The following is a 57671-nucleotide window of genomic DNA, read 5'->3' on the forward strand; positions in this document are numbered from 1 at the left end:
AAACTGAAAGCCGATTGGCTTTCTCGAATCGAGAAAGCCGCTACGATGAAAAAGCATATTCTCTTGGCTCCCCGTGCCGCTTACCCTCCCAAATCGAGGAAACGCATCGCTGATGCGAGGTTGGCCGTCGCCTGTCGACGCGCCGCTCGGGAGTGAGGTTCAGGTCCGCCGCGAAACGAGCGGCCGGACCGACAGACAAGGGAGGTTTTAAGCGGTGGATACTGCTGTGACCCAGCAGCGCCCTGTGCTTTCGCAATTGGGCGCGATCGATTGTGACGTTCATCCGGACGCGCCGGGGCGAGAGGATCTTCTTCCCTATTTCGACGATTACTGGCGCGAGATCGTCACGACGCGCGATGTCGACCGTCTCGAGCTCACCAATTTCCCGACCCGCACCAAGCCGTTCTTCCGGGAGGACTGGAAGGCGACGGAGGGTAAGGGCGTCGAAAAGCTGCGGAAAAACCTGCTCGATCCCTACGGTCTCAAATACGCGATCCTCAACTGCATCACCGCCGTGCATGCGATCTACGATCCCTATCTCGCCACCGCCGTCTGCCGCGCCACCAACGACTGGCTGAAGACGGAATGGCTGGATCGCGACCCGCGCCTGCGCGCCTCGCTCGTCCTGCCGATGCAGAACCCGGAAGCCGCCGTCGAGGAGATCGAGCGCTTCGCCGATGACAAGCGTTTCGTGCAGGTGCTGACGCTCTGCATGGGCGAGATGCCGCTCGGCCGCCGCATCTACTGGCCGGTCTACGAGGCCGCCCAGCGCCATGGTTTTGCGCTCGGCGTGCATGCCGGCAGCGCCTACCGCCACGCACCGAGCCAGAGCGGTTTCCTCTCCTATCTAGCCGAGGATTACGCCCATCAGGTCCAGGGTTTTGCAGCCCAGGTCGGCAGTTTCGTTTCCGAAGGCGTGCTCGGCAAGTTCCCCGACATGAAGATCGTGCTGATCGAATCCGGCGTCTCCTGGCTGCCCGGCCAGATGTGGCGGATGAGCAAGGACTGGCGCGGCGCCCGCATCGAGATCCCCTGGGTCAAGGAACCGCCGTCGGCGCTCGTTCGACGCCAGATCCGCATGACGACCCAGCCCTTCGATGCGCCGCACGACCCGGCCGAACTGGAACGCATCATCGAACATCTCGATTGCGACGACATGCTGTTGTTCTCGACCGACTACCCGCATGCGCAATTCGAAGGCGACGCCGCGATTCCCGCCGGTTTCCCGGAACGGCTGATCGACCGGCTGGTTCGGCAGAACGCGCTCGCCACCTATTCGCGACTGGAGGACTAAGCCATGAACCAGGCCGTTCTGGACAAGGAGGCCAAAACCGAAACCAGGCTCGGGATCGTCGATTGCGACATCCATCCCGCCTTCGGTTCGCCCGCCGAACTTGCGAAATTCCTGCCCGTCCGCTGGCGCGACCATCTGGCCGATTACGGCCAGCGCAGTGCCAATCCGGTGGTCGGCACCCTGCCCTATCCGCGCATGACGCCCGGCAACGGCATGCGCCGCGACGCCTGGCCGCCGAACGGCGGACCGCCGGCCTCCGACCTTGCCTATCTGCAGGAGCAGCTGCTCGACCCGCTCGGCATCGAATACGGCATCCTGCAGCCGCTCGCCGCGGGATCCTCAACGCTGAACCAGGAGCTCGGCGCTGCCATGTGCGCCGCCGTCAACGACTGGCAACTCGACAAATGGACAGGCCCGGACCCGCGCCTGAAAGCCTCGATCTCCGTCACCCAGGAAGACGTGCCGGCGGCGCTTGCCGAAATCGAGGCGCGCATCGGTGATCGGAGTTTTGCCCAGATCGCCATTCCGCCGCGCACAATCGAGCCGGCGGGACGTCGCCGCTACTGGCCGATCTACGAGGCCGCAGAGCATTACGACATGCCGATCGGCATGCATTCGGCCGCCTATGGCCAGCATGCGAATAGCGGCGCCGGCTGGCTGAACTTCTATATCGAAGAGCACTACGCCTTCTCGCACAGCCTGCAGAGCGTGGTCACCAGCATGGTCTTCGAGGGCGTCTTCGAACGCTTCCCCAAGCTGAAGCTGATCGTCGTCGAAGGCGGCTTCGCCTGGGCGGCCCCGCTGATGTGGCGGCTCGACAAGCAGTGGGAGCGGATGCGCTCCGAGGTGCCGCATGTGAAGCGGCGGCCGTCCGAATATATCCGCGAGAACGTCTGGTTCACCACCCAGCCGATCGAGGAGCCGGAAAACAACCGCCACCTGCTCGACACACTGCGCTGGGTCGGCACCGACCGGCTGATGTTCTCGACCGATTATCCGCACTGGGATTTCGACGATCCGCGCTACGCCTTCAAGGTGCCGCTGTCGCCGACGGAGCGCGCGCAGATCTTTCGCGATAACGCAAAGCGCGTCTACCGCCTGCCCTGAACATGGGAGTGCTCACATGAATGAAATGGTGAGATCGCTGGGCAACGAGCCTGGACTGTCGACCATCGGCGGCATCGACTGCGACCTGCATCCGGCCTCGCCGGCGACCGCGACGCTGCTGCCCTATCTCGACGACTACTGGCGCGAGACTTTTGTCATGCGCGGCGTCGACCGGATGAGTCTCGCGATGACAGCATCGCCGCCGCGCGCGCCAATCAATGTCCGTCCTGACTGGAAGGCCGCAAGCGGCTTTGCCGGCGATACGCTGGAGGCCGTCCGAGCCCAGGCGCTCGACCCGTTCGGAACGCGGCTGGCGATCTGCAACGTGCTGCACGGCTCGATGGTCATGCATTCCGACGACATGGCCGCAGCACTCTGTGGCGCCGTCAACGAATGGCTGACACGGGAATGGCTCGACAAGGAGCCCCGCCTGCGCGGTTCGATCATCGTCTCGGCCCAGAACGCGGAACTCGCGGTCGCTGAGATCGAGCAACGCGCGGCGGACCCGCGTTTCGTGCAGGTGATGATCCTTGCCCAGAACGACGAGCCGCTCGGGCGCCGCCGTTACTGGCCGATCTACGAGGCCGCCGCCCGCAACAGGCTGCCGCTCTGTATCCATGCCGGCGGCAGCAACCGTCACGCGCCGACCGCCACCGGCTGGCCGAGTTTCTTCGTCGAGGCCTATGTGGCTCAGGGCTCGATTTTCGAAAGCCAGCTCCTCAGCCTCGTCGCCGAGGGTGTCTTCCACAAGGTGCCGGACCTCAAGGTCGTGTTTGCCGAAAGCGGCTTCACCTGGCTGCCTTCGTTCTTCTGGCGGGCCGACAAGACCTGGCGCGGCGTGCGCGCCGAGACGCCCTGGGTCACCGAACAGCCGAGCGACATCGTCAAGCGGCATGTCCGCTTCACGCTGCAGCCGGTCGAAGCGCCGCTGGAAACGGATGCGCTGGCCCGTACGCTCGAACACATCGACTGCGACGATCTTCTGCTGTTTTCGACCGACTATCCGCATGCGCAGTTCGAAGGCGTCAATGCGCTCTCGGCCAGGTTCGGCGAAACGCTGGCGAAAAAAATCCTGATCGACAACCCGCTCGCCACCTATCCGCGGATCGCTGCGGATTTTGAGAAGGAGGCCGCACGATGACCGAAACCCAAACGCTCGAACGCCCGGTCGAGGCGAAGACCAAGTACAATCTGATCGACTGCGACATCCATCCGTCGATGAAGACGCCGGCGGAGATGCATCCCTATCTGTCGCAGCGCTGGCGGGATCACCTCGCGACCTATGGCGGCCATACCCGCCAGGGACTGTCCGAAACCCTGTCCCATCCGCGCATGGTGCCGGAGGTCTCGCGCGTAGACAGCTGGCCGCCGGCAGGTGGGCCTCCGGGTTCCGACCTCCCCTTTCTGCGCGAGCAGCATCTCGACGGGCTGGGCATCGATATCGGCGTGCTCGTGCCGCTGCGCTTCAACGCCAGCGGCCAGCGCCATCCGGATTTCGCCACCGCCATCGCCACAGCCATCAACGACTGGCAGGTCGGCAAATTCCTGGAGCCGGAACCGCGCCTGCGCGGCTCGATCATCGCCACCCAGGAAGACCCGCAAAGCGCCGTCGCCGAGATCAACCGCCGCGCCTCCGATCGGCGTTTCGTGCAGATCCTGCTGCCGCCGCGTTCGATCGAGCCGCTCGGAAAACGCCGCCACTGGCCGATCTTCGAAGCGGCCGTCAGCCATGGCCTGCCGATCTCCCTGCATGTCGGCGGCGTCGGCGGGCATCAGGCGACCGGCGCCGGCTGGCCGTCCTATTACATCGAGGAGCACCACAGCCAGGTCCAGACCATGCAGTCGGTGATCGCAAGCCTGATCTTCGAGGGCGTCTTCGAGCATTTTCCGGACCTGAAGATTTCCTTCGTCGAAGGCGGCTTCTCCTGGGTGCCTGCCTTCGGCTGGCGCATGGACAAGGCTTGGGGTGCGATGCGCGACGAGGTCCCGCATGTGAAGCGGCCGCCCTCGGAATACCTCAAGGCCAACATCTGGTTCACCACCCAGCCGATGGAAGAGCCGAACCCGGCCAAGAACCTCACGGACACGCTGAACTGGATCGGCACCGACCGGCTGATGTTCTCGACCGACTATCCGCATTGGGATTTCGACGATCCCCGCTACGCCTTCAAGGTGCCGCTGTCGGCGGCCGAAAAAGCGGCGATCTTCGCCGGAAACGCTATCAACTTCTATGGATTGAATTGAGCATGGCCCGTCACGTAATCGCCAAGGTCGATGAACTCGATATCGGCAAGTCCAAGCTGGTGAAGGTCGCCGGCCGCGACATCGCCCTTTTCAACGTCAAGGGCGAGTTTTTCGCCATTGCCAATCGTTGCCCGCACGAGGGCGCCGATCTCTGCCGCGGCCAGGTCGTCGGCCTCGCCGAATCCGACGAGCCGGGCAAATACCGCATGACGCGCCATGGCGAACTGGTCCGGTGCCCCTGGCACGGCTGGGAATTCGACATCCGCACCGGCAAGTCCTGGTGCGATCCGGCCCGCACCCGCGTCAAGAGCTTCGACGTGTCCGTCGCCAAGGGCGGGGCGCTTAGCGAAGGTCCCTACCAGGCCGAAACTTTTCCGGTCTCCATCGACGAGGACTACGTGATCGTCGAGATCTGAAACCTTTTCACAAGCGAATATCTCGGGAGGAAAAATGTCGCTCATCACCAAACTGGCCGCGCTCGTGCTCGGCGCGATGCTCTGTAGCCCGGCGCTTGCGCAGGATGCCGACTGGAACAAGGTGGTGGAAGCCGCCAAGAAGGAAGGCACCGTCACCGTCTACAATTCGCAGCTCGGCGCCCCGAACTTTCTCGCCGTCGTCGAAAGCTTTCAGAAGAAATACGGCATCAAGGTCGAGTCCCTCGACCTGCGCGCCAGCGAACTGACCGAGCGCCTGCGCGCCGAACAGGCCGCCGGCCGTTTCATCGCCGATATCCAGATGCATTCGGCGAACTCGATCGAGACCGGCGTCACCCAGGGCACCCTCGTACAGCCGCTCGGCACCATCCCGAACGTCGCCAATATCCGCGAGGACATGAGAAAGGAGATCACCGACACCCACGTGCCGGGTTTCCTGCAGGCCTACGGCATCCTGGTCAACACCAGCCTGGTCAAGCCGGAAGACGAACCGAAAAGCTGGAAGGACCTTGCCGACCCGAAATGGAAGGGCAAGATCCTCTCCGACGACATGCGCCCGCTCGGTTCCGGCGGCACGATGTTCGTGGTCTTCCACAAGGCCCTCGGCCAGTCATTCAACGAGAAGCTCGCCGAGAACAAGCCGGTCTTCAGCCGCGACCTGCGCAATGACGCAAAGCGTGTCGCCCGAGGCGAATATCCCGTCTACATTCCGCAGATGTTCGCATTCGCCAATGACCTGAAGGGCCTGCCGATCAAGGTGATCGTGCCGCCGGAAGGGGTGCCCTACGTCTCGATCCATTTCGCGATGATGAAGAACGCGCCGCATCCGAACGCGTCAAAACTGTTCATCAACCACTTCCTCGACATGGAATCGCAGGTCACCTACGCCAAGGCCTGGATGCTGCCGGTTGCCAAGGGCGTCGAAGACCAGCTCGACCCGGAATCCAAGCGCTTCGCCGGCGCCAAGCTGCTCGGCACCCGCGAGATGAACGAATACGGCCCGATGATGGATCTGGCCAAGAAAATCTATCCGTAAGGGTCTCCAAGACCCTAATGTCCTCTCTGCCTGGATAGACGGAAAGCGCGGCAATCCCTCTTGCCGCGCTTTTTGCTGCTCCTATCAAATCATTTCCAGCGCCAGCGCGATGCCCTGGCCGCCGCCGATGCAGAGCGTGACGACACCGCGCTTCAGGCCGTCGCGCTGCATCGAATGGAGAAGCCGCGTCGTCAGGATCGCGCCGGTCGCGCCGATCGGGTGACCGTGCGCCACCGCCCCGCCTTCGACATTGGCGATATCCTCCGGCAGGCCGAGGCCTTTCAGGACCGCGAGCGGCACCGCCGCATAGGCCTCGTTGATCTCGATCCGCTCGATATCGCCGATCGTCCAGCCGGCACGCTCCAGCGCCTGATTGACGGCCGGGATCGGCGCGAGCGCGAACATGCCGGGTTCGACGGCGGCAACGCCATAGGACACCAGCCGCGCCATCGGGCGCAGGCCCTTGGCTTCGGCAAACGCCCGGTCGGCGACGATCATCGCCGCCGCGCCGCTGTTGAGGCCCGGCGCATTGCCTGCGGTGATCGTGCCACCGTCGCGGAAGGCAGGCTTGAGCTTGGCAAGCGCCTCTATCGTGGTATCCGGCCTCGGCGTTTCGTCGGCGGCAAAACTTTTCACGCCACCCTTCACCGGAAGGTCGATGCCGACGATCTCGGCAGCAAACTTGCCTTCCGCCTGCGCGGCGCTGAAACGCTGCTGCGAACGCGCCGCCCAGCGATCCTGGTCCGCACGGCTGATCTGCTGCGATGTGATCATGTCTTCGGTATGCCAGCCGGAATGGCGGTCCGAAAACGCATCGTGCAGGCCGTCGAGCAGCATGCTGTCGAAAATTTCCGCATGGCCCATGCGATAACCCCAGCGGCCGCCGCTCATCAGGTAGGGCGCGCGGTCCATGTTCTCCATGCCGCCGGCAATGGCGGCCCTGGCATGGCCGAGCCAGATGTCCTTGGCCGCGCCGGCGATCGCTTCGGCGCCCGAGCCGCAGACGCGGTTGACTGTGACTGCCGGCACCGAGACCGGCAGGCCGCCATGGATCGCCGCCTGCCGCGCCGGGTTCATCCTGTTGCCGGCCTGGACGACGTTACCCATGGTGACCGAGGCCACCTCGGAAGCGGCAAGGCCGGAACGCGCGATCGTCTCGCGGATCACCGCAGCACCGAGATCGACCGCCGGTATGCCGGCGAGCGAGCCGTTATATTTGCCGATCGCGGTGCGCACCGGCTGGACGATGACGACTTCGGACATGGCGGTTCTCCCTAGATTGCGTTTTTGTCGAAGCGGCGCAGGATGACGCTGGCATTGACGCCGCCGAAACCGAAACCGTTGGACAGCGCGTATTCAACCTCTGCGTGACGGGCCTGCGGACCGATGAGGTCGAGCCCTTCGGCGAGCGGATCGGGATCTTCGAGATTGAGGGTCGGCGGCAGGATACCGTCGCGCAAGGCAAGCGCGGTGATGATCGCTTCGAGCCCGCCGGCCGCACCGAGCAGATGGCCGGTCGCCGATTTGGTCGAGGAGATCGCCGGACCGTTATTGGTGCCGAAAATCGCCTTGATGGCAGCCAGTTCACCTGCATCCCCGACCGGTGTCGATGTGGCATGTGCATTGAGATAACCGATCGCTTCCGGCGGAAGGCCCGCCATCTGCAGCGCCTGCCGGATCGCTCTCTGGGCTCCCGAACCGTCGGCCGGTCCGGCCGTCAGGTGATAGGCGTCGGCGCTGGTGCCGTAGCCAACCACTTCGACCAGCGGTGCCGCGCCGCGCGCCAGCGCGTGTTCGAGCGTTTCGACGACGACGATGCCGGCGCCCTCGCCCATGACGAAACCGTCACGCGCGGCATCGAACGGTCGCGACGCCTTTTCAGGCGTATCGTTGAAGGCGGTGGAGAGACCACGTGCCGCCGCAAATCCGCCAAGCGCCACGCGGTTGATGCAGGCTTCGGTGCCGCCGCAGAGCGCGACATCGACTTCGCCGCTCCTGATCATCCGCACGCCGTCACCGATCGCCTGGACGCTTGCCGCGCAGGCCGTCACCGGCGCGCCGATCGGCCCCTTGAAACCGTAACGGATGGAGACATGGCCGGCCGCAAGATTGACGAGGAAGGATGGGACAGTGAAGGGCGAAAGCCGGCCGGCGCCGCGGGCGTCCACCGTGCGCACAGCTTCGGCGATCGAATGGAACCCGCCGATGCCGGAGGCGATAATCGTCGCGGTGCGGTCCTGCTTTTCGTCGGTGTCGGCGACCCAGCCGGACTGCTCCAACGCCTGCCGCGAGGCTTCGAGCGCAAATGCGATGAAGCGGTCCATCTTCTTGCGCTCCTTGTGCGGCACCGCAAGGTCGATATTGAAACCGAACTCGTCCTCGTCGATGCCGGGCACCACGCCGCCGACCTTGGCGTCGATATCCGGCACCATTTCGTCGGACAGCCGGCGCAGGCCGGAACGGCCCTCGATGAGGCGTTTCCAGGTGGCTTCCACACCGCTGGCGAGAGGCGATACCATGCCCATGCCGGTGATCACTATTCTGTCGCTCGGTCTTGCCGGCATGTTTCACCTCGATTTAAATTTTGATCATCATTTATCTCCTTTAAATGACGATCCAAATATAAGAGTCAAGGTATTCGAAGGAGAAGACGATGAAGGTGAGCCGCCAGGAAGCCGAGGAGAACCGCGCCCGCGTGGTGTTGAAAGCGGGCGAACTGTTCCGCGAATACGGCTTTGACGGCATCGGCATCGCCGACCTGATGAAGGCGGCGGGCCTGACGCATGGGGGATTTTACGGCCAGTTCAAATCCAAGGTGGATCTGGCAGCCGAGGCGACGCGCCAGGCGCTTGCGCTCAACGCAGCCGCCTGGCGGCAGACGATCGGCCATACCCGCGAAAAGGCCCTCAAGGCGATCGCAAGCATGTATCTGTCCCGGCCGAACCTGATCTTCAAGGCCAAGGGCTGTACCCTCGCCTCTCTCTGCGCCGATGCCTCCCGGCAGGGCGAAGCGGTGCAATCCGTGTTCGCCGAAGGCATCGAAAACCACCTCCAACTGCTGCAGGAGATCGTCGACGGCGACGGCGACGAGGGCCGACGCCGCAAGTCGATCGTCGTCCTGTCCCAGATGGTTGGAGGGATGACGCTTGCCCGCGCCGTCGGCGATGCGCCGCTCGCGGAAGAGATCCTCGCCACCCTTCGCGACAAGCTGGAGACCCGGCACTAAGCCTTTATGGCGCAATGGAAAATTCACCTTCCACCCCTCCGCGCCCAAGAATTTGTTCCCGAATGCCCGAGAGAGGAATTTCCTGCCTGTGCGACAGTTCATTTCGCTGGCAATATGCTGAAAAATGGCTGGATGCAGGAGAGAGCAATGACGATCGCCACCCTATCCCGACGGACCCTTTTGCAGGCGGGCGGCACACTGCTCGCCTCGACAGCTTTGCCGACTTTCGCCCTTGCGCAAGGCGCCGGCGGCCGGCTGATCGTCGCGGCAGATTCCGAACCTAAAAACCTCAACCCGGCGATCGTCGCGTCCAACGGCGTGTTCTTCATCGCGAGCAAGGTGGTCGAGCCGCTCGCCGAAGCCTCCTTCGACGGCAAGGACGGCTTGGCGCCGCGCCTCGCAATCTCCTGGGAGGGCTCGGCCGATGGCAAATCGGTAACCTTCAAGCTGCGCGAGGGCGTGAAATGGCACGACGGCAAGCCGTTCACCTCGGCCGACGTCGCCTATTCGGCGCTCAACATCTGGAAGCCGCTGCAGAACCTCGGCCGCCTCGTCTTCGCCAATCTCGAAGCCGTCGACACGCCGGATGCGACGACCGCCATCTTCAAGTTCTCGAAGCCGACACCGCTGCAGCTCATTCGCAACGCCCTGCCGGTGGTCAGCAGCGTCGTGCCGAAACATCTCTATGAAGGCACCGACATCGCCACCAACCCGGCCAATGTGAAGCTGGTCGGCACCGGTCCGTTCAAGTTCACCGAATACAAGCCGGGCGAATATTACCGCCTGACCAAGAACGCCGACTACTGGGGCAAGGGCGAACCGAAGCTCGACGAGATCATTTTCCGCGTCCTGCCGGATCGCGCCGGCGCAGGTGCTGCACTGGAAGCGGAAGAGATCCAGCTCGCCGCCTTCTCGGCCGTGCCGCTTACCGATCTCGCCCGTATCTCCAAGGTGCCGGGCATCAAGGTGATCTCCAAGGGCTATGAGGCGCTGACCTATCAGCTCGTGGTCGAGATCAATCACCGCCGCAAGGAGCTTGCCGACGTCAAGGTCCGACAGGCGATCGCCCATGCGATCGACAAGAAGTTCGTCGTCGATACGATCTTCCTGGGTTACGCAGCCGCCTCGACCGGCCCGGTGCCGAAGAACGCCCCGGAATTCTACGACGCCAACGTGCCGACCTACGCTTTCGACACCGCCAAGGCGAATGCGCTGCTCGACGAGGCCGGCTACAAGAAGGGCGCCAATGGCACCCGTTTCTCGCTGAAACTGCGCCCGGCGCCCTATTTCAACGAGACCAAGCAGTTCGGCGACTACCTGCGCCAGGCGCTTGCGGCAGTCGGCATCGATGCACAACTCATCAATGCGGATTCGGCGGCCCACCAGAAGGCGGTCTACACGGATCACGATTTCGATCTCGCCATCGGCCCGCCGGTCTTCCGCGGCGACCCGGCGATCTCGACGACCATCCTCGTCCGGTCCGGCATCCCGGCCGGCGTGCCCTTCTCCAACCAGGGCGGCTACGAGAACAAGGAGCTCGACGGCATCATCGCCAAGGCGGCGGAAACGGTCGATACCGCAGCCCGCACGGAACTCTACAAGCAGTTCCAGAAGATCGTCGCCACCGACCTGCCGCTGATCAACGTCGCCGAATGGGGCTTCATCACCGTGGCGCGGGATACGGTTTCGAACGTCTCCAACAATCCGCGCTGGGCGGTGTCGAACTGGTCGGATACCGCGCTGAAATCGTGATAGGCTTGATGGACTATTCGATTCAGAGGCGCTTTTTGGCGTGAACCGAGCCATTCGATTGATCCGACGTCGCGCGATCAGCAGCATTCCGGTGCTGCTGATCGTCGTCGTCCTGACCTTCCTCCTGCTCGAATCCGCCTCCGGCGATGCGGTGGATGCCTATCTCCTGTCGATCGGCGGCGGCGACGCGACCGTCGCCCAGTCGTTACGGCAGGCCTACGGCCTCGACCAGTCGATGCTCGCCCGGCTGTGGCTGTATTTTTCGTCGCTTGCAAGGCTCGATCTCGGCTGGTCGGTCGCCTTCGGACGACCGGTTCTCGACCTCATTCTTGAGCGCCTGCCAAACACGCTGCTGCTGATGGGCAGCGCCACGGCACTGTCTTTCGGGCTCGGTTCGGCGCTCGGGATCTTCGCTGGCGCAAAACCAGAAAGCATAATGGACAGAGCACTTTCCACCTGTTCCCTCATTCTTTACGCGATCCCGAGCTTCTGGCTGGGCCTGGTTCTCAGCATCGTCTTTGCGGTGCAACTGCGCTGGCTGCCGACCTCGGGCATCGAGACGATCGCCTCCGGCAAGGCAGGCCTTGCCCGCGCCATCGATATCACCCGGCACCTCATCCTGCCGGTGGGCGCGCTGGCGCTGATCTACATGGCGCTGTTCCTGCGGGTGATGCGCTCCGGCATGGCGGAGGCATGGACGCTGGATTTCGTGCTTTTCGCCCGCTCCAAGGGGCTGTCCCGCAGCCGCATCGTTCTGCGCCATGTAGCGCGCAATGCGATGCTGCCGCTCGTCACCATGCTCGGCCTGCAATCGGCCGCCATGCTCGGCGGCAGCGTCGTTATCGAGAGCATCTTTGCCATTCCCGGTTTCGGCCGGCTGGCGCAGGAGGCGGTCAGCGGCCGCGATGCGCCTCTGCTGATGGGCATCATCGTCGTCAGCGCCGTGTTGGTGATCTGCGTCAATCTCCTCGTCGATCTCGTTTATGCGGCACTCGACCCCCGGGTCGGTGCCTCGGAGCCCAATTCATGAGAGGGCGTGCATGAGGCTCCTACGCGATCTCGTCCGGACGCCGGAAGGCGTGATCGGGCTCGGCATCCTGGCGGCTCTGGTGCTCGTGGCATTGTTTGCGCCGATGCTGTCCGCCGGCGATCCGCTGCGCATCGCCGGCCGGGCGCTGCTGCCGCCCTTCACCGACCCCGCTTTTCCGCTCGGCACAGACCGGCTTGGTCGCGATGTGCTGGCCGGCATAATCCACGGAACCCGCACCTCGCTGGCGGTCGGCCTTGCGGCGGCGCTGGCGGCGATTGCCATCGGCCTATGCGTCGGGCTGACGGCCGGCTTTGCCGGCGGCGTGGTCGACGAAGGGCTGATGCGCGTCGTCGATGCCTTCCAGATCGTCCCGAGCTTCCTGCTGGCGCTCGCCTTCGTCAGCGTCATCGGCGCTTCGGTGCCGGTGGTGGTGCTGGCGATCGCGCTCGGGGCCTGGGCCGATCCAGCGCGGCTGACACGAGCGCAGGTGCTTTCGATACGCGAGCGGGATTACGTGGCTTCCGCCCGGGTGATCGGCATGCATCCCGCAGAAATCGCCCTCCGGGAGATATTGCCGAACGCCCTGCCGCCGGTGCTGGCGCTGTCCGCCATCATCGTCGCGGCGGCGATCCTCACCGAAGCCGCCCTTTCCTTCCTCGGCCTCGGCGACCCGAACGTCGTCACCTGGGGCTCGATGATCGCAGAGGGCCGCAACATCCTGCGCTCCTCGCCGTCGCTGTCGATCTTCCCGGGCATCGCGCTGGTGGTGACCGTCGTCGGCGTCTACCTCTTCAGCGAAGGCCTGACCAAGGCGCTTGGCGGCCGGAGGCTGGGGCCATGAGCACGCTTTGCGAGATCAGAAACCTCTCGGTCACCTATCGTGGCCAGACGCTGCCGGCGCTGGACCATCTCGACCTCGACATCGTCGCCGGCGAGCGGCTGGCGATCATCGGCGAAAGCGGATCCGGCAAAAGCACGCTTGCGCGCGCGATGGCCGGCCTCTTGCCGCCGGGTGCGAAACTGGCGGGCGAGATGCGCTGGTCCGCGGGCGAGCCGCCTTTGCCCGGCCGTGATCTCGGCTTCGTTTTCCAGGACCCGTCCTCCAGCCTGAACCCGGTTCTGACGATCGGCGAACAGGTGGCCGAAGGCGCCCGGCGGCATCTCCGGTTGTCTTGGAGAGAGGCTTATATCCATGCGCTAAAAATGCTGGAGCGAGTCCGCATTCCGGAGCCGGAGAAGGCGATGAAAGCCTTTCCGCACCAGCTTTCCGGTGGCCAGCGCCAGCGCGTCGCGATTGCCGCCGCCCTTGCCGCCAAGCCCGGCATCCTGATCGCCGACGAGGCGACCAGTGCGCTCGACATGGTCGTGCAGGCCGAGATCGTCTCGCTGCTCGACGAACTGGTTCGCGAGGCCGGCATGACGCTGATCTTCATCACCCATGACATCGCGCTGGCTTCTGGTTTCGCCGATCGCGTGGCAATCTTCAAAGATGGCAGGCTCGTTGAAACTGGCCCGACCGAACTTGTTCTCTCGTCCCCCAGAGAGGCCTACACAAGGACGCTGATCGCCAGCCATCGCGATCTCGCGACGCCTCCGCTCATTCGGGAGGCAACGCCGTGACGCTGCTCGCGATCGAAAATCTCTCGAAGCGTTTTTCGTCCGGCGGCCGTGAAGTTGTGGCGGTCAGCGATGTTTCGTTGACGCTAGGACCCGGCGAGACGCTCGGCCTCGTCGGCGCCTCGGGCAGCGGGAAATCGACCCTCGCCCGAATCCTGATGCGGCTGCTGCCTGCCGATGGCGGCGCCATCCGGTTCGAGGGCGAGGATTGGCTTTCGCTGTCCGGCGCCAATCTCCGCCATCGTCGCGCCAGGATGCAGATGGTGTTTCAGGACGTGCTGGGCGCCTTCAACCCGCGCGCCACCGTTGCCTCGGTCTTGAATGACCCACTGCGTATCCACAACATCGTGCCGAAAGCCGGGCGAGCGACGGAGATCGCAATGCTGCTCGATCGCGTCGGCCTGCCCGCGAACTATGCCGAACGCTCGATCCGCGAGGTTTCCGGCGGCCAGCGGCAGCGTATCGCCATTGCCCGTGCCGTCGCCACAAAGCCGTCGCTGATCGTGCTCGATGAGGCGGTATCGGCGCTGGACGTCTCGATCCGAGGCAAGATTCTCGAACTGCTGGTCGAGCTACAAGAAGAGCGCGGCATCAGCTATCTTTTCGTCTCGCACGATCTCGCCGTCCTGCGCGCCGTCTCGCACCGGATCGCCGTCATGGATGCCGGGCGGCTGGTCGAGACCGGGCCGATGCGGCAGGTGATCGAAAATCCGCAATCGCCTGCAGCCCGGGCCCTGGTCCATGCCGTACCGCGCCTTTTGACAGAACCAACGGAAGGACCCTCCCATGACGTTTGACCGCTGGAACCCGCTGAACGACGCGCCGTCCTTTCCCACTGCGCGTTATTCCACGATCGCCGACCGGATCGCCAAAATCCTGAAGACCCGCAACGACGTCCTGCTGATCCAGGCAGAAGCCGTCGTCGCGCTGGAAGCGGCCGCCCTCAGCCTCGCCCGCCCCGGCCTCAAGGCGATCAACATCGTCACCAGCATGTATGGCGGCTGGTTCGGCACCTGGCTCAGGCGTGGCGGCGCCGAGGTCGTCGATCTCGCCGCAGAGCCCGCCCGTCCGATCAGGCTGGAAGCGGTCGAGGCGGCGCTGAATGCACATCCGGACATCAAGGTCCTGGCCCTAGTCCATGCGGAATCGGCAAGCGGCATCCGCAACCCGTTGGAGGAGATCATAGCGCTCGCCCGCTCGCGCGGCATCGTCACGGTGGTGGATGCGGTCGCTTCGATCGGCGGCCATGCACTGAGCATCGACGAACTCGGCATCGACATCGCCGTTATCGGCCCGCAGAAGGCGCTGGCGGGACCGGCCGGGGTTTCGGCGCTCTCCGTCAGCCCGGCCGCCTGGAAACTGATTTCTGAACAAGGGGCGCCAAGGGATTCCATTCTCTCGCTTATCGACCAGAAAGCCTGGCTCGAAACCGGCCGCGGCGCGTTATCCGGCACCACCGCCCCGCTGGAATTTTTCGCGCTCGAAGCCGCCCTCGATCGCGTCGAGGCGGAAGGTATCGACGCGATCGTTGCCCGGCATGTCCGCGCCGCCCGGGCGACCCGCGCGGCACTCGCTGCCATGGGCGGCGAACTCTGGGTCGATGCCTTGCATGGTTCGAACCTGGTGACGGCGGCCAGGCTTCCGGCCGCAGCCGATCCAACCGCCGTGCTCTCCGTCGCCCCGCGCGGCATCGAGCTTTCGGCCGGCGTCGGTCCCGGCGCCGAACGGCTGATCCGGCTCAACCATACCGGCCAGCGCGCCCGTTTCGATATCGTGCTCGGCAACCTGACGGCCTATGGCATGGCGCTTCGCCGGCGGGGGTTCAAGGCAGACATATCCGCCGCCGTCGATGCCATCGCCCTGCATTACGGCGATTGATCAGAAGCCTTTTTCCACCAGCCAGTCGTGGGCGATCACCTCGTCCTCGGTGCCGATCCCGTGGTTGGCATCGAGCGTCCTGGCGGTAAGTTCCGCTCCGTCAGCGAGAAGTCGCTCTTCGAGTTCCCGGGCCAGCGAACCGTAAAAATCGTCGGTCGCGCTGAGCGACAGGACATGCGTGCCGGAAAGATCGACTGCCGGCCGATCTTCCAGGCAGTTCATCGACCGCAGCAGGATCGCTCTGCGGATCAGCTCCGGATGAAGCTGCATCACCGCGCCGATCATGTTGCCGCCGTTGGACCAGCCGGCAAAACTCGTCCGCGCCGGATCGACGCCGTAGGCTGGGCCGAGTTCCTCCACGAAGGCGACGAAGGCCTCCGCTTCCGAGACGATCTCCTTCTGATCGAACGTCGTCTCCGTGAAACGACGAAAATATCGCGGATGCCCCTCGTCCGTCGATCGTCCGCGCACCCCGATCAGCATGGCGTTCGGAGCGGCCTTGCGTCCGAAAGGCAGCATGGTCGTTTCATTGCCACCGCTGCCGTGCAGCAGCACCAGCGTCGAACCGTCCCAGCTCTCCGGCATGTGGATGCGGTGCACGAAAGGCAGGTCGCGATAAATGATGCGCTCCTCCCCCGGCAGGCCGAACTGCGGCAGCATCACACGCAGGACATCGTGATCTTCCTTGAAATGCGCTGGGATGAACAGCTCGGACCCGAGCGTTTCAACCGGCTCGTCGGCCGTGAAACCCGGCCCGTCCGTCGCAAGTTCGATCAGCGTACCGGACGGCTCGCGGACATAAAGCGAATGGAAATAATGCCGGTCATGCATGTTCATCTCGCCGGCATCCTCCGCCAGCAATCCCGCATGCACCGCCTCGACCTCGGGCCGATTGACGGCGCGAAACGCGATATGGTCGATCGTGCCGGCGCCGGGTGCCGCAGTCCAGAAACCGCCCGCACCGCGGACATCGACGATATCTCGCGCATCCGACACCAGCCGCTGGATATTGCCCTCCTTCGGCCCGAGCCTGAGGCCCATGTGCCGTGTTAGAAATTCCGCCGTCTGCTCCGGCTTTTCGGAAAGGATCGTCGCACCATGGATTTTTCGGATCGCATCCGCTTCGGTTATGCCGCCGCCGCTCCACCAGACCCAGGGCGTCGTGTCCTCGACGCCGACGAGCTTGACGATGATGCCGTCGGGGTCGGCCAGTCGCAACACCGGTTCGCCGAACTCCTGGGCGGGGCCGGAAAACTTGACGTTGAACTGCAGCGCCCGCGTCAGCCAGAAACCGACCGCGTCGGGCGCAATCGCAAAACTGATCTCGCTCGGCGCCCCATGCCCGACGCGCCCAAGCGAGCCATCTTCCCAGGCGAGGAAGGTCACCAGCGAGCCGGGTGTCGCAGCGCCATCACCGTAGAAGAGATGAAGCTGGCGGGCATCCTCGAAGCCCGCCGTCCTCTTGACGAGCCGCAGGCCGAGAAAGCCCGTGTAGAAATCGACATTCGCCTGGATCTTGCGGGTGATGGCGGTGATGTGATGCAGGCCGCTGGTCATGCGAAAGCCGAACCTTTTCCAGTGAGTTACGGCGCGACGATATCAGCCCGGAACCGAGCTTGCGATATGCACGGAGACAAAAGAAACCGCGGTCAACATCCGGATCCACATTTTCCTCCCTCATCCGCATGCTCAGGCATTGGAATACCGGCAGGCTCGTTGCTGAAAATTCAGGCGCCACACAGGTCAAAAATTCACCACTGCGGGCTCGGTTTTTGGTCCAAATCGGTTGACTGATTCAGCACCATTATGCAGGCTAGATCGAGGTCTCGAATCTTCATCTCATAATGGCCGTCTTTCCGGATATTTTTCCGGCTCTGTAATTCATTTTGGAATAAACCCGTGAGCAGCGATGCAACAGTTCGCGTCGCGAAGCCGTCGGCTTCGTTGGCGCTGGTGAATGCGGCAGGTTGGGGCAAAGGCTTCTCGATACTGACCCGCATTACCGTCATGGCCTTCCGTCATCCGTGGCAATCGAGCTTCGCGATCGGCGCGACCCTGATCGCCTGCGCCTTCCAGCTGATGATCCCGCGGCTGCTTGGCGAGGCGGTGGATCACACGCAGGTGGCGCTGACCGGGGGCGATGCCGGCCAGGCGGCTCAGGATGCGCTTCTGACGACTGCCCTGCTGCTCCTCGGCGCCAGCGTGCTCCGCGGCGTTTTCACCCTGTTCCAGAACTACTACAGCGAGGCGGTCGGCCACCATATGGGCTATCGCCTCCGGCTTGCCTGTTACGAAAAGATCCAGCGGCTCTCCTTCAGCTTCCATGACAGCATGCATTCGGGCGACCTGATCACCGTCGGCCTTCTCGACCTTGAAGGCGTGCGCATGTATTTCTCGACCGCGCTGGTGCGCATGGTCCTGTTGACCGTGCTGATCGGCATCGGCGCCTACCTTCTGCTGTCGACCGACGTGGTGCTCGGCCTGCTGGCCCTGAGCTTCGTGCCGTTCGTCGGTTGGCGGTCGTCGGTGACGCAGCTCCGGCTGCGCGCCACCTGGCTCGACCTCCAGGAACGGCTTTCGGTTCTGACCCGCGTGATGGAGGAAAATCTCGGCGGCATCCGCGTCGTGCGTGCCTTCGCCGCACAGGACCACGAGCTCGAGAAATTCGACACGGCATCGAAGAGCGCGGTGTCGCTGGCGCATCAGCGCGTCGGCATCCGGGTCGCCAATACCAGCGCCATGACGCTCTCCTTCTTCGCCTCCATGGGCCTGGTGCTCTGGGTCGGCGGCACCAAGGTAATGGCCGGCGAGATGACCGTCGGCACGCTCACCTCCTTCCTCACCTTCATGACCATCCTGCAGATGCCGGTTCGCCAGCTCGGCCTGATGGTCAACGCCTTTGCTCGCGCCTCTACCTGCGGTGCACGCCTGTTCGAACTGCTCGACCTCGATATCGCCATCAAGGACGAGAAAGGCGCCAAGGAGCTGAAGGTCACCGACGGCACGCTGCGGTTCGAGAATGTCGATTTCGCCTATCCGGGCGCCGAACAGCATCAGGTCCTGACCGGCGTGTCCTTCGAGGCCAAGCGCGGCGAGACGATCGGCATCGTCGGCCCGCCCGGCAGCGGCAAATCGACCATGGCCCACCTGATCCCGCGTTTCTACGATGTGACGGGCGGCAAGATCACCATCGACGGCCAGGACATCCACAGCGCTACGCTGCAATCGCTGCGCCGGTCGGTGGCCGTGGTCCAACAGGACAGTTTTCTGTTCACCACGACGATCGAAAACAACATCGCCTATGGCGACCCGTGGGCGAAGGAAGGACGCATCGAGCGTGCCAGCGAAAGTGCGCAGCTCCACAATTACGTGCTCGGCCTGCCGACCGGTTACGGCACGGTCGTCGGCGAACGCGGCGTTTCGCTATCCGGCGGGCAGCGGCAGCGCCTGTCGATCGCCCGTGCGCTGATGCTGCGCCCGGCCGTAATGGTGTTCGACGATTCGACCGCCGCGATCGATGCCGGCACCGAGCAGCGCATCCGTACCGCGATGCGCAGATATGCAGCCGACCGGGTGACGATCATCGTCGCCCATCGCCTGAGCTCGCTGATGCATGCCGACCGGATCCTGTTCATGGAAGAAGGCCGCATTGTCGAAAGCGGAACGCATGACGAGCTGCTGGCGCTCGGCGGCCGCTATAAGGCGCTTTACGATCTGCAGGTACGTCCGGGCGACGACGCGCTCAGCGCCTGAGGGAGGATACATGGCCGAGGAACTGGAAACCGAACGCTCCGACGTTCGCGACGACGGCAGGCGCCCGCCGCGCGCGGTGGTCGGGTCTCACCGCATCGAAGAGGAAATCTTCGGCAAGATCTTCGACAGCAACATCGTCAGGCGCATCTGGAGTTTCGTGCGGCCCTACCGCACCAAGATCTATTGGGCCGTGCTAGCGGTGCTGACCTTCACGGCCATGCAGCTCCTGATCCCGCTGATCATCCGTTACGCGATCGACCACGGCATGCAGGCCGGCGCAGACAGCCAGTCGATATTGATCTGGTCGATCGTTGCCTTTCTCGTGGCGATCGTCATCAATTTCGGCGCCAGCTATGCCCAGGAAACGCTGGTCGGCGGCGTCGCCGAAGACGTGCTCTTCGATATCCGCAAGGCGATGTTCACGCATCTGCAGCGCGTCTCGCTCTCCTGGATGGACAAGACGGAGGTTGGCCGCCTGATGTCGCGCCTGCAGGGCGACGTCAATTCCATGCAGGAATTCCTCGAAACCTCGGTTCTCTCGGTCGGCGATATCACTCTGCTGTTCGGCATTGTCTTCGTGATGCTGACGCTCGATTTCAAGCTCGGCCTCCTGACCCTCTGCGCGCTGCCCGTACTCTTCGTCGTGCGCCTCTTCTGGCTGCCGCGTGCGAGAAAATCGTTCATGGCGGCGCATGAAACCAATTCGATCGCCAACGGCGCGCTTGCCGAAGCCATCCACGGCGTGCGCGCCGTCCAGAGCATGGACCGCCAGAGCGTCAACTTCATGCTCTATGACGACAAGGCGCGCGCCAACCTCAACACGCATCTGAACGCGGCGAAATACGCCCAGGTGATGGTGCCGATCGTCGACTCTTTGACCGGCCTTGCGATGGCTCTCGTCGTCGTGGTCGGCGGTGCCCGCGTGCTCAACCAGGCGCTCGACGTCGGCGTCATGGTCGCCTTCCTGTTCTACATTCAGCGCTTCTTCGACCCGATCCGGTCGCTGACGCTGCAATATTCGGTGATGCAGCGCGCCATGGCGTCCGGCCAGCGCCTGACCGAAGTGCTGGACGTGCCGGTCGACGTCCGGGATGCACCGAACGCCAAGGTCCTAACATCGGACATGGACGGCTCGGTCGAATTCAAGGACGTGGTCTTCGGCTACAATCCCAAGCACCCGGTCCTGAAACATGTGAGCTTCAAGGTGAATCCGGGCGAAACGGTCGCGCTGGTCGGCCCGACGGGCTCGGGCAAGTCGAGCTGCATGTCGCTGATCCATCGTTTCTACGACGTGCAGCAGGGCCAGGTTCTGGTCGGCGGTCACGACGTGCGCGACCTGACGCAGGAATCGCTCGGCCGGCAGATCGCCATGGTGCTGCAGGAACCGTTCCTGTTCACCGGAACAGTGTTCGAGAACATCCGCTACCACAAGGCGGACGCGACACGGGAACAGGTGATCGAGGCCGCCAAGGCGGTCGGTGCCCACGACTTCATCATGCGCATGCCGGAGGGTTACGAAAGCATCCTTGGCCAGCGCGGCGGCAATCTCTCGCTCGGCCAGCGCCAGCTTCTGAGTTTTGCCCGCGCGCTTGTGGCGGACGCGAAAATCCTGGTGCTCGACGAGGCGACCGCCAATATCGACAGCTATACCGAAATGCTGATCCAGAAGGCGCTCGTAAAGCTGCTCGAAGGCCGCACCGGGCTCGTCATCGCCCATCGCCTTGCCACCATCCGCGAGGCCGACCGTATCATCGTGCTGCAGAACGGCGAGCTGATCGAGAGCGGCAATCACCGCGAGCTGATGAAGAACAAGAAGCTCTATTCGAAGCTCTACAACCTCAACTACTCGTCCTTCGACGATATCCCGGAGGATGTCATCGAAGAGGCCGTGACCGAGCAGGCGACCTGAAGCCGGTCTGGACCGCTCCACTCATCGCCCCTGGAAGCCGACGCGGTTGACAGGGCCAATCGCAAAAAAGCCCGGAGGCGTCTGACGCATCCGGGCTTTCGAGTTTCATCTGGCAATCTTGAAGGAAGGCCTCGCCTCAGCGGCGCTGGTTGTAGACGTCGACGCAGACGGCGCCGAGCAGAACCAGGCCCTTGATCACCTGCTGATAGTCGATGCCGATGCCGAGGATCGACATGCCGTTGTTCATCACGCCCATCAGGAAGGCGCCGATGACCGCACCCGTCACCTTGCCGACGCCGCCATAGGCGGATGCGCCACCAATGAAGCAGGCCGCGATGACGTCCAGTTCGAAGCCGGTACCGGCCTTCGGCGTAGCGCTGTTCAGTCGTGCGGCGACGACGAGCCCGCCGAGAGCCGCAAGCACGCCCATGTTCACGAAGGTGAGGAACACCAGCCGCGTGGTCTTGATGCCGGAAAGCTCGGCTGCGCGGGCGTTGCCGCCGACCGCATAGATCTGCCTGCCGATCACCGTGCGGGTGGTGAGGAAGCTATAGGCGGCAATCAGCACCGCCATGATGATCAGCACGTTCGGCATGCCGCGATGCGACGAGATCAGGAAGGCGATGTAACCGACGCCCGCCAGGATCAGCAGGTTCTTGGCCACGAAGAAGCCGAACGGCTCCGTCTCGACGCCATGCGAAACGCGCCGCTTGCGGCTTGCGAAATTCTGCACGATGAGGATGACCGCAAGCACCAGCCCGAGCAGGAACGAGGTGATGTAGAGGCCGCCGGTCGACGAGATCAGCTCGACGACGTAACCGGACGAAAGCTTCTGGAAAATCGGCGGGAAAGGACCGATTGCCTGGCTCCCGAGGATGGCGATCATCAGTCCGCGGAAGACCAGCATGCCCGCCAGTGTCACGATGAAGGACGGTATCTTGAAATAGGCGACGAAATAACCCTGGGTCGCCCCGATCAAGCCACCGACAGCAAGGCTGATGACGATGACGACGGCGAAGTTGAGGCCCCACTGAACCATTAGCAACCCGGCAAAACCGCCGATGAAGCCCGCGACCGAACCGACAGACAGGTCGATATGGCCGGTGACGATCACCATCAGCATGCCAAGTGCCATGATGACGATATAGGAGTTCTGCAACACGATGTTGGTGACGTTGAGCGGCCTCAGGAGCACGCCGTCCGTGGCGATCTGGAAGAAGATGACGATCACGACCAGCGAGATCAGCATGCCGAAATCGCGCAGATTGTCCTTCAGAAAACCGCCCACGCTCTGAGGCGCCGATATCGTTTCCTGCGGAGTACTCATTATTCTCTCCCTTTGCGCCGCATGATGGCGCGCATGATATTTTCCTGCGTGGCTTCCTCGCCGGCTACTTCGCCGACAAACGCACCTTCGTGCATCACTACGATACGGTCGCAGATGCCGATCAGCTCGGGCATTTCCGACGAGATGACGATCACCGCCTTGCCCGCATCGGCGAGTTCGTTGATGATTGTGTAGATTTCATATTTCGCGCCGACATCGATGCCGCGCGTCGGCTCATCGAGAATGAGCACGTCGGGACCGGTGAACAGCCATTTCGACAATACCACTTTCTGCTGGTTGCCGCCGGACAGCTTGCCGGTCTCCTGGTAAACGTTGTGGCTGCGGATGCGCATCCGGCCACGGAATTCCTGCGCCACTTTCATCTCTGCGATGTCGTCGATGACGCCGCGGGAAGAAACGCCGCCGAGATGGGCGAGCGAGACGTTCTTGCGGATATCCTCCGAGAGAACCAGCCCGAGCTGCTTGCGGTCCTCGGTCACGTAGGCAAGGCCGGCCTTGATCGCCTTGTGGACGTCGGAAAGGTCGAGTTCCTTGCCGTGCAGCTTGGCGGTGCCGGTAACGTGGCGCCCCCAGGACCGGCCGAACAGGCTCATGGCGAATTCGGTACGCCCGGCGCCCATCAGGCCGGAAATGCCCACGACCTCGCCTGACCGCACCTTCAGAGAGACGTTCTTCACCACCTGCCGGTCCGAGTGCATCGGATGATAGGCGGACCAGTTCTCGACTTCGAAGATGACGTCGCCGATCTTTGGTTCACGCTTCGGATAGCGGCTTTCCAGATCGCGGTCGACCATGCGTCGCACGATCTCGTCTTCGTCGACGGGACCGGCATGGCAGTCCAGCGTGCCGACGGTGCGGCCGTCGCGCAGCACCGTGATGCGATCGGCGACCTCGGAAATCTCGTTGAGCTTGTGCGAGATCATGATCGAGGTAATGCCGTTGCGGCGGAATTCCTTGAGCAGTTCCAAAAGCGCGGCACTGTCGGTCTCGTTGAGCGACGCGGTCGGCTCGTCGAGGATCAGCAGCCGCACGTCCTTGGACAGCGCTTTGGCGATTTCGACCAGCTGCTGCTTGCCGACGCCGATATTGGTGATCAGCGTATCCGGCTGTTCTGTAAGCCCCACCTTCGCAAGCAATGCCTGGGTGCGCTTGTGCCGTTCGCTTCGGTCGATCACCCCGCGGCTCGCCGGGGGATTGGTCAGGAAGATGTTTTCCGCGATCGACATCAACGGAATGAGTGCCAGTTCCTGATGGATGATGATGATGCCGAGCTTTTCGGAATCGTTGATGTCGCGGAAATGCCGCTCCTCACCCCCGAAAAAGATGGAGCCCTCGTAGGAACCGTGCGGATAAACGCCGGAAAGCACTTTCATGAGGGTCGATTTGCCAGCGCCGTTTTCACCGACGAGGGCATGGATCTCACCCTCCTGAACGGCGAAGCTGACATCGGAAAGCGCCTTTACGGCGCCAAAGCTCTTCGAAATCGCCCGCATCTCGAGGATGGGTGGCTTTTCGGCAAGCTGAACGGGATCGAGCATGATCACTCCGAAAAAAAGGTCCGCGCGGCAGAATACCACCGCGCGGATTAAAAGGCTTACTTAAGCTGCGATTCTTTGTAGTAACCGCCGTCCACCAGAACCTGCTTCCAGTTGGTCTTGTCAACCACGACCGGCTTCAGGAGGTATGACGGAACGACCTTCTTGCCGTTGTCATAGGTCTTGGTGTCGTTGACAACAGGCTCCTTGCCGCTCATCGCAGCATCGACCATGTCGACGGTGACCTTGGCAAGATCGCGCGTGTCCTTGAAGATCGTCGAAGACTGCTCGCCGGCAATGATCGACTTGACGGACGGGACTTCTGCGTCCTGGCCGGTAACGATCGGCATCGCCTGACCGCCGGAACCGTAACCGACGCCCTTCAGCGACGACAGGATACCGATCGAGATGCCGTCATAGGGAGACAGAACGCCGTCCAGCTTCTTGCCGGAATAGGTCGACGAGAGGATTGCGTCCATGCGGGACTGGGCGGTTGCCGGATCCCAGCGCAGCGTCGCGACCTTGTCCATGCCGACCTGGCCGCTGCCGACCTTCAGCACACCCTTGTCGATCAGCGGCTGAAGCACGCTCATCGCGCCGTTGTAGAAGAAGAAGGCGTTGTTGTCGTCCGGCGAACCGCCGAAGAGTTCGATGTTGAACGGGCCCTTTTCGGTGTCGGCCTTGAGGCCCTTCACCAGCGAAGTAGCCTGCTGAACGCCGACCTGGAAATTGTCGAAGGTGGCGTAGTAGCTGACGTTCGGCGTATCGCGGATCAGGCGGTCATAGGCGATGACCTTGATCTTCTGGTCGGCGGCCTGCTGCAGCACGTCGGAAAGCGTCGTGCCGTCGATCGAGGCGATGACGAGAACCTTGGCGCCCTTGGTGATCATGTTTTCGATCTGCGCGAGCTGGTTCGGGATATCGTCTTCAGCGTACTGAAGGTCGGTCTTGTAACCGCGCTCTTTCAGGACCTTGACCATGTTGTCGCCGTCCGCGATCCAGCGGGCGGAAGACTTGGTCGGCATGGCGACGCCGACGAGACCCTTTTCCTGTGCGCTGGCCGGAGCCGCAACGACCAGACCGGCCAACATGGCCGCGGTCGCGAGATATTTGAACATTCGCATGGATTACTCCTCCTTTGGAGCGGCTCCCTTCGAGCCGCCAATTTATCTAAGGGCGGCCTCCGCCGCCCTGGGACCGAAACGGTCAGTGATTATCGCGCGGAATGCCGTTGGTCTGGGCAATCCGCTGGTATTTGACGGCCGGCTCCAGCACTGCGCCGGTTTCAAGCTGTCCAACATAGTTGCGCTGGATTTCCTGCCAGGGCGTCTGATGCTTCGGGTACTGGTAACCCCCCGCCGCTTCGAGTGCCTTGCGGCGCTCCGCCATCTCCTCGTCGGAGATCAGGATGTCCGCGGTGCCGCGACCGACATCGATACGCACGCGATCGCCGGTCCGCAGGATGGCGAGACCGCCACCGGCTGCTGCTTCCGGCGAGGCATTGAGGATCGACGGGCTGCCCGACGTTCCCGACTGGCGGCCGTCGCCGATGCAGGCGAGCGACGAAATACCCTGCTTCAGGAGATAGTCCGGCGCACGCATGTTGACGACTTCGGCAGCGCCCGGATACCCGATCGGGCCGGCGCCGCGCATGAACAGGACCGTATGCGCATCGATTTCGAGCGACGGATCATCGATCCGGTGATGATAATCTTCCGGCCCGTCGAACACGACCGCCCTGCCTTCGAAGGCCTCCGGATCGTTCGGGTTGGAGAGATAACGCTGACGGAATTCCGGCGAGATGACGCTGGTCTTCATGATCGCCGAGGAGAACAGGTTGCCGCGCAGCACCCGGAAGCCCGCATGGGCCTTCAAAGGCTCGTCGTAGCGGCGGATGACCTTCTCGTCTTCGATGATGGCGCCACGGCAGTTCTCGCCGATCGTCTTGCCGTTGACCGTCATGGCGTCCTCATGGATGAGGCCCTGGGTCATCAACTGGTTGACGACTGCAGGCACGCCGCCTGCATGATAATAGTCCTCGCCGAGATATTCGCCGGCCGGCTGCAGGTTGACGAGCAGCGGCACTTCCTCGCCGTAGGTCTGCCAGTCGTCGACGGTGAGTTCCACGCCGATATGACGGGCAAGCGCGTTAAGATGGATCGGCGCGTTGGTCGAACCGCCGATCGCCGAATTGACGCGGATGGCGTTGATGAAGGCTTCCTTGGTCAGGATCTCGGAAGGCTTCAGGTCTTCCTTGACCATCTCGACGATGCGGAGCCCGGTCAGATAGGAGACTTCCTGCCGGTCGCGATAGGGCGCCGGGATCGCCGCCGAGCCGGGAAGCTGCATGCCGAGCGCTTCCGCGAGCGAGTTCATCGTCGTCGCCGTGCCCATCGTGTTGCAATAACCGGTGGACGGCGCCGAGGAGGCGACGAGCTTCACGAAGCCCGCATAGTCGATCTCGCCCTTGGCCAGCAACTCGCGAGCCTTCCAGACGATGGTGCCGGAGCCGGTGCGCTCGCCACGGAACCAGCCGTTCAGCATCGGACCGACCGACAGCGCGATCGCCGGAATGTTGACGGTGGCCGCCGCCATCAGACAGGCCGGCGTGGTCTTGTCGCAGCCGATCGTCAAAACGACGCCATCGAGCGGATAGCCGTAAAGCACTTCCACAAGGCCGAGATAGGCAAGGTTGCGGTCAAGGCCGGCGGTCGGGCGCTTGCCCGTTTCCTGGATGGGGTGGACCGGGAACTCGATGGCGATGCCGCCTGCCTCGCGGATACCCTCGCGCAGACGATGCGCCAGTTCCAGATGATGCCGATTGCACGGCGAAAGATCGGAACCCGTCTGGGCGATGCCGATGATCGGCCGGTCGGACTGCAGTTCAGCCTGGCTGAGACCGAAATTCATGTAGCGCTCGAGATAGAGCGCCGTCATGTCCACATTCGACGGGTTGTCGAACCACGCGCGCGAGCGGAGCTTTCTGGCCGCCTGGCGCCCCTTGTCGGTTTCAGCGATCTCGTTCGAAGTTACGTTTTCCGAATTGGTCATCATCAGTCCTCAAATACGTCTGTTTGAATGCGCCGGCCCAGCATAAAGGCATCGGCGACATGCACCAGCGGCGAGAAATCGGTATCGCTGCAGCTTTCTGCCACCAGCGTCACGAAATCACGATAGAGATTGCGGTATTCCTTGTCTTCCTCGACGATCGCGCTTTTGCCATCGACGAAAAGGCGGCTGCCGCCATGGGTCAGAACGATCGGCCCCTCGTCGGTCTCGACGCGGATATCCCAGGTCTGCGGCCCGGTCTGGCGCCAGTCGAACTCGGCCGAGACCGGAACGCCGCCATCGGTCTCGAAAGAGAGGCTTGCCGCGATCGGCGCCGCCCGGTTTGCCGGGAAGGTCAATTCGGATCGGGTGAGGTGAAAACTTTCCGGCAGGATGCGCGTGACGATCGACAGCGCGTTGATGCCGGGATCGAAGACGCCGAGGCCACCCGGCTCCCAAATCCAGGCCTGACCGGGATGCCAGTGGCGGACGTCTTCCTTCCACTCCACCGCAACGCTGCGAATCCTGCGTTTGGCAAGCAGCGCCCGCGCCGGCTCGACAGCTGCGGCGGCGCGCGAATGCCAGGTCGAAAACAGCGAAACGCCTTTTTCCCTGGCAAGCTTCTCCAGCGCATAGACTTCCGAAAGCGTCGCACCCGGCGGCTTTTCGAGCATCACATGCTTGCCGGCATCGAGCGCCGCCTTTGCCTGCTCGAAGCGCCCGACGGGCGGCGTACAGAGAGAAACAGCGTCGAACTTGACGTCCGAAGCGAGCAGATCGCCGATCTCATGGAAACAGGCGATGTGGTCGAGCTTGGCGTGACGGCTGGCGACGGCCACGAGTTCGATGCCGTCGGTTGCCTCGATCGCGCCGAGATGCTGATCCCTTGCGATCTTTCCAAGCCCGACGATGGCGACGCGGATGGGAGCCATGGCCGCCTCAGAGCTTCTTGATCGTCACAGGCGTGTCCGCCGCGACGGTCAGCCGGTTGACGAGCGGCAGCTTGAAGGGAGCCGCGGAAATCTCGAAAACGTCGCCCGGCTCCGTCTTGACACCCTCGGAGAACGACAGAGTCGCCGTTCCGAAGAAATGGACATGCAGATCGCCCGGCTGGCGGAAGATATCGTATTTGAAATTATGGTGTTCGAGGTTGGCGATCGTGTGCGACATGTTCGCCTCGCCCGAGAGGAACGGCTTTTCGAAGATCACCTCGTCGCCGCGCCGCACGAGTGACGTGCCTTCCACGTGGTCCGGCAGGTCGCCGACCAGAAGTTCCGCGCCGAGCGCCGCCTGGCGCAACTTGGAATGGGCGAGCCAGAGATAGTTGCCCTTCTCGGTCACGTGGTCGGAAAATTCGTTGGCGAGACAGAAGCCCAGCCGGAAGGGCGTGCCGTCCGGACCGATCAGATAGATGCCCGCCAGTTCCGGCTCCTCGCCGCCATCGAGCGCGAAGGCCGGCGACACCAGATCGCTGCCGGTGGCGCGAAGCTGCGAGCCGTTGCCCTTGTAGAACCATTCCGGCTGCACGCCGGCCTCGCCGGGTTTCGGCTTGCCGCCCTCGACGCCCATCAGGAACATGCGCATCGAATCGGTCGGCTTTTCCGCCGCCTGTGCCGCCTTGTGCATCTTGTCGCGACCATCGGCCGAGCCGAGATGCGTCAAACCGGTGCCGGCGACGATGAAATGTGCCGGGTCCGGATGGGTGATCGGCAGGCCAAGGCGCCCCTCGCCCGTGGCCTTTTCGAGATCGACGACATCGCCGAGACCAGCCGCTTCGATCCGCTGAGCCAATGTCTGGCCGGCGGCAATCGCTTGGCAGGCAAGATCATAGGTGGACGAAACGCCGTTCACCGCCCGGGCAGCACCTTCGCCATCCCACGCGACAACAATAGACGCACCAGCGCCATCCAAGACCTGAAGAACCCGCAACATCGATTTAATCACCCAAATGCTTCCAATACCAACATGACGTCTCCTGTCGCCATGCCACTCCTCCCATCAGAACCATCAGGCCCGATGTAGTCATTAATACGACTATTGGATTGGCATCGGGCTTGTCAAGGAGGAGGAAAACCGCTTCCGGCAATCCAGATCTTTTTAAGAATGCCATTTATCCCAGGGATTCAATCGATTGTTGCCCTCGAAAGTGGCAGGATGCCGCCTTTCTTGAAATTTTTTCAAAAATAGCGCTTGAAAAAGTAATATTATATGCCAATCCTTGGGCCGTCAGTTCGCTTATCATCTCTGGGAGGATTTAGGATGAAAAGAGCTCTCGCGGCAGCTGTAGCCGCTCTTACCCTATCGTTGGCATCCGGCGTTTCCGCCGCGTCCCTTACAGTCGGTTTCTCGCAGATCGGATCCGAATCCGGCTGGCGTGCTGCTGAAACCACGGTCACCAAGCAGGAAGCCGAAAAACGCGGCGTTACCCTGAAGTTCGCCGATGCGCAGCAGAAGCAGGAAAACCAGATCAAGGCGATCCGTGGCTTCATCGCCCAAAAGGTCGACGCGATCTTCATCGCACCGGTGGTCGCCACCGGCTGGGATGCGGTTCTCAAGGAAGCCAAGGAAGAGAAAATCCCGGTCATCCTGCTCGACCGCGACATCGACGCACCGAAGGACCTCTACCTGACGGCCGTTACGTCCGACCAGGTGTTCGAAGGCAAGGTCGCCGGCGACTGGCTGGTCAAGGAAATCGGTTCCAAGACCTGCAAGGTCGTAGAACTTCAGGGCACGACCGGTTCTTCGCCGGCCATCAACCGCAAGAAGGGTTTCGAACAGGCGCTCGCGGGCCATTCCAACATCAAGATTGCCCGCTCGCAGACCGGCGACTTCACCCGCACCAAGGGCAAGGAAGTCATGGAAAGCTTCATCAAGGCTGAAGGCGGCGGCAAGGATATCTGCGCGGTCTATGCCCATAACGACGACATGGCCGTCGGCGCCATCCAGGCGATCAAGGAAGCCGGCTTGAAGCCCGGTACCGACATCAAGGTCGTCTCGATCGACGCCGTGCCGGATATCTTCCAGGCGATGGCCAAGGGCGAAGCCAATGCGACGGTCGAGCTGACGCCGAACATGGCCGGCCCCGCCTTCGAAGCCCTCAATGCCTATCTCAAGGACAAGAAGGCTCCGCCGAAGTGGATCCAGACGGAATCGAAGCTCTACACCGCCAAGGATGACCCGATGAAGGTCTACGAAGCCAAGAAGGGTCTCGGTTACTGACCTCCCGCCGCCCGGCTCCACCTCATACCCCTTAGAGCCGGGCAACTCAGCAACCGGAGCGGTGCACCTCGCCGCTCCGGTTCTTCGATAGACGCGGGACTTTAGGCATGTCGGATACAAACTCACTTTTGGAAGCCCGGGGCATCGGCAAGGCCTTCCTCGGCATCACAGCGCTCGACGCCGTCGACTTCACGCTCGAGCGCGGCGAAATCCATGCGCTGCTCGGCGAAAACGGCGCCGGTAAATCGACTCTGATCAAGATCCTGACCGGGGTCTACAGCCGCGATCACGGCACCATGCGCCTCGACGGCGCGGAGGTGACGCCGGCCAGCGTCGCGGAGGCGCAAGGCCTCGGCATCGGCACCGTCTACCAGGAGGTCAATCTCCTCGAAAACCTGACGGTCGCTGAAAACCTCTTCCTCGGCCGCCAGCCGCGCCGTTTCGGCCTGATCGACCGCCGCGAAATGCGCCGCCGCTCGAAGGCGCTTCTGGAGCGCTACGGCCTCGATATCGACGTCGACGCCCTGCTCTCGTCCTATTCCGTTGCCGTCCGCCAGCTTGTCGCCATTGCCCGCGCCGTCGATCTGTCCGGCAAGGTCCTGGTGCTCGACGAGCCGACCGCCAGCCTCGACGCTCACGAGGTAGAGATGTTGTTTGTCGTCCTGCGCCGGCTGCGCGAGGAAGGCCTCGGCATCATCATCATCACCCATTTCCTCAACCAGGTTTATGCGGTCGCCGACCGTGTCACGGTCTTGCGCAACGGCCGGCTCGTCGGCACCCGCAAGCTCGCCGAGCTGCCGCGGCTGGAGCTGATCTCGATGATGCTCGGCCGCGAGCTGCAGCACATCACCCGCGAGCATCAGGCGCAGGAAGAAACCATAGCCTCGACAGCCGAAGCGCCGATCCGCTTCTCGGGCTACGGCAAGCGCGGCAGCGTCGCGCCTTTCGATCTGGACATCCGGCCCGGCGAAGTGGTTGGCGTTGCGGGCCTGCTCGGTTCCGGCCGCACCGAGACCGCCTTCCTGCTTTTCGGCATCGACCGCGCCGACAGCGGCACGGCGACCGTCGACAACCAGCAGGTCGCCCTCTCCTCTCCGGAAGCGGCGATTGCCAGCGGCTTCGGTTTCTGTCCCGAAGAGCGCAAGACGGACGGAATTATCGGCGATTTTTCCGTCGCGGATAATATCGCGCTTGCGGTGCAGGCCCGCCAGGGCTGGGCAAAACCGATCTCCTCGCGGGAGAAGGCAGCCCTTGCCGAAAGCTTCATCAAATCGCTGGATATCCGGCCGGCCGATGCCAACAGGCAGATGAAGTTCCTCTCCGGCGGCAACCAGCAGAAGGCGATCCTCGCCCGCTGGCTCGCGACCGGGCCTCGTCTGCTGATCCTCGACGAGCCTACCCGCGGCATCGATATCGGCGCACATGCGGAAATCCTGAAAATGATCGAAAAACTCTGCGCCGATGGCATGTCGCTGGTGGTCATCTCCTCGGAACTGGAGGAACTGACCGCCATCGCCCACCGTGTCATCGTGCTTTCCGACCGCAAGCATATCGCCGAGCTCAAGGGCGATCGGGTGACTGCCGACAACATCATGCAGGCGATCGCAGCGCCGGGCCACACGGAGGCCGCATGATGGACCGCTTCACCCGCCGGTTGAAACGGCTAGCACCTCAGATCATCGCGCTTGCGGTCATCCTCGCTCTGATCACAGCAGTTGCGCCGGGCTTCCTCAACGTCTCCTTCCAGAACGGCCGTCTCTACGGCAGCCTGATCGACATCCTGGTGCGCGCCGCCCCCGTCGCGCTGCTGACGATCGGCATGACGCTGGTCATTGCCACCCGCGGCATCGATCTCTCGATCGGCGCCGTGATCGCCATCTGCGGCGCGGTGGCCGCGACGCTGATCGCAAACGACTATCCGCTGCCGGTCGTGATCCTGATCTCGCTCGGCGTCGGCCTCCTCTGCGGCCTGTGGAACGGCGTTCTGGTCGCCCTCCTCGATATCCAGCCGATCATCGCCACGCTGATCCTGATGGTGGCCGGCCGCGGTATCGCCCAGCTGATCACCGAAGGCGTGATCCTCACCTTCAACAATGACAGCTTCGCGGCGCTCGGCTCCGGTTCGCTCGGCGGCATCCCGATCCCGATCCTCATCTGGGTCTGCGCCGCCCTGATCATCGGCCTGCTGGTACGCCGCTCCGCGCTCGGCTTCCTGATCGAGGCGACCGGCATCAACCGCCGCGCCGCGACCCTTGCCGGCGTGCGCGCCCGCTTCCTGCTGTTCTTCGTCTATGCGATCTCCGGCATCTGCGCTGCCATCGCCGGCCTGATCGTCACCGCCGATATCCGCGGCGCCGATGCAAACAATGCCGGTCTCTGGCTGGAGCTCGACGCGATCCTCGCCGTGGTCATCGGCGGCACCTCGCTGAACGGCGGACGGTTTTCCATCACCGCATCGCTGATCGGCGCGCTGATCATCCAGTCGATCAACACGGGCATTCTGGTCTCGGGTTTCCCACCGGAATTCAACCTGATCATCAAGGCCGGCATCATCATCGTCGTCCTGACCCTGCAGTCGCCGGCGATCATGGCGCTGTTCGGCTTCGTCAAGGCCTCGCGGCGCAAGGGCGAGACCGCATCCCGCGAGACATCCCACAAGGCGGAAGGAACGGTTCGATGATCCATACCCGCAACCTGCCCTTCGTCACCACGCTCGGCATCTTCGTCATCGCCTATGCCCTCTGCGTGCTGCAGTTTCCGAACATGCTGTCGATGCGCGTCATCGGCAACCTTCTGACCGACAACGCCTTTCTCGGCATCGCCGCGGTCGGCATGACTTTCGTCATCCTGTCGGGCGGCATCGATCTGTCGATAGGCTCGGTGATCGCATTTACCAGCGTTTTCGTCGCCGTCCTGGTCGGCTCTCTCGGCGTTCACCCGCTGATCGCCTTTGCGGCCGTCCTGGTCATCTCGACCCTTTTCGGCAGCCTGATGGGAGCGATGATCCGTTATCTCGGCATTCCGCCCTTCGTGGTGACGCTCGCCGGCATGTTTTTGGCCCGCGGTGCTGCCTACCTGATCTCGACGGAATCCGTGCCGATCAGCCACGAGATGATCGACACGATCCAAGGCTTCTACTTCCGCTTCCCGGGCGGCGGCCGTCTGACCATGCTTGCCATGCTGATGCTGCTGGTGTTCGTCGTCGGCGCCTTCGTCGCGGCTCGCACCCGCTTTGGCGCCAATGTCTATGCGATCGGCGGCAGCGAGCAGTCGGCCGAGCTGATGGGTGTCCCCGTCGGCTCCACGACGGTCGGCATCTATGCGCTGTCCGGCTTCCTCTCGGGCCTCGCCGGCATTGCCTATACGCTCTATACCTCGTCCGGTTATTCGCTGGCGACGGTCGGCGTCGAACTCGATGCGATCGCGGCCGTCGTCATCGGCGGCACGTTGCTGACCGGCGGCGTCGGCCTGGTCGCGGGAACGTTCATCGGTATTCTGATCCAGGGCTTGATCCAGACCTACATCGTCTTCGACGGCACGCTGTCGTCGTGGTGGACGAAAATCGTCATTGGCATCCTGCTCTTCGTCTTCATTGTATTGCAGCGCGGAATCATCTGGTATTCAAACCGGCGACTGGCCGAGAGCCGGCTGAAGGAGATCTGAGTGGGACTTCTGGAAACGACGATCAGTGGGCGAAAGCGCCGCAGCAACCACGCACATGTGGTGGCGGAGCTCGGCCGGGGGATCGTTTCCGGCAAGATCCCGGAAGGCTCCCTGCTGCCCGGCGACACCGAGCTTTCGGCCCGTTTCGGCGTGTCCCGCACGGTGTTGCGCGAATCCATGAAGACGCTCGCCGCAAAAAGGCTGGTCGAAGCGAAGGCCAAGGTCGGCACGCGCGTGCTCGACAAGGCCAGCTGGAACTTCTTCGATTCGGACGTGCTCGGCTGGCGCTTTGAATCCGGGCTGGATTTCGAATTCATCGAGCACCTCGCCGAAATGCGCATGGCGCTGGAACCGGCAGCGGCAGCAGCAGCAGCGCTGCGCGCCTCCAGCGACGACATCGTTGCGCTCTACGCGATCGCCGCGAAATTCGACGATCTCTCCCATACCCCGGAAACCATCGCCAAGGTGGACCTCGAATTCCACCTCGCCATCGCCCGCATGTCGGGCAATCCGTTCATGCGCTCGGCGAGCGCGCTGATCGAGGCGGCGCTTGCCATTTCCTTCCAGCTCTCCTCGCCGGCCGCCTCGCCGGAAAAGATCGACGAGGTCGCCACCAACCATCTGAGGATCGCCCATGCGGTCGCCTCCCGTGATCCTGACAGGGCGATCTCCGCCATGCGGCACGTCATCGAGGTCGGCAAGGTCCGCATCGCCAACTCGTTCGAAGTGACCCTGCCGGCCTGAGACAGGTTATCTCGCTTCGAGCGAGATCATCAGGTTGGCGAGCAGGGCGGTGCGCGGCGCAACGCTGCTGACGAAGATATGCTCGTTGAACGTATGGGCGCCGGCACCGTCTGCACCGAGCCCGTCGAGCGTCGGCACGCCGAGCGCTGCCGTGAAATTGCCGTCCGAGCCGCCGCCCGTCGTCATTCCTTCCAGCGCGATGCCAAGACCGCCGGCGATCTCTGCGGCAACATCGAAAAGACGCCTGCCCTCTTCGGTCTGCGCGAACGGCGGACGGTTCATCTGGCCGTCGATTTCGAAGGTGATGTCCGGATCGACAGGCTTCATCGCCTCGATCTTGCTGGTGATCTCCCTGGCGATCACATCGTCGGGAACACGAACGTCAACCTGCAGACGGCATTCCGCCGGCACGGTGTTGCGGCCCGTCCCGCCCTGGATCGTGCCGACCGTGACGGTAACGCCGCGTTCGGTGTCGTTGAGCGCCTCAAGCTCCAGAACCAGCCGGGCGGCGGCGCGAATGGCACTCCGGCCATCCTGCGGCCTCGTACCGGCGTGAGCGGCATGCCCCCGCACGGTGACATCGTACATGGCGACCCCTTTGCGGGCGACGACGATCTTGCCGCCGTCGCGGGCGGGCTCCACCACCAGCGCATAACCTGCATTCTTCGCCGCTTCTTCCATGAAGGCGCGCGACGACAGGCTTCCCATCTCCTCGTCGGGCACGAAAATCAGGTCGATCGGCATCCTGCTGCCGTGCCTGACTGCGAGCTTCATCGCCTCGAGCGCCATCAGCGCGCCGGACTTCATGTCGTAGATACCGGGGCCATAAAGTTTGTCCCCTTCCTGACGCAGCGGCAGCTGATTGCCGATCACGCCCACCGCATGCACGGTGTCGAGATGCGCCAGTATCAAAACGGTCTTTTCGTTGCTGCCGGCCGGGCGCGGCGAGCGGATCGCCAGGATATCACCGAAACCGAGCGTGCCGGGCACCCGCTCCGTCTCCAGACCGGCCGCCTTGCCAATCGCCTCAACGCGATCCGCCAATACATTGACAGCCGCGGCGTTCGGCGTCGGCGTCTCGATCTCGACCCACTGCTTCAACTCGTCGATGAGAGCCTTGTCGTCGATATCTTTGGCGGAAATGGCAAGCGTCATGGCAATAACCCTGGGCGTTCTTCGGCGGGGATGATGCCGCAGAAGGTGCGGCCCGGCCACTATAGTCGGCCAAGCCAGGATCGCCAGACCCACTGCCGAGATGACCGGCAAAAATCCCAGGCAACCCAGATGGGCACTATGTTACGAGCAGGGGCGGAAGATTTCCGTCAGACTGTCAGTGCCTCGAAATGCTGGAGCATGCGGGCGGCATCCGGCTCCCGGCCGGTGAACAGCTGAAAGGCGCCGACTGCCTGGAAGACGGCCATGCCGCCGCCGTTCAGCACCTGGCAGCCGCGTTCCCTGGCAACGCTCAGCAGCTCGGTCTCGAGCGGGAAATAGACGATCTCCGCCACCCAGTGATGCGGCCGGAGAAGTTCCGGCGGCAGCGGCAGGCCCGGATATTTTGCCATGCCGGTCGGCGTTGCATGGATGATGCCCGAGACGTCTTGCATCGCCGAAACGATATCGGATGACGCCTGTATCGAGGCGTCCGGAAAGAGTGCCGACATCGTTTGGGCAAGCTGCTCGGCCCGATCAGGCTCGCGATCGAACACCGTGAGTGCCTTCAGACCGAGGGACAGGATCGCGTAGGCCGTCGCAACGCCTGCGCCACCGGCGCCGATCTGAACCGCCGCGCTCAGATCGGCCCCCGGCAGACCGCGCCGGAAACTCTCGGCGAAACCCCACCAGTCGGTATTGTGGCCAAAACGCTTGCCGTCCCTCAGCACCACCGTGTTGACGGCGCCGAGCGCCCTCGCCTCGTCGGAGAGGTCGTCGAGATAGGGAATGACCAGCTGCTTGCAGGGGTGCGTGATGTTGAGGCCAATCAGCCCGCGTGCTTCCGCGTCGTCCAGGAGATCAGGCAGGCTGCTGGGCGTCAGGCCGAGCAGACTGAGATCGATCAGCTCATATTCGTAGCGAAAACCTTGGGCCGCGCCTTCCTTCATATGCATGGCCGGCGTCAGCGACGCCTGGATGCCGGCGCCGATCAGCCCGGCCTTCAAGGGTTTCAGCAATGTCTCGGCCATGGGTATCGCGCCTCGTTTCGGTGGAAGAGCCGGCCCGCCGTAAAGACGGGCCGACGCGGATGTTACTTCTTGCGGACGGCGTCCAGTTCCTTGAAGAGCAGTGAAACGGTGTCGGCACCCACATCGGCGCTGAACTTGTCGATCAGCGGCTTCACGGCATCGCGGATCTTCTGGGTTTCGGCGGCGTTGAGTTCGGTGACCTGCATGCCGGTCTTCTTGATCTCGTCGAGCGCCTTGGCGTCCGCTTCGCGGGAAACCTTGCGCTGGAAGTCGCGGGCCTCGGTCGCAGCCGACTGGAGAATGCCCTTCTCCTCTTCGTTGAGGCCGTCCCAGAACTTCTTGCTGACCAGCACGATCTGCGGATTGTACTGGTGACGGGTGACCGTCAGGTACTTCTGCACCTCGTAGAACTTGGCATTGATGATGTTCGCGAACGGATTTTCCTGGCCGTCGACCGTTCCGGTTTCAAGCGCGGTGTAGAGTTCCGTATAAGGGAGCGGCACGGCATTGGCGCCGAGGCTGTTGAACAGCTCGATCGGGATCGGCGACTGCAGCGTGCGGATCTTCAGGCCCTTGATATCTTCGAGCTTGGTGACCGCGCGGCGATTGTTGGTGAGGTTGCGGAAGCCGAGTTCCCAATAGGCGAGACCGACGAGCCCGGTCGCCGGCAGCTTTTCGGAAAGGCTCTTGCCGAAGGCGCCGTCCATGACCTTGTCGGCTTCTTCCCCGCTGTTGAACAGGAACGGCAGGTCGACGGCGCCGAACGCCTTGACGTTGCTCGACAGGATGCCGGCATTCAGCACCAGCATCTCGACCACGCCGCCCTGCAGCGCGGAGACGGTCTGCACGTCGCCGCCGAGCACGCCGCCCGGAAACAGCTTGACGTCGATCTTGCCGCCGCTCTTCGCCTTGACGATTTCGGCGAATTTTTCCATGCCCGTGACCTGCGGATGGCCCTTGTTGTTGGCGGCGGCGAACTTCAGCGTATGCGCGCGAACTTCGGCGGACGCCGTGCCGGCAAACAGCATCACCGGCAAGGCGATCCCGAGCGCCAGTTTCATCATCTTGTTGAACATGCTTTCCTCCCACTGGTGGCCGGGGTCCCCCACGGCCGGTTGATATGCACTAGGTTTGCAGAAGCTTCCCGGCCTCAACGCCCGAACCAGGCGACCGGCACGGTCACCAGTTGCGGGAAGAGAACGAGAAGGAAGAGAACGATCAGTTCGGCGATCAGGAAGGGCATCACGCCCTTCATCAGGTCTTCCATCGACAGCTTGGAGACGCCGCAGATGACGTTGAGTACCGTGCCCACCGGCGGCGTGATCAGGCCGATCGAGTTGTTGATGATAAAGAGCACCCCGAAATAGACCGGATCGATGCCCGCCTGCTTGATGATCGGCATCAGCACCGGCGTCATCACCAGAATGGTCGGCGTCATGTCCATCGCGGTACCGACCAGGACGATCAGCACCATGATCGCGAGCAGCAGCAGCGTCTGGTTGTCCATCAGCGGCTCCAGCAGCGCGACGAGATCGCCGGGTACGTCGGCAACCGTGATCAGCCAGGCGGAAACCGCAGCACAGGCGACCAGGAACATCACGACCGCGGTGATCTTTGCTGCTGCCACGAAGACGTTGAAGAGTTCGGACGGCGCAAGCTCGCGATAAACGACCATCGAGACGAACAGCGAATAGACGGCTGCGACGACGCCGGCTTCGGTCGGCGTGAACACGCCGAACTTCAGTCCGAAGATGATGATGACAGGCAGCATCAGCGCCCAGATACTGTCGACGAGCGCCTTGATGCGCACTTCGCGGCTCTGTCTCGGAGGCAGTTCGAACTGCTCCTTGCGGGCGACGATCAGCCAGGTGATGCAGAGCGCCAGCGCGATCAGCAGGCCGGGAACGATGCCGGCGAGGAAGAGCTTGGTGATCGAGACGCCGCCGATGACGCCATAGAGGATGAAGCCGATCGAAGGCGGGATGATCGGCCCGATGACCGAAGCCGATGCCAGCAGTCCGCCGGTCCGCGCCGGATCATGGCCCGATTTGATCATCATCGGATAAAGAAGCGCGCCGAGCGCGGCGGCATCCGCCACCGCCGAACCCGAGAGGCTCGACAGCACGCAGGCGGCGAAGATCGCCACGAAACCGAGACCGCCGCGTACGTGGCCGACCAGGGCCATGGCGAGATTGACGATGCGCTTCGACAGGCCGCCGGTATTCATCACCTCGCCGGCCAGCAGGAAGAAGGGAACCGCCATCAGCGGAAAGCTGTCGGCGCCGTTCAGCACGTTCTGTGCGACGATCTGGGCGTCGAAGATGTCCATGTACATCATCAGCGCCACGCCGCTGAGGATGAGCGCAAAGGCGATCGGCACGCCGAGTGCCATGGGGCCGAGAAGGGCGCCGAGGAAAATAGTGAGCGTCATCGGTTTCTCCTCAGACCTTGGTGACGCCGGCGGCAACCGCGGCTTCCGGATGGTTGTCGAGCGCCACTTCCTCCTCGCTGTCGCGCACCAGTTGGGCAGTCGCGATATCGATGCGGCCGGTGGCCACCTGGAAGGCGTCCCAGAGAATGATGAGGAAGGTCGGAACCCCGAAGGCGAGGCCGGCGCCGTAAAACCAGCCCATCGAAATGCCGGTTGCCGGCATGGTGGCAGGCAGGTTGATCAGCGTCTGCGTCCAGCTTCCGCTGATCAACAGCCATGTGGCGACGAGCATCAGCCCCTGCCCCATCAGCACGGCGATCCTGGCACTTGTCGGCGGCAGCCGCTTCAGGAGCGAATCGACACCGAGGTGGCCGTGTTCGCGCATCGCAACGACGCCACCGAGAAACGTCAGCCAGATGAAGAAGACCCGCGACAGCTCTTCCGAAACGGTGATCCCCTGGTTGAAGGCATAACGCAGCACGACATTGCCGAAGACAAGCACCACCATGCCCGCCAGAAGCAGGGCGATGACGACCTTCAGCGCGAAGAAATAGAAATCGATTACTCGTGTCACTTCCGGTCCCTCCCAAGGCTTCCGTCATCGGATGTCGACAAGGACCACCGCTGATGCGGCTGTCCACTCGGTCCTTTGACAAGATAACCTCCGCCGGGACCGCCTCCTCAGGGATCAACCGGCAATCCGGATAAAATGTACGAACTAGTGCGTATGTCAAGCGCCATCTATTGAAAGCCTCACACAGGCCCGTTATGACTTTGGAACAAATGCGAAAATTCGATGTGGACAATCGGTTGTCCAAAAGGCCCGTTTCTGTGAGCATGGCGGACGAAACGGTGAAGGCGGATTCGGGGATGGCGGCGAAACGGGAAAACGGCAGGAAAAACGATCCGCAACGCACCCAGGAAGACATCCTGGATGTGGCGACGGAGGAGTTCACGACCCATGGCCTTGCCGGCGGCCGCGTCGACGCGATCGCGGAGAAGACCCGCACCTCGAAGCGGATGATCTATTATTACTTTGGCAGCAAAGAGGGGCTCTATCTCGCCGTGCTCGAGCGGGCCTATCGCAAGATCCGCACGCTGGAAGAGGACCTGCAGCTTTCCAACCTGCCTCCGGAACAGGCGCTGCGGGTGCTGATCTCGACAACCTTCGAACATGACGAGGCCAATCCGGAATTCGTCCGGCTGGTCAGCATCGAAAACATCCACCACGCCGCACACATGCTGCGGTCCGAGGCGATCCGCGACCTGAACGTCTCGGTCATCGAGACCATTGCAGCGATCCTAGATCGCGGCGTCGCGGCCGGTGTATTTGCCCGGAAAGCCGACCCGATCGACATTCACATGCTGATCAGTGCCTTCTGCTTCTTCCGCGTCTCCAACCGTTATACGTTCGGCACGATCTTCCGCCGTGACCTTTCGGAACCGGCGACCATGGAGCGCCACAAGGGCATGATCGCCGACGCGGTGATCAGCTACCTGAAGACTTAGCGAGCCGCCTTGTCGGGACGGGCATTGTCGGGATGAGCGTTGGCGAACGGTTTCAGTTCGGCGCAGCGGTCGGCGATCTCGACAAGCTTCGGGCAGGCCGAAAGATCGACGCTCCACCGCCGCGCGTTGTAGACCTGCGGCACGAGGCAGATATCCGCCATCCCCGGCCGGTCGCCGTGACAGAATGTGCCGGTCGAAGGGGAATTAAGCAGTATCTCGAAGGCAGCAAGCCCTTCCCCGATGAACTTCTGCATCCAGGCCAACCGGGCGTCGTCGCCGCCGCCGGTCATCGATAAGACATGGCCGACAACATGCGTGTTGCAGACCGGATGGATTTCCATGGCGATGACATAGGAAAGCGCCCTCACCCGCTGCCGCCCGACGGAATCGCCCGGCAGGAAGGCGCCGCCGCGCGTCTCGTCGAGATATTCGATCACCGCCAGCGACTGGGTAAAACTGTGGCCGTCGATTTCCAGCACCGGCACCAGCCCCTGCGGGTTGCGGGCGAGATGTTCCTGCGACCTGTGCTCCTTGGCGAGGATGTCGACCGGAACCGTGCGGAATGTTTCGGCCGCCATGTTCAGGGCGATCCTCAGCCGATAACTCGCCGAGGACCGCCAGTAATCGTAGAGAACCGTATCGCTCATCCTGCCTTCTCGTATCTCGTCACGGTCTGTTCGATCGCACCGAAGATCGAATGACCCTTGTCGTCCTTCATCTCGATCCGCACCGTATCCCCGAAGTGCAGGAAAGGCGTCTTCGGAACGCCGAAGTTGATCGTCTCGATGGTGCGGATTTCGGCGATGCAGGAATAACCGGCTCCGCCATCGGCCACCGGCTTGCCGGGACCTCCGTCGAGCTTGTTGGAGACCGTGCCCGAACCGATGATCGTGCCGGCAATCAGCGGCCGCGTCTTCGCCGCATGGGCGATCAGTTGCGGGAAATCGAAGGTCATGTCGACGCCGGCATTGGCCCGGCCGAAAGGCTTGCCGTTCAGGTCGACCTTGAGCGGCAGGGAAAGCTTGCCGCCGTCCCAGGCCGAACCCAGCTCGTCGGGCGTGACCGCGACCGGAGAAAAAGCGGAGGATGGCTTCGACTGGAAGAAGCCGAAACCCTTGGCGAGTTCGGATGGGATCAGCCCGCGCAAGGACACGTCGTTGACGAGAAGCACGAGACGGATCGCCTCCCGCGCTTCATCCAAGGAAGCCCCCATCGGCACGTCGCCGACGATCACCGCAATCTCGCCCTCCATATCTGCGCCCCAGGCCTCGTCGCCGAGCGGGATCGGATCGCGCGGTCCGAGAAAACTGTCGGAACCGCCCTGATAGATCAGCGGATCGGTCCAGAAGCTTTCCGGCATATCGGCATTGCGCGCCCGGCGCACCAACTCGACGTGATTGACGTAAGCCGATCCGTCCGCCCACTGGTAGGCACGCGGCAGCGGCGATGCGGCATCATGTTCGTGGAAACGGATAGTCGGCTGCGAACCGGTCTCGATACCCTCCGCGACCCGTTCAAGCCGCGGACCGACATAGTCCCAGTCGTCGAGCGCGGCCTGGAGGGTGCGGGCGATATGGCCGACCTCCGAGCACTGGGTCAGGTCTTTCGAGACGACGACCAGGCGGCCGTCGCGGGTGGAATCCTTCAGTGTCGCGAGCTTCATGAATGAGTGTTTCCCGTTTTATCGTTGGTATTGCTCCCAGAATGTGTGGAGATCGCGCAAGAAGGCAACCGTTATGTCGCGCCGCCTCACTTGATCCCCGGCGTACCGTCGAACTTTCGCTCGAGGCCTGACCAGCAATCCACGTAATTGTCCTGCAGCGTCTCCAGTTCAGCTGCGAATTTGGTGAGTTGCTGCGGGAAACGGGTCTCGAACATGAATGCCATGGTGTTGTCGAGCTTGACGGGTTTCAGCTCTCCGTTCGAGGCCTTCTCGAAGCCGGTGAAGTCAGGTCCGTGCGGCAGCATCATGTTGTGCAGGCTCATGCCGCCTGGCACGAAGCCCTCCTCCTTGGCATCGTAGCGGCCGTAGATCAGGCCCATGAATTCGCTCATGATGTTGCGGTGATACCAGGGCGGACGGAACGTGTGTTCGGCCACCAGCCAGCGCGGTGGAAAAATCACGAAATCGACATTGGCGGTTCCCTCCTCTCCCGAGGGAGCGGTCAGAACCGTGAAGATCGACGGATCGGGATGGTCGAAGAGAATGGCGCCGACCGGCGAAAAGGTGCGCAAATCGTATTTGTACGGTGCGTAATTGCCGTGCCAGGCGACCACGTCGAGTGGCGAATGGCCGATCTCGGTCAGATGGAACGAACCGCACCATTTCACCTGCACGCGGCAGGGCGTCTCCTTGTCCTCATAGGCCGCCACCGGCGTCTTGAAATCGCGCGGATTGGCAAGGCAGTTGGCGCCGATCGGTCCGCGATCCGGCAGGGTGAACTTGGCGCCGTAATTCTCGCAGATATACCCGCGCCAGACCTTTTCCTCGCCGAGCCGGGTCACCTTGAACATGGTTCCGCGCGGGATGATGCAGATCTCCGAAGGCTCCAGATCCATCTTGCCAAGTTCGGTGAAAACCCGGATCGCCCCCGTCTCCGGCACGATCATCATTTCGCCGTCGGCATTGAAGAAATAGTCATCCACCATGTCGGCGTTGAAGACATAGACATGCGCCGCCATACCTGACTGGGAGAGCGCATCGCCCGCCGTCGTCATCGTGCGGATGCCTTCGAGGAAGTTCAGCGTTTCCGTTGGTGCCGGCACCGGGCTCCAGCGAAGCTGGCCGAGCGCCAGCGAATGTTCGGCGATGTGAGGTGCCGTCTTCCACAGCGGATAGTCGATCTTCGCGAACCGGCCGGTGTGGCGCACGCTCGGGCGGATGCGATAGAGCCAGGAACGCTCGTTCGTGCCGCGCGGCGCGGTGAAAGGCGAACCGGAGAGCTGTTCCGCATAAAGCCCGTAATTGCATTTCTGGGGGCTGTTCTGGCCCTGCGGGAGGGCTTCGGGAAGGCTCTCGGTTTCGAAATCGTTGCCGAAACCCGGCATATAGCCGAGCTTTTCGGCATTCGCCCCGGTAAACTGCGTGGCGTTCGGATCGATCTTGTCCAGCATGGCTTGTTTCCTCCCATGATGACGATATGGTTGCAAACGTAACCATTATTTTTGTAACCATCAACGCCCGATCAACATCATGACAACCGATAATTTCGAACTCGAACAGTTCCTCCCCTACAGGCTCAACCGCGCCGCCGAATTCGTCGGCCTGCGCTTCGCCGCCCATTACAAGGCGAAATACGGCCTGACTCGGCCGGAATGGCGCACGCTTGCGGCGCTAGGCAGTTCGGGCCGCATGACCTCGAAAGCCGTCGGCGCGCATTCCTCCATGCACAAGACCAAGGTCAGCCGTGCCGTCTTCGCGCTCGAACAACGCCGCTGGCTGAAGCGCAGCCAGGACGATGCGGACCGGCGTCTCGAACACCTGGAACTGACCCCCGCCGGACAGCAGGCCTATCGGGAACTGATCGAGCTCGCCCGCCGCTATCAGACTGAACTGGAGACGGAAGTCGGCGGGAGCGGCATCGAGGCTTTGTCGAACGGTCTAGCGGCAATCGAGCAGGTCATCCGCCGCTCGGGCAAAGGGAAGCCGCCGGAGCCGGACGAACTTTAAGCCTTGGCGGGCTTTTGAATCGGAATCCCACCAAAATCCTTCAACACGCTGAGAACGATTGATGTTTTGACATGCTGCACGCTCTCATGCGGCAACAGTATGTCGTTGACGAAATGGGATAGGCCCGCGAGATCGCGTGTCACCACCTTCAGGTGATAGTCCATCTCGCCGGTCAGCGAGAAACACTCCAGCACTTCCGGCAGGTCCTCGACAAGGCGTGCGAACCGCTTGGCGTTGTCGCGGTTATGGGTAGCGAGCGTCACGGCGATCACGACCAGGAGGTCGAGGCCGAGTTTCTGGCGGTTGAGATGTGCCCGATAGGTCTGGATGAACCCCTCGCCCTCGAGCCGCGCCCGGCGGCGCGAACATTGTGACGGCGAGAGCGCGACGAGCTCCGACAATTCGTTATTGGTCAGCCGCCCGTCGGTCTGCAGATGGCTCAGGATCTTCAGGTCATATCCGTCCAGCGCGTCCATCGTGCATGGAACTCCTCATGTCCGCACATTTCATGCACAAATCGAGCAGAATACCGCCCAGATTGCAAGCACAATGCGCCTCTCCTGCATCATCATGATGATCGAATGACAGGAGGAGTTTGCCATGGGTCCTTTCCCGCACGACGCACCGGTTTCTGAGATCACCACTGACAACCCGGCCGGCACCGATGGTTTCGAATTCGTCGAATTCGCGCATCCGGAGCCGCAGAAGCTCGAAGAGCTGTTCACCCGCATGGGCTACAGGCCGGTGGCGAAGCACAGGACGAAGAACATCACCGTCTGGCGCCAGGGTGACATCAATTACATCGTCAATGCCGAGCCGGGCAGCCATGCCATGCGCTTCGTCGACGAGCACGGCCCCTGCGCGCCGGCAATGGCCTGGCGCGTCGTCGATGCCAAACATGCCTTCGACCACGCGGTCGCCAAGGGTGCGACGCCTTATGAGGGCAAGGACAAGACGCTCGACGTGCCGGCCATCGTCGGCATCGGCGGTTCGCTTCTCTATTTCATCGAGACCTACGGCGAGAAGGGGTCGGCCTATGAGGCCGAATTCGAGTGGCTGGGGACACGCAACCCCAAGCCCGAAGGCGTCGGTTTCTATTACCTCGACCACCTGACCCACAACGTCTATCGCGGCAACATGGACAAGTGGTGGGACTTCTACCGCGAGCTCTTCAATTTCAAGCAGATCCACTTCTTCAACATCGACGGCCGCATCACCGGCCTGGTGAGCCGGGCGATCACCTCGCCCTGCGGCAAGATCCGCATCCCGCTGAACGAGTCCAAGGACGAGACCAGCCAGATCGAGGAATTCCTGAAGAAATACAAGGGCGAAGGCATCCAGCACATCGCGGTCGGCACAGACGGCATTTACGAAGCGACCGACAAGCTCGCCGAAAACGGGCTCAAATTCATGCCCGGCCCTCCGGATACCTATTACGAAATGTCCGGCACCCGCGTGCACGACCACGACGAACCGATCGATCGCATGAAGAAACACGGCATCCTGATCGACGGCGAAGGCGTGGTCGATGGCGGCACGACCAAGATCCTGCTGCAGATCTTCTCGAAAACGGTGATCGGCCCGATCTTTTTCGAGTTCATCCAGCGCAAGGGCGACGAAGGATTTGGAGAAGGCAATTTCCGCGCCTTGTTCGAATCCATCGAAGAAGACCAGGTCCGCCGCGGCGTCCTGAAGCCGCAGCAAGCCGCCGAATAAAAGAGCGGCTCCGGAGGGCGCGAGGCCCGGCGGTCATTCCGCCGGGTTTTTCGTGCCGGAAGCTCCCGGTTCAGGGTTTGATCGGGAAGACCTCGCCATGGGTGGCGACGTGGAATTTGCCTTCCGGCGTCACCCAGCCGCGGAACATGCCGTCCGTATTGTAAGGCGCGGTGATCGAGCCGTCGGCGCCGACCGCCACGAGGCCTGCCCCGATATCGTGCTGCTTCAGGTCCTCCTGGATGACCTTTGCGGCGGCCTTCTCAAGGCTCTCGCCGAGATAGGAGACGCGGGCCGCCACTTCATGGCCGACGGCATAACGCATGAAATATTCGCCCTTGCCGGTGCCGGAAACGGCGCAGACCCCGTCCCGTGCATAGGTTCCTGCGCCGATGATCGGGGTGTCGCCGATCCGGCCTTCCGGCTTGTTGTTGTAGCCGCCGGTCGAGGTCGCCGCCGCCAAATGCCCGGCGCTGTCGAGCGCCACCGCACCGACCGTGCCGTGCTTTTCCGACTCGCTGGCCTTCGCCGCTGTGCCGGCCGCCGCATGCGCCTTCATTGCCGCCAGTGCCTTGATGCGGCGTTCGGTGGTGAAATAGTCCGGCTCGACCATATCGAGCCCCGCCTCGCGGGCGAAATCGTCGGCCGCATCGCCGCCAAGCAGGATCGCATCGCCCTTTTCCATGATCTTGCGGGCCGCCTTGATCGGATTGCGGATACGCCGAACCAGCGTCACCGCGCCGGCTTCGAGCGTGCGCCCGTCCATGATCGAAGCGTCGAGTTCATGTTTGCCGTTGGTGTTGAGCGCTGCGCCGTAACCGGCGTTGAAATGCGGCGAATCCTCCATGACAACCACGGCCGCCTGCACCGCGTCGAGCGCCGCACCCCCTGCCGTCAGGATTTCCCAACCGGCTTTCAGCGCCCGTCCGAGATCGACACGCGCGGCCGCCCATTCCTCGTCGCTCAGGTCGAGCTTTGCCATGACGCCGCAGCCGCCGTGGATCGCCAGCGCAATCTTTCCCATCGGTCCTTCTCCCGTCCGAACTTGAAGTTTTCAGAAAAAAGGCCGGGCGAGATGCCCGGCCGGTAGCTCACAGGGTGGGATGGCTTATTTCGCCGGGCGGATGTTCATTGCCAGCGTGTCCTCGTCGGAACGGGGAACGATGGTGATGCCCTTCTTCATGCCCCAGGCCGAGACGGTCGAGGCGATCGCCAGATAGGGCCGATCGGTCGAAATCAGGGCATTGGCATCCATCAGGAACTTTTCACGCTTCTTGGGATCCATCTCGACGGCGGCGTCTTCGATCAGCTTGTCCATCGTCTTGTTGACATAACCGCGTAGGTTGAAGGCGCCAAGCTTGGTCGCCGGGTCGTTGCTGTGGGCAAGCGACGACAGCGTGTAGTTCGATTCACCCGTCAGCGTGCCCCAGCCCGACATGGTCATCGAGTAGTCTCCGCGCGTGTTGGCCGGGAAGAACACGGCGCCCGGCTGAGAGTTCGCTTCCACCTGGATGCCGACTGCGGTCAGCATCTGTGCGATCGTCGTGCCCACATCCTTATCGCCCGGCAGGCGGTCGTTGGTGAAGGAGAAGGTCACCTTGAAGCCATTCGGATATCCGGCTTCGGCAAGCAGCTTCTTGGCCTTTGCCGGATCGGCCTTCGTGGATTTGACGGCCGGGTTCCAGCCGAAGATATTCGGCGTCACGAGCTGCGACTGGACGGTGCCCATGCCCTCCATGGCGATCTCGGTGATCGTTTCGCGGTCGATCGCCAGATCGAAGGCTTCGCGCACCTTGGGATCCTGGAAGGGGTTCTTCGGGAGCGGCGAGCCGTCCTTGGCGCTCACCTGCGGCGGCTTCTCACGGAAGTCGAAGGCGACATTGAAGAGGTAGACGCTGTTCTGGCGCACGACGTTGAGCTTGGTATCCTTCTCCAGCGTCGGGACGTCGGAGGCCGGGATACGCGAGATGAGGTCGACCTGGCCGGCCTTCAGCTGTGCGACGCGGGCCGCATCATTGGGAATTTCCTTGCGGGTCACCTTGTCCCAGGGCTCCTTTGTGCCCCAGTAGCCGTCGAACTTCTGCAGCACGAGCTGTTCCTTCGGCGTCCAGGAGACGAACTTGTAGGGACCGGTGCCGATCGCCGCCTTGCCGGAATTGAACCCCTCCGAAGCCTTGTCGGCATTGGCGGAAAAATCCTTGGCAGCCGTGTGCGACACGACGAACAGGCGGATGAAGTCGTTGGGCAGGTTCGGCGCGGCACCATCGGTCTTGATGCGGATCGTCAACGGATCGACGATCTCGACGCCTCGGACGCGGCGCACATAGATGGTGGTCGGGTTCGGGCCGGTGACTGCCGGGATGCGCTCGATCGAGAACTTCACGTCCTCGGCGGTGAAGTCGGAGCCGTCGTGGAATTTGACGCCCGGGCGGAGCTTGAACTCCCAGGTCGTATTGTCGATGGCGGTCCAGCTGGTCGCAAGCCCAGGCTCGAGTTCGAGGTTGTTGCCGGATTTCACCAGCGAGTCGTAGATATGCTTGACCGCTTCGGCGTGGGTGCCGGCGGCGGTGAAATGCGGATCGACCGATAACGGGCCGGCGCGCACGCCGATCATCAGGTCGGCGGCAAGTGCAGCACCCGAAACGCTGCCGAGCAGTACGGCGGCGAGAGCCGCTGTGCGGAATGTCTTGAGAATAGTCATTCTTCGTTCTCCTCTATATTTATCATTGGGGGCCAGTTGGGTGAGTCCACGACGACTTTCGCCAGCAGCTCGGAGAGCATCAGCTTTTCGGCAGGCGTCAGCCCCGACAGCATGACCTTTTCGCGCTCCACCATCGGCTGCATGGCTTGATCGACGATGCGCTTTCCTTCGTCCGTGATGAACAGGACGAAGCTTCGAAGATCCGCCGCATCGACCTCGCGCCGGATGATGTTCTTGTCGATCAGTTTCTGGATCGCCCGGCTCATCGTATTCTTCGGGAAACCCGAGGAGCTGCTGATGGCGCTCGCCGTCAGGCCGTTCGAAAGGCCGAGCGAATAGAGAACGACGAATTCCGGCCGGGCCAGCCCATATTCTTTTTCGATCCAGCGATAGATCGGCTCGTTGAACTGCAGCGCCAGGAAATTGATGCGGAACGAAAGCCAGCAGGGATTCTGCCACAGCTTCACGGAGACCAGATCATCGACGCCATGACTGCCGGCCGCGGCCTTGCCACCCTGCCTGAGGAGCGCATCGAAGGATGAGATTTCCATTTGCAATGGCGTCAGCTCCCGCAGAAATCCGGGTCCGGATTTTGTTCCGTATGGAACTTGACGGTAGCTTATTTGGCTGTCAATCTCTTTTTTTAGTTCCGTATGGAACTTTGCATTTGATTGGCGCAGCGCCTGTCAAGGCACATTTTTTGTGCTTTTGTGCGAGATTGTGATTAGTTTTTGCGCGTCACGCGCATCGCATGGAGATTTCATGAAGATCGCGGATATGAACTGGATGCAGGTGGAGGAACGGGCGGCGGAAGACGACCGCTGCGTGCTTCCGATCGGCAGCGTCGAGCAGCACGCCTATCTCAGCCTCGCGACCGACATGATCCTTGCCGAAAAGATCTCGCTCGACGCGGCCGAGCCGCTCGGCATCCCGGTTTTCCCTGTCGTGCCCTATGGCCTCGCCTCGTCGTTTGCGACCTTTCCCGGCACGCTGACATTGACGCTCTCCACCTATATCGGCGTGATCCGCGACTTGATGGATAGCATCCACCGTTCCGGCTTCCGCCGCATCCTGATCGTCAACGGCCACGGCGGCAATACGCCGGCGACAGCCGTCATCTCCGAATGGCTGAATGCGCATCCGGACAGTTCGGTAAAGTTTCACGACTGGTGGCGAGCGCCAAAAACCTGGGCGAAGGTTCAGGAGATCGATCCAGCCGCCTCGCACGCCTCCTGGATGGAAAACTTCCCCTGGACCCGCACGAAAGACCAGCGTCAGCCGACGACCGCCAAGCCGAAAGTGGATTTCGCCGGCCTTGCCCAGGTCGATGCGGGCCGCAAGCGGAAACTCCTCGGGGACGGAAACTATCACGGCCTCTACCAGCGCCCCGACGAGGACATGCTGGCGATCTGGGATGTGGCGGTCGCGGAAACTCGCGATCTTCTCGAAAACGACTGGCGCTGACGGCGAGGTATCCTTCGGAGCCTCACCCTACGAAACCCGCAGAAGACGGGACTGGGGGACAAGAACAGGGGAACATATGTTAAGTTTCGTCTTGCAACGCCTGTGGCAGGCGGCGATCGTGGTCATCGCGATGTCGGCGCTCGTCTTCTGCGGCGTCTATGCCGTCGGCAATCCCATCGACGTGCTGATCTCGCCGGATGCGACGCAGGACATTCGCGCTGCGGTGATCGCCCAATACGGGCTCGACCAGCCGCTGTGGCGGCAATATTTCGCCTTTCTCGGCAGGCTGATCGAAGGCGATTTCGGCCGCTCGCTCGTTTATAGCATGCCGGTCAGCGAACTGATCCTCACCCGCCTGCCGGCGACGCTGGAACTGACGCTGGCGGCCGTTCTTTTTGCCAGCCTCGTCGGCATCCCGATCGGTATGTATGCCGGCTACCGGCCGCATAGCCTGATTTCCCGTGCCATCATGGCGATCTCGATCCTCGGCTTCTCCGTGCCGACCTTCTGGTTCGGCCTGATGCTGATCATGGTGTTCGCCGTGCAATGCGGCTGCATGCCGGCCGGCGGACGCGGCGAGACGGTGAACCTGTTCGGCGTCGATTTCAGCTTCCTCACCGGCGACGGCCTCTCGCATCTGGTACTGCCAGCACTGAACCTGGCACTCTTCAAGTTCTCCTTGATGATCCGCCTCGCCCGCGCCGGCACCCGCGAACTGATGCTGAGCGACACGGTGAAATTCGCCCGTGCCGCCGGCCTGTCCGAATTCACGGTGCTGAGCCGGCACGTGCTTCGCCTGATCTCCATTCCGCTCGTCACCGTCTTCGGTCTGGAGCTCGGCTCGACCCTCGCCTTTGCGGTCGTCACCGAAACCATCTTTTCCTGGCCCGGCCTCGGCAAGCTGATCATCGACAGCATCACCTCGCTCGACCGGCCGGTCATGGTCGCTTACCTGATGCTCGTCGCCTTTCTGTTCATCGTCATCAACCTGATCGTCGATCTGACCTATGCGCTGCTTGATCCGCGCCTGCGAAAGGGCCGTGCCTGATGCGCGATACTCTGCTTGGCCGTTTCCTCGAGGAATTCTTCCGCAACAAGGTCGCGACGGGCGCCGCGATCGTCGTCCTGCTGATCGTCCTGACCGCGATCGTGGCGCCGCTGGTCACCCCACAGGACCCCTATGACCTGACCAGCCTGGTACTGCGCGATGCGCGCCGCGCGCCCGGTTATGTCGGCACCGGCGGTTACACCCATTGGCTCGGCACGGACTCGCAAGGCCGCGACCTCCTATCGGCGATCATCTACGGGCTTCGCATCTCCCTGCAGATGGGCGTGATCGCTGGCGGCGTCGCCTTCGTCATCGGCGCGGTCGTCGGCTGCTCGGCCGCCTATATCGGCGGCCGTTTTGAGAGCCTTGCGATGCGCATCGTCGACCTGCAGCTTTCCTTCCCGGCAATCCTGCTCGCCTTCGTCATTGCAGCCCTTCTCGGCCAGGGGCGTTATCAGCTGATCATGGCGCTGATCTTTGCGCAGTACGCCTATTTCGCCCGCACCGCCCACGGTGCGGCATCGGCCGAAAGGCAGAAGGATTATGTCGAGGCCGCGCTCTCCATCCCGCTGTCGCCCTGGCGCGTCGTGGTCAAGCACATCCTGCCGAACTCGCTGCCGCCGCTGATCGTCGTCGCAACGGTGCAGGTGGCGAGCGCCATTTCGCTGGAAGCCACCCTCTCCTTCCTGGGCGTCGGCCTGCCGCCGACCGAACCGTCGCTCGGCATGCTGATCGCCAACGGCTTCCAGTATCTGCTCTCCGGCCGCTACTGGATCTCGATCTATCCCGGCGTGGCGCTGATCCTGTTCATCGTCTCACTCAACCTCGTCGGCGACCAAATCCGCGACCAGCTCAATCCGAGGCTCCGCCGATGACTGAAACGACGAGTGCTCCGCTTCTCGAAGTCACCAATCTCAGGACCTGGTTTCCAAGTGGACGCGGCGACATCAAGGCGGTCGACGGCGTCTCGTTTTCGCTGGCGCCCGGCGAAGTCCTCGGGCTCGTCGGCGAATCCGGTTCCGGCAAGTCGATCACCGGCTTCTCGATCATCGGCCTGATCGACGAACCCGGCCGCATCGTCGAGGGTTCGATCAGGCTCGAAGGCCGCGAGCTGACCGGCCTGCCATCCCACGAACTGCGCGCCATCCGCGGCAAGACCATTTCGATGGTCTTCCAAGACCCGATGATGACCCTGAACCCTGTCCTGAGCATCGGCACCCAGATCAGGCTGGCGCTCGAAGCTCATGAAAAAATCAGCGCATCGGACGCACGGGAAAGAGCGATCAAGGCGCTCGCCCAGGTCCGCATCAGCGAGCCGGAACGCAAGGTGGATTTTTTTCCGCATCAGTTTTCCGGGGGCATGCGCCAGCGCGTGGCGATCGCCATTGCCCTGCTTCACCGGCCGAAACTGATCATCTGCGACGAACCGACGACGGCGCTCGACGTGTCGATCCAGGCGGAAATTCTCGCCGAGATGAAGGAACTGGTGGCCGAACTCGGCACCGCGCTGATCTGGATCAGCCATGATCTGGCGATCGTCTCGTCGATCGCCGACCGCGTCGCGGTGATGAGATACGGCAAGATCGTCGAGATCGGCCCGGCGCTCGGCGTGCTGACCCGCCCGCAGCACGATTATACCAAGGCGCTGCTCGATGCGTTGCCCTCACGCGCCAAGCCCGGGCAACTGCTGCTGCGCGGCAGCGGCATCGCGGATGCGGCACCGCCGCCGCGCAAGTCGGCGACGCTGAACCTGCCGCCGCTCGGCAGTCCCTATCTCGTTATCGACAACGCGATGAAGCGCTTTGAGAAGCCGGCGGGCTTGTTCAGGAACCTGGCGATCAAGTCCGGCATTTCCCAGCCGATGCCGGTCGTCCAGGCGGTCGACGGCGTGTCGATCACGCTGAAGCGCGGCGAAGTGCTTGGCCTTGTCGGCGAATCCGGTTCCGGAAAATCGACGCTCGGCCGCATGGCTGCCGGCATTGCGATTCCAACCTCCGGAACGATCCGTCTCAACGGCAAGCCCGTCATGAGCGACGGCCGCAATGCGCGAAAAATCACCACTCGCATCCAGACGATCTTCCAGGATCCATTTGCCTCGCTGAACGGCCGCATGCGGATCGGCGATATCATCGCCGAAGGTCCGCTTGCCCATAAGCTCGTCACCCGGACTGAAGCGTCCGTCTATGTCGGGGAATGGCTCGCCGCGGTCGGGCTCGATCCGACCTTTGCCAACCGTTTCCCGCACCAGTTCTCCGGTGGCCAGCGCCAGCGCATCGCGATCGCCCGCGCGCTCGCCATGCAGCCGGATGTGGTCGTCTGCGACGAACCGGTCGCCTCGCTCGACGTGTCGATCCAGGCGCAGATCATCAACCTGTTGATCCGCCTGCGTGCCGAACTCGACCTTTCGCTACTCTTCATCAGCCACGACCTGTCCGTCGTCCGGCATCTCTGCGATCGCGTCGCGATCATGTATCGCGGCAAGATCGTCGAGGAAGGCGTGGCCTCTACGATCTATGCCGATCCGCAGCACGATTACACCAAGCGGCTGCTCGCGGCCGTGCCGGTCCTGCCGGAGGCGGCCGAATAAAAAGGGAGAACGGGATATGGAACCCTGGGAGTGGGACGAGGCCACCTGGCGCGGCAAGGTCAACAGGGTGCGCGCCGGTCGCTCGCTGAAACCGAAAGCCTGGAACGACGGCGCGCGTTGCGCGGTCGCCCTTTCGTTCGACAGCGACCATGAGACCAACGAACTTCGCGACGGCGGCGAATCGATCGGCCGCATGTCCCAGGGGCAATACGGCAACCGCATGGGCGTGCCGCGCATCCTCGAAACGCTGAAGAATGCCGATGTCCCGGCGACCTTCTTCGTGCCGGCGGTGGCAGCCCTTCTCTACCCAGATGAGCAGCGGCGCGTCATCGCCGAAGGCCACGAAATCGGCCTGCACGGCTGGATTCACGAGGTGAACACCAAGGTGCCCGCCGACAAGGAACGGGAACTGCATTTCCGCGCCGCCGATACGCTCGAAAAGATCACCGGCATCCGCCCTGTCGGCATGCGCACGCCCTCCTGGGATTTCTCGCACGAGACGCTGAAGATCGAGCGCGAACTTGGGTTGATCTACGATTCCTCGCTGATGGCCGACGACGATCCTTACGAACTGGTCGAGGACGGCGAGCCGACCGGCATGGTCGAACTGCCGGTCGAATGGATCCGCGACGATGCCGTCTATTTCAACATGAACCGGTTTACCGCGCTCCGCCCCTACACCCCGCCGACCTCCGTGCTCGACATCTTCAAACGGGAGTTCGACCGCGCCTATATCGAAGGCGGGCTGTTTCTTTTGACCATGCACCCGCATGTGTCCGGTTACCGCTCGCGCATCTTCGTGCTGGAAGATCTGATCAGGCACATCCAGGGCCACGAGGGCGTCTGGTTCGCCACCCATGCCGATATCGCCCGCTTCGCCAGGGAGAATGGCGGCGAGTGAGCCCTCCAGCCCAAGCTGAGCAGATTACCGATATCGGCGGTATTCAGTGCATACGGTAGGTGCCTAGGTTTATCCCTTTCCCCGTCCGGGCGCGATGAAGGCTGCAATCGCCGTCTCGTCGAGCCCGGCCTCCTGAAGGAAGCGACGGGCAAACTCGGCGGCGGAAGCTTTCATCGCGTCATTCGGGCGGATCAGGTGAAAGGCGACGTGGTGATCGATGCTCCTGTCGGACACTGCAACGACCCGGCCGGAGGCAAGCGCGGCGTCGGCAAGCGGCGGCCGGGCGAGCGCAATGCCGAGGCCATGCGCGCAGGCGTCGATCACCAGGTTATAATCCTCGAACCGCCGGTCCTGCCCGCGCGGCACGTAATCGACGCTCTCGACAGCCAGCCATCGCCGCCAGGCCTCGACATTGGAATCGTGCAGGATCGGCAATTCGAGCAGTGATTTTGCATCGGTGCGTCCGCCGAGACTCTCGGCCACCGCCGGAGCGGCGATCGGCACGAGTTTCTCCTGCCAGAGCGGCAGGCTGCGCACGCCGGCCCATGGCCCCTTGCCGCAACGGATCGCCAGGTCGATGCCCTCGCTGAAGTCCGCCAGCCGATGTTCCAGTATCACCTCCAGGTGGATATCGCTGGCCTCCAGCTTCGGCATGCGCGAAAACAGCCAGAGCGAGGCGACCGATGGCGTCACCGAAAGCCGGACGACCGCCTTGTTTCGGCGGGGCAGCCACCGCTCGTCCGTATCCCCGAGCAGGGCCAACGCTTCCTCAGCGCGGGCGAAAAACCGTGTGCCTTCCGGTGTCAGCGTCACGCCGCGGGCCTCGCGGGAGAAAAGCCGCACGCCCATCCAGCGCTCTAGCCGGGATATCTGCCGGGAGACGGCGCCATGGGTGACGCCGCCCTCTTCCGCCGCTGCCGAAAACGATCCGAGGCGCGCGGCGCGGGCGAAGGTCTCGAGCGTATCAAGTGGTGGCAGAGTCTGCGAGCTGTGAACCATGCGCACATATGATCATCGATTGCGTTGCTTTTCAAGCATGGATGAGAGGCGCTAAATCCCGACTTCAAGTTTTGCCAGACTTCAAGTTTGAGGGAGAAAGAGATGAGCACGGTCGCCATGAGCACGGGAACGGATGAAAGACAGGGATTTGATGTGATCGCCTTCCTGGCGATCCTGGTAACCATCGTTTTCTGGGCCTCGTCCTTCGCCGTGATCCGTATCGCGCTCGGGCCGCTGACGCCGATCGAGCTCGCCACGGCACGATATGTTCCGGCCGCCTTGATCGCGGTCTTCTATCTCGCAATTGCCCGGCCGGCTCTTCCGGCCAAGGGCGATATCCTCCGCCTCGTCGTCGCGGCAGTGCTCTTCATCGCCGCCTATGCCGTTCTCCTCAACATGGGCGAACGAACGGTGGCGGCAGGCCCGGCGAGCTTCATCATCAACACCATGCCGGTCTTCACCGCACTGATCGCCATTTTCGCGCTCGGCGAGCGGTTCGGCCGCTGGGGCTGGGTCGGAACGGCGATCTCCTTTGCCGGCGTGGCGCTGATCGCAGCCTCGGGGGAAGACGGCTTCGATCTCGATCCGAACGCGATCCTCATCCTCAGTGCCGCCCTCTGCTCGGCGATTGCCAGCGTGCTGCAGAAGCCGATCCTCGGCCGCATGCCCGCATTGGCCGTCACGGCCTGGCTGATGCTGATCGGCTCCATCCCGCTGTTGCCGGCCGTACCGTCGGCCCTGCAGGCCCTCGCCGCCGCCCCTGCCGAGGTGAACTGGGGCATCGCCTATCTCGTGCTCTTCCCGACGGCGATCGGTTACGTCACCTGGGCAATAGCCCTGAAGCGCCTGTCCGCAGCCCGAGCCTCCAATTTCCTTTACGGCGTTCCTCCGACCGCAACCCTGATCGGTTTCCTCTGGCTCGGCGAAGCGCCCACCCTGATCGGCGCGATCGGCGGCATCATGGCGATCGTCGGCGTGCTCGTCGTCAACGTCATGCGCAGGAGATAATTCGCCAACAGAAACAGTATTTACCAGCCGATTGATGAATCAATTTCTGCGGTCCGTCATTTACCGGCGCCGTTCACGAATTGGAGAATGAGCTGGTGGACATTGCCGCCCTCGCTCATCTCCATCCGATCGTAATCGTTGCTGCGCTTCTGCTGCGCCTTCGAAATCTCGCCGAGCTTGGCCGTCAGTTCCGTCCTGATTTTCGTGCATTTCGGGTCATTGGCGACGCTGAGCCCCACGCTCACCCGCTCGATCTCCTTCACCATGTCGATGATGATGACGCCGTGGACCAGTTCGTGCTTGTAGACGCCGGCGATGAAGACATCCCATTTCTTCTTCAGATCGGGAGCAAGCGCCGATGCGGGTTTTGGCAACGTGTAGGTGATGATCAGCTTCGGCCGCGCCGAAACCAGCGTGCAGGCGCCATCAGTCTGAGGTCGGTAATCTCGGGTCCAGGTCAGCTTGAAATTGGTGTGGGCGATGGCGCGCACTTCCTTGCCGATCTTGGGGCCGCGCTGTCCGATGGAAGCATAGAGATCGACGCCGGAATCACCGGTCACGGGATAGGTCTGGATCTGCTCCACCGGCTGCCATTGGCTCTGCGCCGATACATTTATCGG

52 protein-coding genes (1 of these 52 running past the window's edge) are annotated in these 57671 nt (G+C 62.7%); 29 read left to right on the forward strand and 23 right to left on the reverse strand.

The window, feature by feature from the left end:
- Positions 1-214 precede the first annotated feature (214 nt).
- Genes C5J22_RS11755 through C5J22_RS11780 form a run of 6 tightly spaced genes read left to right on the forward strand, consistent with a single transcriptional unit; the run spans position 215 to position 6115 of the window.
- Complete coding sequence (locus C5J22_RS11755) at positions 215-1294, forward strand: amidohydrolase family protein (protein WP_105438356.1); 1080 nt, start codon at positions 215-217, stop codon at positions 1292-1294.
- A 3-nt stretch (positions 1295-1297) separates the two neighbouring features.
- Positions 1298-2401, forward strand: coding sequence for an amidohydrolase family protein (locus C5J22_RS11760; protein WP_105438357.1), 1104 nt, complete (start codon positions 1298-1300; stop codon positions 2399-2401).
- 16 nt (positions 2402-2417) lie between these two features.
- The gene (locus C5J22_RS11765; protein WP_105438358.1) at positions 2418-3542 is read left to right on the forward strand and encodes an amidohydrolase family protein; all 1125 of its coding nucleotides are present in this window, start codon (positions 2418-2420) and stop codon (positions 3540-3542) included.
- Positions 3539-4645, forward strand: coding sequence for an amidohydrolase family protein (locus C5J22_RS11770; RefSeq protein WP_105438359.1), 1107 nt, complete (start codon positions 3539-3541; stop codon positions 4643-4645). Before C5J22_RS11765 ends, C5J22_RS11770 begins: the two co-directional genes overlap by 4 nt.
- A gap of 2 nt (positions 4646-4647) precedes the next feature.
- Positions 4648-5061: a Rieske (2Fe-2S) protein gene (locus tag C5J22_RS11775; RefSeq protein ID WP_105415512.1), complete on the forward strand. Its 414-nt coding sequence runs from the start codon at positions 4648-4650 to the stop codon at positions 5059-5061.
- A gap of 34 nt (positions 5062-5095) precedes the next feature.
- Positions 5096-6115 carry an extracellular solute-binding protein gene (locus C5J22_RS11780; protein ID WP_105438360.1) on the forward strand — a complete coding sequence of 340 codons (1020 nt, stop codon included), beginning with the start codon at positions 5096-5098 and terminating at the stop codon, positions 6113-6115.
- Between the two features lie 84 nt (positions 6116-6199).
- Here the strand turns inward: C5J22_RS11780 and C5J22_RS11785 are convergent, their stop codons facing one another.
- Both C5J22_RS11785 and fabF read right to left on the reverse strand, forming a co-directional pair.
- Positions 6200-7378 (reverse strand): thiolase family protein, encoded by a 1179-nt coding sequence (locus C5J22_RS11785; RefSeq protein ID WP_105438361.1) that lies wholly within the window; start codon positions 7376-7378, stop codon positions 6200-6202.
- Positions 7379-7389: 11 nt separating this feature from the next.
- On the reverse strand, positions 7390-8679 hold the full coding sequence (fabF, locus tag C5J22_RS11790) for a beta-ketoacyl-ACP synthase II (protein ID WP_105438362.1): 1290 nt from the start codon (positions 8677-8679) through the stop codon (positions 7390-7392).
- Positions 8680-8768: 89 nt separating this feature from the next.
- Between fabF and C5J22_RS11795 the strand changes: the two genes are divergently transcribed.
- The 7 genes from C5J22_RS11795 (at position 8769) to C5J22_RS11825 (ending at position 15618) form a co-directional block, all read left to right on the forward strand.
- Positions 8769-9341 carry a TetR/AcrR family transcriptional regulator gene (locus C5J22_RS11795; RefSeq protein WP_105438363.1) on the forward strand — a complete coding sequence of 191 codons (573 nt, stop codon included), beginning with the start codon at positions 8769-8771 and terminating at the stop codon, positions 9339-9341.
- A gap of 147 nt (positions 9342-9488) precedes the next feature.
- On the forward strand, positions 9489-11093 hold the full coding sequence (locus C5J22_RS11800) for an ABC transporter substrate-binding protein (protein ID WP_105438364.1): 1605 nt from the start codon (positions 9489-9491) through the stop codon (positions 11091-11093).
- Between the two features lie 40 nt (positions 11094-11133).
- Positions 11134-12123 carry an ABC transporter permease gene (locus C5J22_RS11805; protein WP_105438365.1) on the forward strand — a complete coding sequence of 330 codons (990 nt, stop codon included), beginning with the start codon at positions 11134-11136 and terminating at the stop codon, positions 12121-12123.
- Between the two features lie 10 nt (positions 12124-12133).
- Entirely contained in the window at positions 12134-12964 is an 831-nt protein-coding gene (locus tag C5J22_RS11810) for an ABC transporter permease (RefSeq protein WP_105438366.1), read from the forward strand.
- Complete coding sequence (locus C5J22_RS11815) at positions 12961-13743, forward strand: ABC transporter ATP-binding protein (protein ID WP_105438367.1); 783 nt, start codon at positions 12961-12963, stop codon at positions 13741-13743. The genes C5J22_RS11810 and C5J22_RS11815 overlap by 4 nt, the downstream gene beginning before the upstream one ends.
- Positions 13740-14537: an ABC transporter ATP-binding protein gene (locus tag C5J22_RS11820; RefSeq protein ID WP_105438368.1), complete on the forward strand. Its 798-nt coding sequence runs from the start codon at positions 13740-13742 to the stop codon at positions 14535-14537. Before C5J22_RS11815 ends, C5J22_RS11820 begins: the two co-directional genes overlap by 4 nt.
- Complete coding sequence (locus C5J22_RS11825; RefSeq protein WP_105438369.1) at positions 14527-15618, forward strand: alanine--glyoxylate aminotransferase family protein; 1092 nt, start codon at positions 14527-14529, stop codon at positions 15616-15618. The genes C5J22_RS11820 and C5J22_RS11825 overlap by 11 nt, the downstream gene beginning before the upstream one ends.
- Here the strand turns inward: C5J22_RS11825 and C5J22_RS11830 are convergent, their stop codons facing one another.
- Positions 15619-17175, reverse strand: a complete 1557-nt coding sequence (locus C5J22_RS11830; protein WP_105438370.1) for a VOC family protein — start codon at positions 17173-17175, stop codon at positions 15619-15621. It lies immediately after the preceding gene.
- A 342-nt stretch (positions 17176-17517) separates the two neighbouring features.
- Between C5J22_RS11830 and C5J22_RS11835 the strand changes: the two genes are divergently transcribed.
- Together C5J22_RS11835 and C5J22_RS11840 are read left to right on the forward strand one after the other, a co-directional pair.
- Entirely contained in the window at positions 17518-19371 is a 1854-nt protein-coding gene (locus C5J22_RS11835) for an ABC transporter ATP-binding protein (RefSeq protein ID WP_205837173.1), read from the forward strand.
- A gap of 10 nt (positions 19372-19381) precedes the next feature.
- Positions 19382-21280, forward strand: coding sequence for an ABC transporter ATP-binding protein (locus tag C5J22_RS11840; RefSeq protein ID WP_105438371.1), 1899 nt, complete (start codon positions 19382-19384; stop codon positions 21278-21280).
- Between the two features lie 136 nt (positions 21281-21416).
- Here the strand turns inward: C5J22_RS11840 and mmsB are convergent, their stop codons facing one another.
- The 6 genes from mmsB to araD1 form a co-directional block, all read right to left on the reverse strand.
- Positions 21417-22607: a multiple monosaccharide ABC transporter permease gene (gene mmsB, locus C5J22_RS11845; RefSeq protein ID WP_105400691.1), complete on the reverse strand. Its 1191-nt coding sequence runs from the start codon at positions 22605-22607 to the stop codon at positions 21417-21419.
- Entirely contained in the window at positions 22607-24166 is a 1560-nt protein-coding gene (gene mmsA, locus C5J22_RS11850; RefSeq protein WP_046667670.1) for a multiple monosaccharide ABC transporter ATP-binding protein, read from the reverse strand. The genes mmsB and mmsA overlap by 1 nt, the downstream gene beginning before the upstream one ends.
- A 56-nt stretch (positions 24167-24222) precedes the next feature.
- On the reverse strand, positions 24223-25254 hold the full coding sequence (chvE, locus tag C5J22_RS11855; RefSeq protein WP_245282809.1) for a multiple monosaccharide ABC transporter substrate-binding protein: 1032 nt from the start codon (positions 25252-25254) through the stop codon (positions 24223-24225).
- 115 nt (positions 25255-25369) lie between these two features.
- The gene (locus tag C5J22_RS11860) at positions 25370-27214 is read right to left on the reverse strand and encodes an IlvD/Edd family dehydratase (RefSeq protein WP_105438526.1); all 1845 of its coding nucleotides are present in this window, start codon (positions 27212-27214) and stop codon (positions 25370-25372) included.
- A gap of 2 nt (positions 27215-27216) precedes the next feature.
- Positions 27217-28143 carry a Gfo/Idh/MocA family protein gene (locus C5J22_RS11865; RefSeq protein WP_105438372.1) on the reverse strand — a complete coding sequence of 309 codons (927 nt, stop codon included), beginning with the start codon at positions 28141-28143 and terminating at the stop codon, positions 27217-27219.
- A 7-nt stretch (positions 28144-28150) separates the two neighbouring features.
- Positions 28151-29143 (reverse strand): AraD1 family protein, encoded by a 993-nt coding sequence (gene araD1, locus C5J22_RS11870; RefSeq protein ID WP_105438373.1) that lies wholly within the window; start codon positions 29141-29143, stop codon positions 28151-28153.
- A 327-nt stretch (positions 29144-29470) separates the two neighbouring features.
- Here araD1 and ytfQ point away from each other — a divergent pair, with 327 nt between their 5' ends.
- The 5 genes from ytfQ to C5J22_RS11895 all read left to right on the forward strand — a co-directional run bounded on the left by ytfQ (position 29471) and on the right by C5J22_RS11895 (position 34837).
- Positions 29471-30430, forward strand: coding sequence for a galactofuranose ABC transporter, galactofuranose-binding protein YtfQ (gene ytfQ, locus C5J22_RS11875; RefSeq protein WP_046667494.1), 960 nt, complete (start codon positions 29471-29473; stop codon positions 30428-30430).
- Between the two features lie 107 nt (positions 30431-30537).
- A complete protein-coding gene (locus C5J22_RS11880; protein ID WP_105438374.1) occupies positions 30538-32064 on the forward strand; it encodes a sugar ABC transporter ATP-binding protein in 1527 nt (508 codons plus the stop codon).
- Positions 32061-33110, forward strand: coding sequence for an ABC transporter permease (locus tag C5J22_RS11885; protein WP_105438375.1), 1050 nt, complete (start codon positions 32061-32063; stop codon positions 33108-33110). Before C5J22_RS11880 ends, C5J22_RS11885 begins: the two co-directional genes overlap by 4 nt.
- A complete protein-coding gene (gene yjfF / locus C5J22_RS11890; RefSeq protein ID WP_105400686.1) occupies positions 33107-34093 on the forward strand; it encodes a galactofuranose ABC transporter, permease protein YjfF in 987 nt (328 codons plus the stop codon). The genes C5J22_RS11885 and yjfF overlap by 4 nt, the downstream gene beginning before the upstream one ends.
- Positions 34094-34837: a FadR/GntR family transcriptional regulator gene (locus C5J22_RS11895; RefSeq protein ID WP_105400685.1), complete on the forward strand. Its 744-nt coding sequence runs from the start codon at positions 34094-34096 to the stop codon at positions 34835-34837.
- A gap of 6 nt (positions 34838-34843) precedes the next feature.
- On the opposite strand, the gene C5J22_RS11900 is transcribed toward C5J22_RS11895, so the two are convergent.
- The 5 genes from C5J22_RS11900 to C5J22_RS11920 all read right to left on the reverse strand — a co-directional run bounded on the left by C5J22_RS11900 (position 34844) and on the right by C5J22_RS11920 (position 40025).
- Positions 34844-35992 (reverse strand): M20 family metallopeptidase, encoded by a 1149-nt coding sequence (locus tag C5J22_RS11900; protein ID WP_105438376.1) that lies wholly within the window; start codon positions 35990-35992, stop codon positions 34844-34846.
- Positions 35993-36159: 167 nt separating this feature from the next.
- Positions 36160-37020, reverse strand: a complete 861-nt coding sequence (locus C5J22_RS11905) for a shikimate dehydrogenase (protein ID WP_105438377.1) — start codon at positions 37018-37020, stop codon at positions 36160-36162.
- 62 nt (positions 37021-37082) lie between these two features.
- Positions 37083-38096 carry a TRAP transporter substrate-binding protein gene (locus C5J22_RS11910; RefSeq protein WP_105438378.1) on the reverse strand — a complete coding sequence of 338 codons (1014 nt, stop codon included), beginning with the start codon at positions 38094-38096 and terminating at the stop codon, positions 37083-37085.
- Positions 38097-38170: 74 nt separating this feature from the next.
- A complete protein-coding gene (locus C5J22_RS11915) occupies positions 38171-39451 on the reverse strand; it encodes a TRAP transporter large permease (protein WP_105438379.1) in 1281 nt (426 codons plus the stop codon).
- A gap of 10 nt (positions 39452-39461) precedes the next feature.
- Positions 39462-40025, reverse strand: a complete 564-nt coding sequence (locus C5J22_RS11920) for a TRAP transporter small permease (protein ID WP_105438380.1) — start codon at positions 40023-40025, stop codon at positions 39462-39464.
- A gap of 296 nt (positions 40026-40321) precedes the next feature.
- Here C5J22_RS11920 and C5J22_RS11925 point away from each other — a divergent pair, with 296 nt between their 5' ends.
- The gene (locus C5J22_RS11925; RefSeq protein WP_046608629.1) at positions 40322-40960 is read left to right on the forward strand and encodes a TetR family transcriptional regulator; all 639 of its coding nucleotides are present in this window, start codon (positions 40322-40324) and stop codon (positions 40958-40960) included.
- Here the strand turns inward: C5J22_RS11925 and maiA are convergent.
- From maiA to hmgA, 3 genes are all read right to left on the reverse strand, one after another.
- Entirely contained in the window at positions 40957-41607 is a 651-nt protein-coding gene (gene maiA / locus C5J22_RS11930) for a maleylacetoacetate isomerase (protein ID WP_105438381.1), read from the reverse strand. The two genes, C5J22_RS11925 and maiA, sit on opposite strands and share 4 nt — an antisense overlap.
- A complete protein-coding gene (locus C5J22_RS11935) occupies positions 41604-42623 on the reverse strand; it encodes a fumarylacetoacetate hydrolase family protein (RefSeq protein ID WP_105438382.1) in 1020 nt (339 codons plus the stop codon). The genes maiA and C5J22_RS11935 overlap by 4 nt, the downstream gene beginning before the upstream one ends.
- Before the next feature lie 86 nt (positions 42624-42709).
- The gene (gene hmgA / locus C5J22_RS11940; RefSeq protein WP_105438383.1) at positions 42710-44074 is read right to left on the reverse strand and encodes a homogentisate 1,2-dioxygenase; all 1365 of its coding nucleotides are present in this window, start codon (positions 44072-44074) and stop codon (positions 42710-42712) included.
- Positions 44075-44153: 79 nt separating this feature from the next.
- Here hmgA and C5J22_RS11945 point away from each other — a divergent pair, with 79 nt between their 5' ends.
- Positions 44154-44630, forward strand: a complete 477-nt coding sequence (locus C5J22_RS11945; RefSeq protein ID WP_105438384.1) for a MarR family winged helix-turn-helix transcriptional regulator — start codon at positions 44154-44156, stop codon at positions 44628-44630.
- On the opposite strand, the gene C5J22_RS11950 is transcribed toward C5J22_RS11945, so the two are convergent.
- Positions 44627-45106 carry an Lrp/AsnC family transcriptional regulator gene (locus C5J22_RS11950; RefSeq protein ID WP_046599717.1) on the reverse strand — a complete coding sequence of 160 codons (480 nt, stop codon included), beginning with the start codon at positions 45104-45106 and terminating at the stop codon, positions 44627-44629. The two genes, C5J22_RS11945 and C5J22_RS11950, sit on opposite strands and share 4 nt — an antisense overlap.
- A 124-nt stretch (positions 45107-45230) precedes the next feature.
- Between C5J22_RS11950 and hppD the strand changes: the two genes are divergently transcribed.
- Positions 45231-46346 (forward strand): 4-hydroxyphenylpyruvate dioxygenase, encoded by a 1116-nt coding sequence (gene hppD / locus C5J22_RS11955; protein ID WP_105438385.1) that lies wholly within the window; start codon positions 45231-45233, stop codon positions 46344-46346.
- Positions 46347-46416: 70 nt separating this feature from the next.
- On the opposite strand, the gene C5J22_RS11960 is transcribed toward hppD, so the two are convergent.
- The 3 genes from C5J22_RS11960 to C5J22_RS11970 form a co-directional block, all read right to left on the reverse strand.
- Entirely contained in the window at positions 46417-47367 is a 951-nt protein-coding gene (locus C5J22_RS11960) for an isoaspartyl peptidase/L-asparaginase family protein (protein ID WP_105438386.1), read from the reverse strand.
- A gap of 84 nt (positions 47368-47451) precedes the next feature.
- Positions 47452-49044, reverse strand: coding sequence for an ABC transporter substrate-binding protein (locus C5J22_RS11965; RefSeq protein ID WP_105438387.1), 1593 nt, complete (start codon positions 49042-49044; stop codon positions 47452-47454).
- On the reverse strand, positions 49041-49595 hold the full coding sequence (locus C5J22_RS11970) for a MarR family winged helix-turn-helix transcriptional regulator (RefSeq protein ID WP_245440353.1): 555 nt from the start codon (positions 49593-49595) through the stop codon (positions 49041-49043). Before C5J22_RS11970 ends, C5J22_RS11965 begins: the two co-directional genes overlap by 4 nt.
- A gap of 211 nt (positions 49596-49806) precedes the next feature.
- Between C5J22_RS11970 and C5J22_RS11975 the strand changes: the two genes are divergently transcribed.
- From C5J22_RS11975 to C5J22_RS11995, 5 genes are all read left to right on the forward strand, one after another.
- Positions 49807-50508, forward strand: a complete 702-nt coding sequence (locus tag C5J22_RS11975) for a creatininase family protein (RefSeq protein ID WP_105438388.1) — start codon at positions 49807-49809, stop codon at positions 50506-50508.
- Between the two features lie 76 nt (positions 50509-50584).
- Positions 50585-51556 (forward strand): ABC transporter permease, encoded by a 972-nt coding sequence (locus C5J22_RS11980; RefSeq protein ID WP_105438389.1) that lies wholly within the window; start codon positions 50585-50587, stop codon positions 51554-51556.
- The gene (locus tag C5J22_RS11985; RefSeq protein ID WP_105438390.1) at positions 51556-52431 is read left to right on the forward strand and encodes an ABC transporter permease; all 876 of its coding nucleotides are present in this window, start codon (positions 51556-51558) and stop codon (positions 52429-52431) included. The genes C5J22_RS11980 and C5J22_RS11985 overlap by 1 nt, the downstream gene beginning before the upstream one ends.
- Entirely contained in the window at positions 52428-54143 is a 1716-nt protein-coding gene (locus tag C5J22_RS11990; RefSeq protein ID WP_105438391.1) for an ABC transporter ATP-binding protein, read from the forward strand. Before C5J22_RS11985 ends, C5J22_RS11990 begins: the two co-directional genes overlap by 4 nt.
- A 16-nt stretch (positions 54144-54159) precedes the next feature.
- Positions 54160-55044, forward strand: coding sequence for a polysaccharide deacetylase (locus C5J22_RS11995; protein WP_105438392.1), 885 nt, complete (start codon positions 54160-54162; stop codon positions 55042-55044).
- Positions 55045-55113: 69 nt separating this feature from the next.
- Here the strand turns inward: C5J22_RS11995 and C5J22_RS12000 are convergent, their stop codons facing one another.
- A complete protein-coding gene (locus C5J22_RS12000) occupies positions 55114-56043 on the reverse strand; it encodes a LysR substrate-binding domain-containing protein (RefSeq protein WP_105438393.1) in 930 nt (309 codons plus the stop codon).
- 102 nt (positions 56044-56145) lie between these two features.
- Between C5J22_RS12000 and C5J22_RS12005 the strand changes: the two genes are divergently transcribed.
- Positions 56146-57051, forward strand: coding sequence for a DMT family transporter (locus C5J22_RS12005; protein ID WP_105438394.1), 906 nt, complete (start codon positions 56146-56148; stop codon positions 57049-57051).
- A 56-nt stretch (positions 57052-57107) separates the two neighbouring features.
- Here C5J22_RS12005 and C5J22_RS12010 read toward each other — a convergent pair whose 3' ends face one another.
- Positions 57108-57671, reverse strand: partial view of a DUF922 domain-containing Zn-dependent protease gene (locus tag C5J22_RS12010; RefSeq protein WP_245440354.1) — the 3' portion only. It continues 21 nt past the right edge of the window; only the last 564 of its 585 coding nucleotides appear in the window; its start codon lies off the right edge, out of view; the stop codon is at positions 57108-57110.

This window comes from Neorhizobium sp. T25_13 (assembly GCF_002968675.1).
GTDB classification, from domain to species: Bacteria; Pseudomonadota; Alphaproteobacteria; order Rhizobiales; family Rhizobiaceae; genus Neorhizobium; species Neorhizobium tomejilense.

Bases quoted from the DNA above. Each gene is read 5' to 3' on its own strand.
- hppD (WP_105438385.1), top strand. From the start codon at position 45,231: ATGGGTCCTTTCCCGCACGACGCACCGGTTTCTGAGATCACCACTGAC.
- C5J22_RS11995 (WP_105438392.1), top strand. From the start codon at position 54,160: ATGGAACCCTGGGAGTGGGACGAGGCCACCTGGCGCGGCAAGGTCAAC.
- C5J22_RS11770 (WP_105438359.1), top strand. From the start codon at position 3,539: ATGACCGAAACCCAAACGCTCGAACGCCCGGTCGAGGCGAAGACCAAG.
- C5J22_RS11810 (WP_105438366.1), top strand. From the start codon at position 12,134: ATGAGGCTCCTACGCGATCTCGTCCGGACGCCGGAAGGCGTGATCGGG.
- C5J22_RS11935 (WP_105438382.1), bottom strand. From the start codon at position 42,623: ATGAAGCTCGCGACACTGAAGGATTCCACCCGCGACGGCCGCCTGGTC.
- C5J22_RS11785 (WP_105438361.1), bottom strand. From the start codon at position 7,378: ATGTCCGAAGTCGTCATCGTCCAGCCGGTGCGCACCGCGATCGGCAAA.
- C5J22_RS11905 (WP_105438377.1), bottom strand. From the start codon at position 37,020: ATGGCCGAGACATTGCTGAAACCCTTGAAGGCCGGGCTGATCGGCGCC.
- chvE (WP_245282809.1), bottom strand. From the start codon at position 25,254: ATGTTGGCCGGTCTGGTCGTTGCGGCTCCGGCCAGCGCACAGGAAAAG.
- mmsA (WP_046667670.1), bottom strand. From the start codon at position 24,166: ATGCTCGATCCCGTTCAGCTTGCCGAAAAGCCACCCATCCTCGAGATG.
- C5J22_RS11900 (WP_105438376.1), bottom strand. From the start codon at position 35,992: ATGACGCTTGCCATTTCCGCCAAAGATATCGACGACAAGGCTCTCATC.
- C5J22_RS11980 (WP_105438389.1), top strand. From the start codon at position 50,585: ATGTTAAGTTTCGTCTTGCAACGCCTGTGGCAGGCGGCGATCGTGGTC.
- C5J22_RS11975 (WP_105438388.1), top strand. From the start codon at position 49,807: ATGAAGATCGCGGATATGAACTGGATGCAGGTGGAGGAACGGGCGGCG.
- ytfQ (WP_046667494.1), top strand. From the start codon at position 29,471: ATGAAAAGAGCTCTCGCGGCAGCTGTAGCCGCTCTTACCCTATCGTTG.
- C5J22_RS11885 (WP_105438375.1), top strand. From the start codon at position 32,061: ATGATGGACCGCTTCACCCGCCGGTTGAAACGGCTAGCACCTCAGATC.
- hmgA (WP_105438383.1), bottom strand. From the start codon at position 44,074: ATGCTGGACAAGATCGATCCGAACGCCACGCAGTTTACCGGGGCGAAT.
- C5J22_RS11840 (WP_105438371.1), top strand. From the start codon at position 19,382: ATGGCCGAGGAACTGGAAACCGAACGCTCCGACGTTCGCGACGACGGC.
- C5J22_RS11945 (WP_105438384.1), top strand. From the start codon at position 44,154: ATGACAACCGATAATTTCGAACTCGAACAGTTCCTCCCCTACAGGCTC.
- yjfF (WP_105400686.1), top strand. From the start codon at position 33,107: ATGATCCATACCCGCAACCTGCCCTTCGTCACCACGCTCGGCATCTTC.
- C5J22_RS12000 (WP_105438393.1), bottom strand. From the start codon at position 56,043: ATGGTTCACAGCTCGCAGACTCTGCCACCACTTGATACGCTCGAGACC.
- C5J22_RS11915 (WP_105438379.1), bottom strand. From the start codon at position 39,451: ATGACGCTCACTATTTTCCTCGGCGCCCTTCTCGGCCCCATGGCACTC.
- mmsB (WP_105400691.1), bottom strand. From the start codon at position 22,607: ATGAGTACTCCGCAGGAAACGATATCGGCGCCTCAGAGCGTGGGCGGT.
- C5J22_RS11825 (WP_105438369.1), top strand. From the start codon at position 14,527: ATGACGTTTGACCGCTGGAACCCGCTGAACGACGCGCCGTCCTTTCCC.
- C5J22_RS11815 (WP_105438367.1), top strand. From the start codon at position 12,961: ATGAGCACGCTTTGCGAGATCAGAAACCTCTCGGTCACCTATCGTGGC.
- C5J22_RS11880 (WP_105438374.1), top strand. From the start codon at position 30,538: ATGTCGGATACAAACTCACTTTTGGAAGCCCGGGGCATCGGCAAGGCC.
- C5J22_RS11865 (WP_105438372.1), bottom strand. From the start codon at position 28,143: ATGGCTCCCATCCGCGTCGCCATCGTCGGGCTTGGAAAGATCGCAAGG.
- maiA (WP_105438381.1), bottom strand. From the start codon at position 41,607: ATGAGCGATACGGTTCTCTACGATTACTGGCGGTCCTCGGCGAGTTAT.
- C5J22_RS11965 (WP_105438387.1), bottom strand. From the start codon at position 49,044: ATGACTATTCTCAAGACATTCCGCACAGCGGCTCTCGCCGCCGTACTG.
- C5J22_RS11910 (WP_105438378.1), bottom strand. From the start codon at position 38,096: ATGTTCAACAAGATGATGAAACTGGCGCTCGGGATCGCCTTGCCGGTG.
- C5J22_RS11760 (WP_105438357.1), top strand. From the start codon at position 1,298: ATGAACCAGGCCGTTCTGGACAAGGAGGCCAAAACCGAAACCAGGCTC.
- C5J22_RS11950 (WP_046599717.1), bottom strand. From the start codon at position 45,106: ATGGACGCGCTGGACGGATATGACCTGAAGATCCTGAGCCATCTGCAG.
- C5J22_RS11765 (WP_105438358.1), top strand. From the start codon at position 2,418: ATGAATGAAATGGTGAGATCGCTGGGCAACGAGCCTGGACTGTCGACC.
- C5J22_RS11960 (WP_105438386.1), bottom strand. From the start codon at position 47,367: ATGGGAAAGATTGCGCTGGCGATCCACGGCGGCTGCGGCGTCATGGCA.
- C5J22_RS11860 (WP_105438526.1), bottom strand. From the start codon at position 27,214: ATGACCAATTCGGAAAACGTAACTTCGAACGAGATCGCTGAAACCGAC.
- C5J22_RS11775 (WP_105415512.1), top strand. From the start codon at position 4,648: ATGGCCCGTCACGTAATCGCCAAGGTCGATGAACTCGATATCGGCAAG.
- fabF (WP_105438362.1), bottom strand. From the start codon at position 8,679: ATGCCGGCAAGACCGAGCGACAGAATAGTGATCACCGGCATGGGCATG.
- C5J22_RS11795 (WP_105438363.1), top strand. From the start codon at position 8,769: ATGAAGGTGAGCCGCCAGGAAGCCGAGGAGAACCGCGCCCGCGTGGTG.
- C5J22_RS11830 (WP_105438370.1), bottom strand. From the start codon at position 17,175: ATGACCAGCGGCCTGCATCACATCACCGCCATCACCCGCAAGATCCAG.
- C5J22_RS11780 (WP_105438360.1), top strand. From the start codon at position 5,096: ATGTCGCTCATCACCAAACTGGCCGCGCTCGTGCTCGGCGCGATGCTC.
- C5J22_RS11990 (WP_105438391.1), top strand. From the start codon at position 52,428: ATGACTGAAACGACGAGTGCTCCGCTTCTCGAAGTCACCAATCTCAGG.
- C5J22_RS11970 (WP_245440353.1), bottom strand. From the start codon at position 49,595: ATGGAAATCTCATCCTTCGATGCGCTCCTCAGGCAGGGTGGCAAGGCC.
- araD1 (WP_105438373.1), bottom strand. From the start codon at position 29,143: ATGTTGCGGGTTCTTCAGGTCTTGGATGGCGCTGGTGCGTCTATTGTT.
- C5J22_RS11925 (WP_046608629.1), top strand. From the start codon at position 40,322: ATGGCGGCGAAACGGGAAAACGGCAGGAAAAACGATCCGCAACGCACC.
- C5J22_RS11985 (WP_105438390.1), top strand. From the start codon at position 51,556: ATGCGCGATACTCTGCTTGGCCGTTTCCTCGAGGAATTCTTCCGCAAC.
- C5J22_RS12005 (WP_105438394.1), top strand. From the start codon at position 56,146: ATGAGCACGGTCGCCATGAGCACGGGAACGGATGAAAGACAGGGATTT.
- C5J22_RS11800 (WP_105438364.1), top strand. From the start codon at position 9,489: ATGACGATCGCCACCCTATCCCGACGGACCCTTTTGCAGGCGGGCGGC.